The following is a 57,671-nucleotide window of genomic DNA, read 5'->3' as shown; positions in this document are numbered from 1 at the left end:
CCCTGATGCGCGGCCAGGCCGGGGACGTGGACGGCGCGCGGCGGCAGTTGGCGGGCCTGTGCGAGCAGGTGGCGGGGAGCGGATCGGCCGAGCCGTGGGCCATGGTGGGCCTGGGCCGGGCGACGTTGGAGTGGCGGGCCGCGGAGCCCGCGGCGGCCCGCACCCACGCGCTGGCCGCGCTGGCCGGGGCTCCCGGCGCCCAGCCGGTGCCCTCGCAGCTCACCGCCCTGCTGCTGGCCGTGCTGGCCCAGGTGGACGCGGCGGACGGCCGCCCGGAGGAGGCGGTGCGCCGGCTCGACGACCCGGCCGTGCACCTGGTCCTGACCTGGAACTCGGCGGTCACGGGGCGGATCGCGGTGGTGGTCGCCGGCATCGAACTGAGCCGCGACCGGCCGGCGGACGCGGCGCGGCTGCTCGGGGTCGCCGACGTCCTGCGGGGGTCGGACGACCTCGGCGACCCCGACGTGCGCGCGATCACCCGGCGGGCGACGGCGGCGCTGGGCGCCGCCGGGTTCGCGGCGGCGCACGCCACGGGTGCGGTGATGACGCGGACCGGCGCCAAGGAGCTGTTGTCCGCGCTCGTCACCGCACCCGTGGAGCAGCCGGGGCGCTCCGGTCAGCGCGCCTGAGCCGGGGCCAGAGTCGGGGTCGGGGCCGGGCCCTGAGTCGGGGCCTGAGCCAGGGCTGGGCCCTGAGCCGGGGCTGGGCCCTGGGCCGGGGCCGGGGTCGCGGCGGTCGGAGCCGCCGGAGCGGGCTTGCCGAACATGGCGCAGATCACCGCGGTCTGGAGCGCCTGGTCGGCGGCGACGAGCTTGGGGTCGGCCCCGAACTCGAACAGGAACTCCGTCGGCACCAGGACGGTGGCGGTGCGACTGCCGCTGTCGTCCGTGAGGTTGACGCTGGAGTAGCCGGTGATCCCGCCGTCGTGGGCCCAGATGGTGCCGCAGGCGGTGGTGCCGGTCTCGATGCCCAGCCCGGAACCGGGCCCGTGCACCGGGTTGTCCGGGTCCATCGGGACGGTGCTGCGCAGCTCCGCCAGCTGGGCCGCGGGCAGCAGCCTGCCGGACATCAGCGCGGTGTAGAAGCGGGACCAGTCCTGCGCGGTGGACACCACCGCCCCGGCGGCGCCGCCCCAACTCGGGTCGTTGCCGGAGACGTTCACCTCGCTGCCGTGGTGCACCCCGGCGACGTCCCGGAACGCGGTGGGCACCGCCGCCGGCATGTGGGCCGCGTCCGGCTCGTAGCCGCGGGCGTACCGGCCGTGCCAGCTGCCGTCGGTGGCGAGGTAGGTGTGCCGCAGGCCGAGCGGCCCGGCGATCCGGTCCTGGATCAGGTCGGCCAGGCTCGTTCCGGTGACCCGCTCCAGGACGGCGCCGACGGCGGCGTAGTCGGTGTTGCTGTAGGACCACTGGGTGCCCGGGGCGAACAGCGGCGGGTGCTGCACGCCCATGGCCAGCAGCTCCGCGGAGGTCCACCGGTGCGGGTCCTTGCCGAGGATCGACGGCACCAGGGCCGGGTCCTCGGTGTAGTCGAACAGGCCGCTGGTGTGGTTCAGCAGCATCCGCAGGGTGATCGCCTGGCCGTTCGGGACCTGCCCCGGCAGCCACTTCGCCACCGGGTCGGTCAGCGCGAGCCTGCCCTCGGCGACCAGTTGCAGGACGATCGTGGCCATCATGGTCTTGGTGTTGGAACCCATCCGGAACTCGTCCCCGACCTCGAGCCGCTGGTCCTTCGCCGCCCAGGGAGCCTGTTCGGCGATCTCGACCGGGCGGCTGTGGCCGTCGTCCACCCGCACGACCACCCCCGGCGCGCCCGCGGCCACCAACTGCTGTGCCAGTCTCACCAGTTCGGCCCGCTGCGGATCGGCCCCGCCGCGGGGCGCCACGGTCGCGGCCGTGGGGAGGGCGGCCGGGAAGGCGGTACCGGCGGTCAGGCCGACGGTCAGGGCCGACGCCGTCAGCACGAGCGGCGCCAGCCGCAGGCGGCGCGACCGCGCCGCCCGGTGCGGCGAAGCGGAAGAAGAGGCGGGGAGTGGAGAAGTGACTGGCGACATGGGCCCGTTCCTTTGCTGACCGAGTGAGCTGGACGGACCCAGCCTCCGGCCCGCCGCTGGCAGACCGCGCACAGCGCGCTGGCAGGCGCCTGATCGGCGGTGCGGCGGGGGAACGGGCGCGGCGGGTGGTAGGCAAGGGGTGGTACGCAGGGGGGTGGTGTCGGTCGGTGATCGGAGCGGGAGGCAGCAGATGGTGGACGAGCCGCAGGCGGCGGGGACGTTGAGCGTGGTGAGCCCGTTCTCGGTGGACGAGACGCTGGAGCGGCTGCGGTCGGCGATCGACGCGGCGGGGCTGACCCTGTTCGCGGAGGTGGACCACAGCGGCGGCGCCCGCGCGGTCGGGCTGGAGATGGACGAGACGCGGCTGCTGGTCTTCGGCAACCCGCGCGGTGGCACGCCGGCGATGGTCGCCGCGCCCCTGCTGGCGCTGGAGCTGCCGCTGCGGGCGCTGGTCCGGGCGGACCAGGACGGCCGCACCTGGGTCAGCTACCAGGACCCCGCCGAGCTGGCCCGCCGGTTCGACGTGCCCGAGGCCCTGATGGCCCCGCTCGGCGGGGTGGGCCGACTGGTGGCGGGCGCGCTGGGTTCCTGAGTCCGGACGGTGGCCCGGGTGCCTCAGCCCATCGGGAACTTGACCTGGCCGGAGACGATCGGGTTGAGGTAGTTCGGGCCGGCGATCTTCAGGCGGTTCATCGCCAGGCCGGTCAGGCCCTCGAAGATGGCGCGGCGGGCGTTCATGGTGGTGGAGTAGCCGTGGTCCAGGTGGGGGGCGACCTCGACCACGTCCATCCCGATGACCTTGGTCTCGTGGCAGATCCGGCGGAAGGCCGGGAACAGTTCACGGGTGGTCAGGCCGCCCGGCTCGGGGGTGCCGGTGCCGGGGGCGAAGGCCGGGTCGAGCACGTCGATGTCGAGGGAGAGGTAGACGAACTCGGCGTTCTGCTGGACCTCGGCGATCGCCTTCTCCAGCACCGCGGTGAAGCCGATCTGCTCGATCTCGGCCATGAAGTGCGACTTCATGCCCTGCCGGCGCATCCAGTGGAAGAGCTGGTTGTCGGGGCCGGTGATGGTGCGCAGCCCGACCTGGACCACGTTGCCCGCCGGGATCCCCTCGTCCTCGATGATCCGCCGGATCGGGGTGCTGTGGGTCACCTGGTGGCCGAACTGGCTGTCGTGGCAGTCGGGGTGGGCGTCGAAGTGGATCACGCCGATCTTCTCCGGGCCGTACACGTCGGCCAGCGCGCCGACGCTCGGCCACAGCAGCGAGTGGTCGCCGCCCAGGAGCACCGGCACCGCGCCGACCTCCGCGATCTCCCGCACCAGCGACCGGATCGGGCCGATCGAGTCGGGCGTGCTGAACGGGTCCACGGCGGCGTCGCCGTAGTCCACCACCTTGAGCACGTCGAACGGGTTGATCCGGGTGCTGGCGTTGATCACGGCTTCGGGGGTGTTGAAGACGTAGCGCTCGTCGGCGCGGATCATCCGCGGGCCGTAGGAGGCGCCGCGGTGGCCGACCGAGGAGTCCAGCGGGATGCCGAGCACGGCCACGTCGACGTTCCCGGCCCGCAGGTCCTCCTGGTTGAGGCAGAGCGGCACGCCCATGAAGGTCGCGATGCCCGAGTACGCGGGGTGCGCGTAGTAGCGGCGGATGTCGATCGGCCCGGGCTCCCGGCCGGGCGCCGCCGACCGGTCGATCTCCACGCGCTGCGCGGGCGTCTGAGGCATCTCGTTCAACACGTCTCCCCGGTGGATGGCACGGCGCATTTCCCCGTGCGATTGCTTCTGCCTCGCATATTCCGCTCGCGCTCCAGCGTAGGCGCGCCGGAAATGCGCGGCGCCCGGAACGACCTCCTGTTCGACCCCTTGGCCCCCTGTTCGGCGGCCGGAAAACCCCTAGTCACGGCGGTTCTGCGGGTGCTGACGGGTCGTCGCGCGGGCGCACCGACCCCCGAACCCCACCACAGGACGTAACAAAGCCCTACTAGGGGGAGGTTAGGGGTTGGCCGCCTGAGGCGGCCGCTCTACCGTGGCGCCGGAAAGCGCCGTGTCGAACGTTCGCCGCTTACCCGAAAGCTTCGGAAAAACCTTCTGCGTGGGCGCACCTGCGCGCAGCCGGAATGCCGTAATGAGGTCACGAAATGGCGAATGAAGAGACCCTCCGCAGCTATCTCAAGCGGGTGACGGCCGACCTCGCGCAGACGCGGCTGCGGCTGCGCGAGGTGGAGGCGAAGGACCAGGAACCGATCGCCATCGTCGGGATGAGCTGCCGGCTGCCGGGCGGGGTCGCCTCGCCCGAGGAGCTGTGGCAGCTGGTCGCCGGCGGCCAGGACGCGATCTCCGAGTTCCCGGCCGACCGCGGGTGGGACGTCGAGACGCTCTACCACCCGGACCCGGACCACGCCGGCACCTCCTACACGCGCGAGGGCGGCTTCCTGCACGACGTCGCCGATTTCGACCCGGCGGTCTTCGGGATCTCGCCGCGCGAGGCGCTGGCGATGGACCCGCAGCAGCGGCTGCTGCTGGAGGTGGCCTGGGAGGCGTTCGAGCGGGCCGGCGTCGACCCGCTGTCGGTGCGCGGCAGCCGCACCGGTGTCTTCGCCGGGACCAACGGCCAGGACTACCTGGCCGTCCTGCTGAACTCCACCGACGACGTGGAGGGCTACCTCGGCACCGGCAACGCGGCCAGTGTGCTCGCCGGGCGGATCTCCTACACCTTCGGGCTGGAGGGTCCGGCGGTCACCGTCGACACGGCCTGCTCCTCCTCGCTGGTCTCGCTGCACCTGGCGGTGCAGGCGCTGCGCAACGGCGAGTGCTCGCTGGCGCTGGCCGGTGCCGTCACGGTGATGAACACCCCTGGCAACCTCATCGACTTCAGCCGCCAGCGGGGACTGGCCGCCGACGGGCGCTGCAAGGCCTTCGCGGACGGCGCCGACGGCACCGGCTGGGCCGAGGGCGCGGGCATGCTGCTGGTGGAGCGGCTCTCCGACGCGCGGCGCAACGGGCACCCGGTGCTGGCGGTCGTGCGGGGCAGCGCCGTGAACCAGGACGGCGCGTCCAACGGTCTGACGGCGCCGAACGGCCCCTCCCAGCAGCGGGTCATCCTCCAGGCGCTGGCCAGTGCGCGGCTGACGCCCGATCAGGTCGACGCGGTCGAGGCGCACGGGACGGGCACGAAGCTCGGCGACCCGATCGAGGCGCAGGCGCTGCTGGCCACCTACGGTCAGGGCCGCCCCGCGGACCGGCCGCTGCTGATCGGCTCGGTCAAGTCCAACCTGGGCCACACCCAGGCCGCCGCCGGTGTGGCGGGCCTGATCAAGATGGTGATGGCGATCCGGCACGGTGTGCTGCCGAAGACGCTGCACGTGGACCGGCCCTCGTCGCAGGTGGACTGGGACGCGGGCGCGGTGGAGGTGCTCACCGAGACGCGGCCCTGGCCGGAGACCGGGGCGCCGCGCCGGGTGGGCATCTCCTCCTTCGGGGTGAGCGGCACCAATGCGCACACCATCATCGAGCAGGCACCGGCCGAGGAGAGCGCAGAACCCGGCGAGGCAGGTGAGACCGGGGAGGGCGGTGAGAGCAGTGCGGCGGACAGCGGGCCTTCGGCGGCTGCGGCGCCCGCCGCGCTGCCCTGGCCACTGGCCGGGCGCACCGAGGAGGCGCTGCGCGCGCAGGCGGCCCGGCTGCGGGAGCGGCTGGAGGCCGACCCCGCCCTCGAACCGCTGGACGTGGGCCACTCGCTGGCCACCGGCCGGGCGGCGCTGGAGCAGCGCGCCGTCCTGGTGGCCGGCGACCGCGCGGAGTTCCTGAGCGGGTTGCGGGCGCTGGCGGCGGGCGAGTCGGCCGCGGGGCTGGTGCGGGGGGTGGCGGCCGAGCGCAAGCTGGGCGTCCTGTTCACCGGGCAGGGCAGTCAGCGGGCGGGGATGGGTGCGGAGCTGTACGGCGCGTTCCCGGTCTTCGCGGCGGCGTACGACGCGGTCTGCGGGGAACTGGACCGGTATCTGGAGACGCCGCTGGCCGAGGCGGATGCGCTGCTGGACGAGACGGCGTACACCCAGCCGGCGCTCTTCGCGCTGGAGGTGGCACTGTTCCGGCTGGTCGAATCCTGGGGTGTGCGGCCGGACTTCCTGGCGGGGCACTCGATCGGTGAGCTGGCGGCGGCGCATGTGGCGGGGGTGCTGTCGCTGGCGGATGCGGCGAAGCTGGTGGCGGCGCGCGGCCGGCTGATGCAGCAACTGCCCGCCGGTGGTGCGATGGTGGCGGTGCAGGCGGGCGAGGCGGCGGTGCTGGCGCTGCTGGCCGGGCGTTCGGACGTGGCGATCGCGGCCGTCAACGGGCCCGCCGCCGTGGTGCTTTCGGGTGCCGAGGACGCGGTCCTGGAGGTCGTCGGGCAGCTGGAGTGCAAGTCGAAGCGGCTGAGCGTGAGCCATGCGTTCCACTCGCCGCTGATGGAGCCGATGCTGGCGGAGTTCCGGGTGGTGGCCGAGGGGCTGAGCTACCGGCCCGCGCAGCTCGCGATCGTCTCCACCCTCACCGGTCGGCCGGCCTCCGCCGAGGAGCTGTGCTCGCCCGACTACTGGGTGCGGCATGTCCGCGAGGCGGTGCGGTTCGCCGATGCGGTGGCCGTCCTGGAGGCCGAAGGGGTGCGCAGCTTCCTGGAGTTGGGCCCCGACGGGGTGCTGAGCGCGATGGGCCGGGAGTGCCTGGCCGGCGATGCGCTGTTCGCGCCGGTGCTGCGGTCCGGCCGCCCGGAGGTCCGGGCGCTGACCACCGCGCTGGCCGGGATCTTCGTGCGGGGCGCGGCCGTCGACTGGCAGGCGGGCTACGCCGGCCGCGGCGCCCGTCGGGTCGAGCTGCCCACCTATGCCTTCCAGCGCCGCCGCTACTGGCCGACCGCCGCCGCGTGGGCGCAGGCGGGGGCCGCCGAGGAGGTCGCCGGCGACGGGGTGGAGGCGCGCTTCTGGGAGGCCGTCGAGCGCGGCGACCTGGAGGCGGTGACCAGCACTTTGGCGGTGGCGGGCGATCTGCCGCTGAGCTCGGTGCTGCCCGCGCTGACCGCGTGGCGGCGGCAGGGTCGTGAGCGCTCCACGGTGGAGGGGTGGCGGTACCGGATCGGCTGGCGGCCCACCGCGCAGTCCGCCCGGGCCGTGACGGCGACCGATGCGCGCGGGCCGTCGCCCGCGGGGCACTGGCTCGTGGTGGCGCCGCCCGGCGCGGAGTGCTCGCCGGGTGGCGAGGCGTGGGCCGCTGCGGTCGGACGGATGCTCGGCGAGCACGGTGTGACGGTCCGTCAGATCGAGGCGGATGCCGCGGCGGTCGGGCGGGCCGAGCTGGCCGGGCTGCTGGCCGACGGGCAGCCGGTTGCCGGGGTGGTGTCGCTGCTCGCCCTGCAGCAGGCTTCGCAGCCCGGACTGCCGTCGGCGTCGGCGGCGTTGGCGGGCACCTTGGCGCTGGTGCAGGCGCTGGGGGACGCCGGGGTTGCGGCGCCGCTGTGGTGCCTGACCCGGGGCGCGGTGTCGACGGGGCGGTCGGATCGACTGGCGTCGGCGGTGCAGGCACAGGTCTGGGGCCTGGGCCGGGTGGTGGCGCAGGAGCATCCCGAGCGGTGGGGCGGTCTGGTCGACCTGCCGGAGACGGTCGACGAGCGGGCGCTGGCCCGGCTGGCCGCCGTGCTCGGTGGCGCCCTGGGCGACGAGGACCACCTGGCGATCCGCCCCTCGGGTGTGCTGGCGCGCCGGTTGGTGCGGGCACCGCGGGCCGAGGCGGTGGCGGCGGGGTACGCCCCGCGCGGGACGGCGCTGGTGACCGGTGGCACGGGTGCGCTGGGTGCGCAGGTGGCGCGGTGGCTGGCCCGGTCGGGGGCGGCGCACCTGGTGCTGACCAGCCGTCGCGGCCAGGCGGCCGAGGGTGCGGCGGAGTTGGTGGCCGAGCTGACCGCGCTGGGTGCGCGGGTGACGGTGGCGGCCTGTGACGTGGCGGACCGGGCGGCGCTGGCCGCGGTGTTGGCCGAGGTCCCGTCGGAGTTCCCGCTGACGACGGTGGTGCACGCGGCCGGTGTGCTGGACGACGGTGTGCTCGACGGGCTGACGCCGGAGCGGCTGGCGGGGGTGCTGCGTGCCAAGGCGGATGCGGCGGTCCACCTGGACGAGCTGACCCGCGGGTCGGACCTCTCCGCCTTCGTGCTCTTCTCCTCCTTCGCCGGTGCCTTCGGCGGTCCCGGCCAGGGCAACTACGCGGCGGCGAACGCCTTCCTGGACGCGCTGGCGCAGCAGCGTCGGGCGGCCGGGCTGCCGGCGACCTCGCTGGCCTGGGGGCCGTGGGCCGAGGGCGGCATGGCCGTGGACGAGGTGGTCACCGAGCGGATCCGCCGCGGCGGACTGCCGGCGCTGGCGCCCGACCTCGCGATCGCCGCGCTGCAGCAGGCGCTGGACCACGACGAGACGTACGCGCTGGTCGCGGACATCCGCTGGGAGCAGTTCGCACCGCAGTACACCGCGATCCGTCCGAGCACCTTCTTCGACGAACTCCCCGAAGCGGTACAGGCCTTGGCGGCCTCGGAGCCGGGAGGCGGGGCGCCCGGGGAGAGCGGCTCGCTGCGGCAGCGGCTGGCCGTCGCGGGCGAGGCCGAACGCGGCCGGATCGCGCTGGACTTCGTCCGCACCCAGGTGGCCGCGGTGCTCGGCCACCCGGGCCCCGAGACGGTCGAACCCGGGCGCGCCTTCCGCGAGTTGGGCTTCGACTCGCTGACCGCCGTGGAGCTGCGCAACCTGCTGGCCGCGCTGACCGGGCTGAAGCTGTCGGCGACCCTGGTCTTCGACTACCCGAACGCGACCGCGCTGGCCGAGCAGCTCTGCGTCGAACTCCTCGGCACCGTCGTGGACTCCGGGACGGCCGCGGCCGTCGCGAGCGCTCCGGTGGACGACGACCCGATCGCCGTCGTCGGCATGGCCTGCCGGTTCCCGGGCGGCGTGAGCAGCCCCGAGGACCTGTGGCGGCTGCTGGCCGAGGGCGCGGACGCGCTCACCGGTTTCCCCGCGAACCGGGGCTGGGACCTCGATGCGCTCTACCACCCCGATCCCGAGCACCCCGACACCAGCTACGTGCGGGAGGGCGGCTTCCTGGCGGAGGCGGGCGCGTTCGACGCGGGGTTCTTCGGGATCTCGCCGCGCGAGGCGCTGGCCATGGACCCGCAGCAGCGGCTGCTGCTGGAGGTCTCGTGGGAGGCGTTCGAGCGGGCCGGGATCGACCCGGCCTCGCTGCGCGGCAGCCGGACGGGTGTCTTCGCGGGGACCAACGGGCAGGACTACCTTCCGCTGATCCTGACCGCTCCGGACGGCTCCGAGGGGTTCCTCGGCACGGGGAACGCGGCGAGTGTGATGTCGGGCCGGGTCTCCTACAGCCTGGGGCTGGAGGGTCCGGCGGTCACGGTGGACACCGCGTGCTCGTCCTCGCTGGTGGCGCTGCACTGGGCGATCCAGGCGCTGCGGGCCGGTGAGTGCTCGCTGGCGCTGGCCGGTGGTGTGACGGTGATGTCCGCCCCCGGCTCGTTCATCGACTTCAGCCGCCAGCGGGGTCTGGCCGCCGACGGCCGGTGCAAGGCGTTCTCGGACGACGCGGACGGCACCGGCTGGGGCGAGGGCGCGGGCATGCTGCTGGTGGAGCGGCTCTCCGACGCGCGGCGCAACGGGCACCCGGTGCTGGCGCTGGTGCGCGGTTCGGCGGTCAACCAGGACGGCGCGTCGAACGGTCTGACGGCGCCGAACGGCCCCGCCCAACAGCGGGTGATCCAGCAGGCGCTGGCCTCGGCCGGTCTGACGGCCGGTCAGGTCGACGCGGTGGAGGCGCACGGGACGGGCACCGCGTTGGGCGACCCGATCGAGGCGCAGGCGCTGCTGGCGACCTACGGCCAGGGCCGCCCCGCGGACCAGCCGCTCTGGCTGGGTTCGGTCAAGTCGAACCTGGGGCACACCCAGGCCGCGGCCGGGGTGGCGGGCATCATCAAGATGGTCATGGCGATGCGCCACGGCGTGCTGCCCAGGACCCTGCACGTCGGCGAGCCGTCCAGCCACGTGGACTGGTCGGCCGGGGCGGTGGAGCTGCTGAGCCAGGCGCGGCCGTGGCCCGAGACCGGCCGGCCGCGACGGGCGGCGGTGTCCTCCTTCGGGATCAGCGGCACCAACGCGCACACCGTGCTGGAGCAGGCCCCGGAGCTCGCCGAGGAGGCGGCCGGCGAGGTGGCGGTGGCGGCGCCGGTGGTCCCGTGGCTGCTGTCGGCCCGAACAGCAGCGGCGCTGGCCGCGCAGGCCGAGCGGCTGGCCGCCCGCCTGTCGCAGGAGCCGCAGCTGCGGCCGGTGGACGTCGGCTACTCGTCGGCGACCACCCGGGCCGCCCTTGAGCACCGGGCGGTCGTGGTGGCGCAGGACGCCGACGGCCACCGGGCCGCGCTGGCCGCGCTGGCCGCGGGCGAGCAGGCGCCGGGCCTGGTCGAGGGCACGGCGGCGCTGGGCCGCACGGCGTTCCTCTTCACCGGGCAGGGCAGTCAGCGGCTCGGGATGGGCGCCGAACTCTACGCCACCTACCCGGTGTTCGCGGACGCGCTGGACGAGGTCCTCGCGCACCTGGACCAGCACCTGGACCGCCCGCTGCGCGAGGCGATGTTCACCGCGGCGGGCCTGCTGGACGAGACGGCGTACACGCAGCCGGCGCTTTTCGCGCTGGAGGTGGCGCTGTTCCGACTGGTGGAGTCGTGGGGTGTGCGGCCGGACTTTCTGGCGGGGCATTCGATCGGTGAGCTGGCGGCGGCGCATGTGGCGGGGGTGCTGTCGCTGGGGGATGCGGCGGAACTGGTGGCCGCGCGTGGTCGGTTGATGCAGGCGTTGCCCGCGGGTGGGGCGATGGTGGCGGTGCGGGCGGGTGAGGCGGAGGTGCTGGCGCTGCTGGCCGGGCGCTCGGAGGTGGGTGTCGCGGCGGTCAACGGGCCTGCCTCGGTGGTGCTTTCGGGTGCCGAGGACGCGGTGTTGGAGGTGGTGGCTCACCTGGGTGGCAAGTCGAAGCGGTTGGCTGTCAGCCATGCGTTCCACTCGCCGTTGATGGAGCCGGTGCTGGCGGAGTTCCGTGCGGTGGCGGAGCGGTTGACCTTCCGTGAGCCGCGGATCCCGTTCGTCTCCACGCTCGACCAGGACGCCGACCCGGCCACGGTCGAGTACTGGGTGCGGCATGTGCGCGAGGCCGTCCGGTTCGCCGACGCGATCGGGACGCTGGCGGCGCGCGGCGTCACCCGCTACCTGGAACTCGGGCCCGACGGTGTGCTGAGCGCGCTGGGCCAGGAGTGCGTCACCGGGGACGCGGTGTTCGTGCCGGTGCTGCGGGCGGGCCGCCCTGAGGCGCAGGCCGCGGTGACGGCCGTCGCCCGGCTCCACGTCCAGGGGGTGCCGGTCGACTGGGCGGCGTTCTTCGCGGGCCAGGGCGCCCGGCGGATCGACCTGCCCACCTACGCGTTCCAGCGCGAGCACTACTGGCCCGACGTCCCGGTGCTGGGTGCCGGCGACGTCACCATGGCGGGCCTGGGCGCCACCGACCACCCGCTGCTCGGTGCGGCGGCCGAACTGCCGGACTCCGACGGCTTCGTCTTCACCGGCCGGCTCGCGCTGGCCACCCACCCGTGGCTGGCCGACCACGCGGTGATGGGCACCGTGCTGCTGCCCGGCACGGCCTTCGTCGAGATGGCCGTGCGGGCGGGCGAGCAACTCGGCTGCGCGCTGCTGGAGGAGCTGACCCTCGCCGCGCCGCTGATCCTGGCCGGGCCGGGCGGGGTGCAGCTGCGCCTGACGGTGGCCGCGCCGGATCAGGCCGGGCGCCGGGCGCTCGGCCTGTACTCGCGGCCCGAGGAGGCCCCGGCCGAGGAGCCGTGGACCCGGCACGCCACCGGCCTGCTCGCCACCGGTGCAGCGCCCGCCGGGTTCGAGCTCGCCGCCTGGCCGCCGCCCGGTGCCATCGAGGTCGACCTGGCGGGCCACTACGAGGCACTGATCGGGCTGGGCTTCGAGTACGGCCCGGCCTTCCAGGGCCTGCGGCGGGCCTGGCGCGGCGAGGGCGAGGTCTTCGTCGAGGTGCGCCTGCCGGAGCAGGCCCAGGCCGAGGCCGGGCTGTTCGGCCTGCACCCGGCCCTGCTCGACGCCGCGCTGCACGCGCTCGGTATGGCCGACACCGACGGCGGGACGGACTGGCACGGCCGGCTGCCGTTCTCCTGGACCGGCGTGTCGCTGTACGCGGTCGGCGCCTCGGCGCTGCGGGTGCGGCTGTCGCGGGTCGGGTCGGACGGGGTCTCGCTGGAGCTGGCCGACGAGACCGGGCGCCCGGTGGCCGCGGTGGACACCCTGGTGCTGCGGGCCGTGTCGGCCGAGCAACTGCGCTCCGCGCGGACCGCGTTCCACGAGTCGCTGTTCCGCCCGGAGTGGGTGGCGCTGCCGGTGGCCGCGGCTGCCGCGGACGAGCGCTGGGCCGTGCTGGGCGACGGTGCCGGGACGCTGGGCGCCCTCGGCCGCGGCCTGCCGGCGCACGCCGATCTGGACGCGCTGCTGGCGAGCGGCACGCTGCCCGACGCCGTGATCGTGCCGTGCCTGCCGCCGCAGCAGCCGGTGACGGCCGGGCCCGAGACGGTGCTCGCCACCGTGAACCGGGTGCTCGCGCTCGCGCAGGCCTGGCTCGCCGAGGACCGGACGGCCGACACGCAGTTGGTGGTGGTCACCCGGGGCGCGGTGGCGACCGCCGCCGATCCGGACGTCACCGACCTGGCGCACGCCGCCGCCTGGGGCCTGCTGCGCTCGGCGCAGACCGAGAACGTCGCGCGGATCGTCCTGGTCGACGTGGACGACCCGGACGACGCCGCCTGCGCCCGGGCGCTGACCGCCGTTCTCGCCCACGAGGAGCCGCAGCTGGCGATCCGTCAGGGAGTGCCGCACGCCGTGCGGCTGGCCCGGGTCGAATCCGCTCCGGCCGCGCGCGAGACCGGCTTCGGGCCCACCGGCACCGTCCTGGTCACCGGCGGCACCGGCACGCTCGGCGCACTGCTCGCCCGCCACCTGGTGGCCGAGCACGGTGTCCGGCACCTGCTGCTCACCAGCCGCCGTGGCGCCGACGCCCCGGGGGCGGCCGAACTCGTCGCCGAGCTGGAGCAGTCGGGCGCCACCGTGACCGTCGCGGCCTGCGACGCGGCCGACCGGGCGGCGCTGGCCGGGCTGCTCGGCTCGCTGGAGCACCCCCTGACCGCCGTGGTGCACACCGCGGGCATCACCGACGACGGCGTGCTCGCCTCGCTCACCCCCGAGCGGATCGCCGGGGTGTACCAGCCGAAGGCCGAAGGCGCCTGGAACCTGCACGAGTTGACCGCCGGTCTCGACCTGTCGGCGTTCGTGCTCTTTTCCTCGGCCGCCGGTCTCTTCGGCGGCCCGGGACAGGGCAACTACGCCGCCGCCAACGCCTACCTGGACGCGCTCGCGCAGCACCGCCGGGCCCAGGGCCTGCCCGCCACCTCGCTGGACTGGGGCCTGTGGGCGCAGCGCAGCGGCGTCAGCGGCCACCTGGACGCCAACGACCTGGCCCGCCTGGCGCGTTCGGGCCTCGGTGCGCTGGAGTCGGCCGAGGGCATGGCGCTCTTCGACGCCGCGCTCGCGGCCGAGGACGCCGTCCTGGTGCCGATGCGCATCCACACCGCCACGCTGCGCGAGCAGGCCGCTGCCGGGCAGCTGGCCCCGCTGCTGCGCGGGCTGGTCCGCGCCCCGCTGCGCCGCAGCGCGGCGCCGGCCGGCCCGGGTGCGGCCGGTGGCGAGTCCGCGCTCGTCGCCCGGCTGGCCCCGCTGCCCGCCGCCGAACAGCGGCAGGCGCTGCTCGAGCTGGTGCGCGGCCAGATCGCCGCGGTGCTCGGCTACGCCGGTGCCGAGGCCGTCGACGCCGGACGGGCCTTCAAGGAGCTTGGCTTCGACTCGCTGACCGCGGTCGAGCTGCGCAACCAGCTGAACACCAGCACCGGTCTGCGCCTGCCCGCGACCCTGATCTTCGACTACCCGAACCCGGGCGTGCTGGCCACCCACCTGCGCGAGGAACTGCTGGGCTCGCTGCCGGAGTCCGCCGCACCGCAGCAGCAGGGCACGGCCCGCACGGGGGCGGGGGAGTTGGGGGCACCTCCCGGCCGTCAGGCTGGGGGAGACCCGATCGCGATCGTCGCGATGGCCTGCCGCTACCCGGGCGGGGTGGACTCGCCCGAGCAGCTGTGGCAGCTGATCGCCGGGGAGCGGGACGGGATCTCGGGCTTCCCCACCGACCGCGGCTGGGACCTGGAGGAGCTGTATGACCCGGACCCGGACGCGCTCGGCACCTCGTACACCCGCGAGGGCGGCTTCCTCTACGACTCCAGCTGGTTCGACCCGGCCTTCTTCGGCATCTCGCCGCGCGAGGCGCTGGCGATGGACCCGCAGCAGCGGCTGCTGCTGGAGACCGGCTGGGAGGCGTTCGAGCGGGCCGGCATCGACCCGGCGAGCGTGCGCGGCAGCTCGGTCGGCGTCTTCGCCGGGGTGATGTACCACGACTACGGCACCCGGCTGCGGTCCGCGCCCGACGAGGTCGAGGGCTACCTCGGCACCGGCGGCTCCAGCAGCGTCGTCTCGGGCCGGGTCTCCTACACCCTCGGCCTGGAGGGCCCGGCGGTCACCATCGACACCGCCTGCTCCTCCTCACTGGTCGCGCTGCACCTCGCGGTGCAGGCGCTGCGCAACGGCGAGTGCACGATGGCGCTGGCGGGCGGGGTGACCGTGATGTTCACGCCCGGCACCTTCATCGAGTTCAGCCGCCAGCGGGGACTTGCCGCCGACGGGCGCTGCAAGTCCTTCGCCGCGGCGGCCGACGGTACGGGCTGGGGCGAGGGCGCGGGCATGCTGCTGGTGGAGCGGCTCTCGGACGCGCGGCGCAATGGGCACCCGGTGCTGGCGCTGGTGCGCGGTTCGGCGGTCAACCAGGACGGCGCGTCGAACGGTCTGACGGCGCCGAACGGCCCCTCGCAGCAGCGGGTGATCCGCGCGGCGCTGGCGAACGCGGGGCTGAGCGCGGACCAGGTGGACGCCGTCGAGGCGCACGGCACCGGCACGCCGCTGGGCGACCCGATCGAGGCGCAGGCGCTGCTGGCCACCTACGGGCGCGAGCACTCCGCCGACCGGCCGCTCTGGCTGGGGTCGGTGAAGTCCAACCTCGGGCACACCCAGGCGGCCTCCGGCGTGGCGGGCATCATCAAGATGGTGCAGGCGATGCGGCACGGGGTGCTGCCGAAGACGCTGCACGTGGACGAGCCCTCGCCGCAGGTGGATTGGTCCGCCGGTGCGGTGGAGCTGCTGACCAAGGCGCGGCCGTGGCCCGAGACCGGGCGGCCGCGCCGGGCGGCGGTGTCCTCCTTCGGGATCAGCGGCACCAACGCGCACACCGTGCTGGAGCAGGCCCCGGTCGTCGAAAATGCAGCGGCCCTGCCGGAGACGGCCGAGCTGCCCGAGACGGCCGAGCTGCCCGGGGCGCTGCCCTGGGTGCTCGCTGCCAAGGGCGAGCCGGCCCTGCGGGCGCAGGCCGCCCGGCTGCGCGCCCGGCTGCTGGAGCAGCCCGAGCTGCGGCCGGCCGACGTCGGCCTCTCGCTGGCGACCGGCCGGGCGGCGCTGGAGCAGCGCGCGGTGCTGGTGGCGGGCGACCGCGCGGAGTTCCTGGACGCCTTGGAGACGCTGGCGACCGGAGCGCCGGGCGGCGCCAACCTGGTGCAGGGCTCGGCCGGTGCCGGCCGTACGGCGTTCCTCTTCACCGGGCAGGGCAGTCAGCGTGCCGGGATGGGGGCCGAACTGTACGAGGCGTTCCCGGTGTTCGCCGAGGCGTACGACGCGGTCCGTGCGGAGCTGGACCGGCACTTGGCGACGCCGCTGGCCGAGGCGGATGCGCTGCTGGACGAGACGGCGTACACGCAGCCGGCGCTTTTCGCGCTGGAGGTGGCGCTGTTCCGGCTGGTCGAATCGTGGGGTGTGCGGCCGGACTTCCTGGCGGGGCACTCGATCGGTGAGCTGGCGGCGGCGCATGTGGCGGGGGTGCTGTCGCTGGAGGATGCGGCGGAACTGGTGGCCGCGCGTGGTCGGTTGATGCAGGTGCTGCCCGCGGGTGGGGCGATGGTGGCGGTGCGGGCGGGTGAGGCGGAGGTGCTGGCGCTGCTGGCCGGGCGCTCGGAGGTGGGTGTCGCGGCGGTCAACGGGCCTGCCTCGGTGGTGCTTTCGGGTGCCGAGGACGCGGTGTTGGAGGTGGTGGCTCACCTGGGTGGCAAGTCGAAGCGGTTGGCTGTCAGCCATGCGTTCCACTCGCCGTTGATGGAGCCGGTGCTGGCGGAGTTCCGTGCGGTGGCCGAGCGGTTGACCTTTCACGAGCCGCGGATCCCGTTCGTCTCCACGCTCGACCAGGACGCCGACCCGGCCACGGTCGAGTACTGGGTGCGGCATGTGCGCGAGGCCGTCCGGTTCGCCGACGCGATCGGGACGCTGGCGGCGCGCGGCGTCACCCGTTACCTGGAACTCGGGCCCGACGGTGTGCTGAGCGCGCTGGGTCAGGAGTGCGTGGCCGGGCCGGCGCTCTTCGCACCGGTGCTGCGGGCGGGCCGCCCGGAGGTGCGAGCCCTGCTGACGGCGCTGGCCCAGGCCCATGTGCGGGGCGCGGCCGTCGACTGGGCGGCGGTCTTCGCGGGCCAGGGCGCCCGGCGGATCGACCTGCCCACCTACGCCTTCCAGCGCGAGCGGTACTGGCTGGACACGGGTGTCTCGCTCGGCGACCTGGCCACCGCCGGTGTCGACCCGACCGGGCACCCGCTGCTCGGCGCGGCGGTCGAACTGCCTGACTCCGGCGGCTTCGTGCTCACCGGCCGGCTCGCCCTCTCCAGCCACCCGTGGCTGGCCGATCACGCGGTGCTGGGCTCGGTGCTGCTGCCCGGCACGGCCTTCGTCGAGCTGGCGCTGCGGGCGGGCGAGCAGGTCGGCTGCGCGCTGCTGGAGGAGCTGACGCTGGCCGCGCCGCTGGTCCTGCCCGCGCGGGGCGGGGTGCAGGTGCGGATCACGGTCGGCGCGCCGGACGGCTCCGGCTGCCGCCCGCTGACCCTGCACTCGCGCGGCGAGGAGTCCGCGCCCGAGCAGCCGTGGACCCGGCACGCCACCGGCCTGCTGGCCGCGCTGGACGAGCGGGCGATCGCCTTCGAGGCGACGCCGTGGCCGCCGGTCGGCGCCGAGCCGGTCGACCTCGACGACTTCTACGCCGGGATGGCGGCGGCCGGTCTGGAGTACGGCCCGCTCTTCCAGGGCCTGCGCCGGGCCTGGCGGCGCGAGGGCGAGGTCTTCGCGGAGATCCGGCCCGCCGTCGCGGCGGCGCCGGACGGTTCGCACCGCCCCGGGCTGGACACCGCGCCGTTCGGCCTGCACCCGGCACTGCTGGATGCCGCGCTGCACGGGGTGGCGCTGGGCGGCGTCCTGGCGGCGGCCGACCAGGAGGCGGGCCGGGCCCGGCTGCCGTTCTCCTGGAGCGGGGTGCGGCTGCACGCCACCGGCGCGGCCGAGCTTCGGGTGCGGCTGGCACCGGCCGGGACCGACGCGGTGGCGCTGGAGCTGGCCGACGAGACGGGCCGTCCGGTCGCCTCGGTGGACGCGCTGGTGCTGCGGGCCGTCTCGGCCGAGCAACTGCGCGGCGCCCAGGGCGCGTTCCACGACTCGCTGTTCCGCCCGGAGTGGGTGGCGCTGCCCGCGGCGGCGGATTCGCCGGCACCGGCCCGCTGGGCGGTGCTGGATCCCGCCGGGAGCGGCGAGGCCTTCGGCGACGGGGCGGCGGTGCACGCCGACCTGGCCGCGCTGCTCGCGAGCGGTGAGCTGCCGCTGGCGGTGGTCCTGCCGTGCCTCACCGCGGAGACCGCGAGGACCGCGGAGGCCGCGGAGGTCGTGGAGGCCGTGAACGGCACCGCCGCCGACACCGCAGCCGCCGCGCGCGCCGCCACCCGGGGCGTGCTGGAGCTGGTCCGCTCCTGGCTCGCCGAGGAGCGCCTCGCCGACACCCGCCTGATCGTCACCACCCGGGGCGCGGTGGCCACCGCCGAGGACAGCGGCGTGGCCGACCTGGTGCATGCGCCGGTCTGGGGCCTGCTGCGGGCCGCCCAGGCCGAGCACCCGGGCCGGATCGTGCTGGTCGACCTGGACGCGACCACCGACCCGCGGCCCGCGCTGTGGGCCGCGCTGGCCGCCGGTGAGCCGCAACTGGCCGTCCGCGCAGGCGTCCTGCACGGGTTCCGGCTCGGCCGGGTGGCCGCCGCTCCGACCGAGCGGGCCACCGTCCTGGACCCGGCCGGCACGGTGCTGGTCACCGGCGGCACCGGCGCGCTCGGCGCCCTGGTCGCCCGCCACCTGGTGACCGAGCACGGCGCCCGGCACCTGCTGCTCACCAGCCGCCGCGGCGCCGACGCCCCGGGGGCGGACGCCCTCGCGCGGGAGCTGGCCGAGCTGGGCGCCGAGGTGGCGATCGCGGCCTGTGACGCGGCCGACCGCGAGGCGCTCGCCGCCCTGCTGGCGGCGGTCCCGGACACCCGGCCGCTGACCGCCGTGATCCACACCGCCGGCGTGCTCGACGACGGGGTGTTCGCCGCGCTGACGCCCGAACGACTGGACGCCGTGCTGCGCCCGAAGGTGGACGCCGCCTGGCACCTGCACGAGCTGACGAAGCATCAGAAACTCGGCGCGTTCGTCCTGTTCTCCTCCTCCTCCGGTGTCTTCGGCGGCGCGGGCCAGGGCAACTACGCCGCGGCCAACACCTTCCTGGACGCGCTGGCCCAGCACCGCAGGGGGCTGGGGCTGCCGGCCGGCGCACTGGCCTGGGGCCTGTGGGCGACCGAGGGCGGCATGGCCGGCGGCCTGGACGAGGCGGACACGGCACGGCTGGTCCGCGCCGGGTTCGCGCCGCTGGCGCCCAAGGAGGGCATCGAGCTGTTCGAGCTGGCCCTCGGGCTGGACGACCCGGTGCTGGTGCCGATGCGGCTGGACACCACGGCCTTGCGCGGCCAGGGCGACCCCGACGCGGTGCCGCACCTGCTCCGCGGCCTGGTGCGGATCCCGGCCCGGCGCCCGGCCGCCACCGCCACCGCCTCGGCGGTGCCCGAGGAGCGCTCGCTGGCCGAGCGGCTGCGCGGTCTGCCGGACGCCGAGCGCGACCGGCTGCTGCTGGACCTGGTGCGCGGCCAGGTGGCCGCGGTGCTGGGCTACGGCAGCGCCGGGGCGATCGAACCGGAGCGCGGCTTCGTCGAGTTGGGCTTCGACTCGCTGACCGCCGTCGACCTGCGCAACCGGCTGGGCGCGCAGGCCGGGGTGCGGCTGCCGGTCACGCTGATCTTCGACCACCCGACCCCGGTGGCGCTGGCCGGCTACCTGCGCGAGCAGACCCGCGGGGCGGAGGCGCCCGGTGGCCCGGCCCTGCCGATCGGTGCGGAGCTGGACCGCCTGGAGTCGATCCTGGCCGGCCTCACCCCCGGCGACGAGGAGCGCCGGGGCATCACCACCCGGCTGCGCACCCTGCTGTCGATGTGGACCGAGACCCAGCAGCAGCCGGCGCCCGGCCAGGAGCCCGCCGCCGACAGCGCGCCCCCGGCCGGGACCGACCTGGGCTCGGCCACCGCGGACGAGCTGTTCAGCATGCTGGACGAGGAGTTGGGGCTGAACTGACCGGGTAGCCATCCCGGGATGACCCGATCGCCCCCTCGGACCGGAGCACCGTCCCGGTCCGAGGGGGCGATCGTCATAGCGGGCGAGGCCCGGGCCGGCCCCGGCGTCCGTCCACCGGGACGCCGCTGCTCAGGTGGCGCGGGTGGCGAGGGTGGCACAGGTGAGGCGGGCGGTCCGTCCCGCCCCCGAGGGCCCGCAGCACGCGGGAACGGCTTCTGCCCCGGGAACCGTTGCCGGTTCCCGGGGCAGAAGCCGTCGGCGCTGGGGCGCTCCGTCAGGCGAACTCGCGCAGGCCGGGCCAGAGCTGGGACCACGGCGTGTGCAGGCCCTGGCAGAGCCAGACCGCCTTGCCCTGGTCGAGGTTCTTCACCCCGTGGCCGTTGTCGACCGTCGCGACCCGGCGCACGGTGGTGAACTCGCCGCGCAGCTTCGCCTCGTCGCCGCCGACGTAGAGCACGGCGCCGGAGTCGTCCGGCGGCGCGCCGAAGTACCAGGCGCCGCGCTGCGGACTGTAGGCCTGCGGCAGCCCGCGGGCCGGTCCGTAGAGCTCCAGGGCGCCCTGGGCCCAGAAGGTGTCGGTGACGACCACCGCGTGCTGCTGCTCGTCGGCGGGCAGCGCGCGGTAGGCCGCGGCGACCGTGTCGGCCAGCTGCGGCCAGCCGATCGTCTCCGCGGTCGAGAAGTTGAAGGCGTAGGGCATCTTCGCGATCGAGGAGAACGGGTACAGCGGCAGCTCGGCGACGGCCACCACCGCGCAGATCACGAAGGAGACCGTGCTGTGGCCCCAGCCCCAGCCGCGCGCGGCCGGGCGGTGCTGCAGCGAGACCGCGCCCGCGGCCCAGAGCACCGGGAAGAGCCCGGCCAGGTAGTACGAACGCCCGTCGCTGAGCAGGAAGAACGCGGTGGTGGCGAGCGCCGCCCAGCCGAGGAAGCGGTACGCGCGCAGCTCCGGCATCCGCAGCAGCCGCCACAGGCCCGCGCACATCAGCAGCAGCAACGGGAAGCCCGCCATGGACAGGGCCAGCGGCAGGAAGCCGAACCGCCCGCCGTAGAGGCGGTCGTCCTCGGCGGCGATCGCGCTGGTCATGTCCGCCTGCGGCCAGTGGTGCTGGGCCTGCCAGAGCAGGCTCGGCAGCGTCACCAGCACCGCGAACAGGCTGCCCGCCCAGAGCGGGGGCCGCCGCAGCAGCTCGCGCGGGCCGACCGCGGCCACCGAGCCGGCCAGGGCGAGCAGCAGGACGCCGACCAGGTACTTGTTCTGCAGGTCCACCGCCGCCGCGAGGCCGAGCCAGAGCAGCAGCCGGTCGTCGCGCACCCGGATCCAGCGCACCAGCAGCCAGCTGACCAGGGTCCAGCAGAAGACGTCCAGGGTCGGCGTGATGGTCAGGTGGCCGAAGACCACGACGATCGGTGACACGGCGAAGGCGCCCGCGCTCAGCACCTGGGCGCGCCGCTGCCCGCCCAACTCCCGGGCGAGCTGCGCACAGAGCAGCACCCCCAGGCCGCTCAGCAGGGTCGCGGGCAGCCGCAGCACCACCAGGTTGCCGGGGGCCAGCGCGTTGAGCGCGTGCGCGAGCAGCGGCAGCAGCGGCGGCTGGTCGGCGTAGCCCCAGGCGAGGTGGCGGCCGGCCACGATGAAGTACAGCTCGTCGCCGTAGTAGCCGTAGCGGTCGCTGGTGATCAGCAGGGCCGCGGTGAGGACCCCGGCGATGATCGCCACCGGCCGCCGGGCGAACGGCTGCCGGCCGGCCGGTGGTCGCCCGGCGGCCGGGGGCGCCGGCTGCTCGGCGGGTGCCGCAGCGTCGGCGAGGTCGGTCTGGCTCATGGGTCTCTTTCTCTCCTCGGGTCAGTCCAGCGCCCGCTTGCGGAAGCCGCGGATGCCGATCAGCCCGTACAGCAGGCAGGCGGCGACCAGCGCGGCGAGGTCGATCCCGAGCGGGATCGAGTGCAGGGCGCTGTGCGGGATCAGCACGGACCGCAGCCCCTCGCTGACGTAGGTCAGCGGGTTGAGTGCGCACACCACCTGGAACGGCCGCACCACGCTCAGGCCGAACCACGGGAACTGGGTGGCGCCGGTGAACATCAGCGGGGTCAGCACCACGGCGATGATGATGCTGATGTGCCGCGAGTCGACCGCGGTGCCGATGGTCATCCCCACCGTCGCCCCGGCCAGCGAGCCGAGCACGAGGATGCCGGCGACCGGCAGCACGCTGGAGAGCGGCCAGTGCACGTGGTCCAGCAGCAGGAAGCCGAGCGGGATCATCACGCCCGCGCCGATCAGGCCGCGGATCGCCCCGAACAGCAGCTTCTCCACGGCCACCAGGCCGAGCGGGATCGGCGAGAGCAGCCGGTCCTCGATCTCCTTGGTGAACGAGAAGTCCACGATGAGCGGGAAGGCCGTGTTCTGCAGCGCCACCAGGAAGCTGCTGAGCGCCACCACGCCGGGCAGCAGCACCTCCTGGAAGCCCTCGCCGGTGTAGCCGATGCCGGTCAGCACCTTGCCGAAGACGAACAGGATGAAGAACGGCTCGACGACCACCTGCGCCAGGAACGGCACCAGTTCGCGGCCGGTGACGAAGATGTCCCGCCACAGGATGTAGCAGAACGCCCAGGCTGCCGAGCGGCCCCTGCGGGCGCGCACCGGGTCGGTTCCGGCGTGCGGCAGGGGCATCAGGGGGGTGCTGGTGCTCAACGCAGTTCCCTTCCGGTCAGTTCGATGAACACGTCCTCGAGGGTCAGCTCGCCGAGGGACACGTCGTCGAGCTCGCGGTTCAGCTCGGTGAGGGCGCCGACGACGGCGGGCAGCGCCGCGGTGGGGCGGCCGGTAGTGTAGATCCGCAGCCGGCCGGGGCCCGTCGCGGCCCCGCCCGGCTCGGGGGCGTCGGCCCGCTCGGCGCCGGGCAGGTCGACCGGCTCGACCCGCTCGACCCCCGCGGTCTTCTCCAGGGCCCGGAGCACGTCGTTCGGGTCCGCGGCGGGGGAGTCCCGCAGGGTGACGGTCAGGGTGCCGGTGCCCTGCAGCGACCCGGTCAGCGCCCGTGGGGAGTCGAGCGCCAGCAGCTTGCCGTGGTCGATGATGCCGACCCGGTCGCAGAGCTTGGCGGCCTCCTCCATGTCGTGCGTGGTGATCACCACGGTGATGCCGGCCGCGCTCAGCTCGGCGACCCGCTCGTGGACGAAGAGCCGGGACTGCGGGTCGAGTCCGGTGGCCGGCTCGTCCAGGAAGAGCACCCGCGGCCGGTGCATCAGCGCGCGGGCGATCATCACCCGCTGCGCCTGGCCGCCGGACAGCTCGTCCACCCGGGCCCTGCCGTGGTCGGTGAGGCCCACCCACTCCAGGCTGCTGTCCGCCAGCCGCTTGCGCTCGGCGCGCCCCATGCCGTGGTAGCCGGCGTGGAAGACCAGGTTCTGCCGGATGGTCAGCGAGCGGTCGAGGTTGTTGCGCTGCGGGACGACGGCGAAGTTGCGGTGCGCGGTGGCGGGGTCCGCCGCCACGTCGACCCCGAGGATGGTGACGCTGCCCGAGGTCGGGGCCACCCGGGTGGTCATGATGCCGACGGTGGTCGATTTCCCGGCGCCGTTCGGTCCCAGCAGGCCGAACACCTCGCCGGGCCGGACGCTGAAACTGAGATCGTCGACTGCCGGGTGATCGCGGTGACGGTATTTCTTGACCAGATGGTCCACGACGACGGCAGAATCCGCGGCCTGTGGCGCTCGTGCTGTATTCATTGATGCCTGCGAATCGGGCGGGACGCGATAACGGCGGCATGGGGGCTGCGCGGCGAGGAGTTCACGCGCATCCTGATTCGACGTCATGCGCCGGTGGAAAGGGACACGGAACTGTGTGCACCATGTATAGCATGGGGGTGAGTTGGGCCGGTCCGCCGCCATCCGCCACCCCCTGAAACAGGGGGGCTAGGGGGCGGTTAGGGGATGTTCGCCCAAGCGGCCGCTGCTAGCCTGACCGGGCAGCAATGATGTTCCGTCGAGTACGCCGGAAATGCCGCAGGATTCCTTTTCGGACGGCGGGGAGACTGCGGGCGCGCGCTTTTCATCAGGAATCAATTGGTGGTCGATCAATTGGCGGTCAGGCCCGATCCGCTCGACGGCGTCCATGGATGCCGGCCGGCGACCGGCCGGACCCTCACGGCCGGTTCAGGGGTGTGACGGACAACGTGGAGAACGAAGAGAAGCTCCTCGACTACCTCAAGCGGGCGACCGCCGACCTGCGTGAGACCCGCCGGCGGCTGCGCGAGCTGGAGGAGCAGGAGCCCGAGCCGATCGCGATCATCGGCATGGCCTGCCGCTACCCCGGCGGCGTCGGCTCGCCCGAGGACCTGTGGCGGCTCGTCGCGACCGGCACCGACGGCGTCTCGGGCTTCCCCGTCGACCGTGGCTGGGAGCCGGACGCCGAGGCCGGCCCCGAGGCTCCGGACTACACCCGTGAGGGCGGCTTCCTGCACGACGCCACCCGGTTCGACCCCGACTTCTTCAACATCTCGCCGCGCGAGGCGCTGGCCATGGACCCGCAGCAGCGGCTGCTGCTCGAGGTCTCCTGGGAGGCCTTCGAGCGGGCCGGCATCGACCTGGACTCGGTGCGCGGCAGCGCCACCGGCGTCTTCGCGGGCGTGATGTACCACGACTACGCCGCCCGCCTCCTCGAGGTTCCCGAGGGTGTCGCGGGCTACCTGGGCAACGGCAACGCGGGCAGCGTCGCCTCCGGGCGGGTGGCCTACGCGCTGGGCCTGGAGGGCCCGGCGGTCACCGTCGACACCGCCTGCTCCTCCTCGCTGGTCGCTCTGCACTGGGCCGTCCAGGCGCTGCGCGCCGGCGAGTGCACGATGGCCCTGGCCGGCGGTGTCGCCGTGATGTCCACCCCCAACGCCTTCATCGACTTCGCCCGCCAGCGCGGGCTCGCATCGGACGGCCGCTGCAAGTCCTTCGCCGCCGCGGCCGACGGCACCGGCTGGGGCGAGGGCGTCGGCATGCTGCTCGTCGAACGGCTCTCGGACGCCCAGCGCAACGGGCACCCCGTGCTCGCCGTGGTGCGCGGCAGCGCTGTCAACCAGGACGGCGCCAGCAGCGGTCTGACCGCCCCCAACGGCCCGGCGCAGCAGCGGGTGATCCGACAGGCGCTGGCCGCGGCCCGACTGACGGCCCATCAGGTCGACGCGGTGGAGGCCCACGGGACGGGCACCCGGCTGGGCGACCCCATCGAGGCGCAGGCGCTGCTCGCCACCTACGGGCAGGACCGGCAACGCCCGCTGCTGCTCGGCTCGTTGAAGTCCAACATCGGGCACACCCAGGCGGCGGCCGGGGTGGGCGGCATCATCAAGATGGTGCAGGCGATGCGGCACGGCGTGCTGCCGAAGACGCTGCACGTGGACGAGCCGACGCCGCACGTGGACTGGTCCGCCGGTGCGGTGGAGCTGCTGACCGAGGCGCGCCCCTGGCCCGAGACCGGACGGCCGCGCCGGGCGGCGGTGTCCTCGTTCGGCGTCAGCGGGACCAATGCGCACGTGGTGATCGAGCAGGGCGTGTTCGAGCAGGCTGCCGCGGAGGCGGTCGACGTCGTGCCGCCGCTCGACCGGGCGCTGCCGCTGGTAATCTCCGGGCGGGACGAGGTGTCGCTGAGGGCCCAGGCGGCCCGGCTGCGGGAGCACCTGGCCGACCGGCCCGAACTCGGCCCGGCAGAGCTCGGGTTCTCGCTCGCCACCTCCCGCACGGCCCTCAAGCAGCGGGCCGCGCTGCTGGTCCGGAACCGTGAGGAGGCGCTGGCGGCCGTCGGAGCGCTGGCCGACGGCGAGCCGGCCGCGGCGTGTGCGGTGCTGGGTGTGGCGGGTTCGGCGGGGCGGACGGCGTTCCTGTTCGCGGGGCAGGGGAGTCAGCGGGCGGGGATGGGGGCGGAGTTGTGTGCTGCGTTCCCGGTGTTCGCGGTGGCGTACGACGCGGTGTGCGGGGAGTTGGACCGGCATCTGGAGGTGCCGCTGAGGGATGCGGGGGCGCTGCTGGATGAGACGGCGTATACGCAGCCAGCGTTGTTCGCGTTGGAGGTGGCGCTGTTCCGGTTGGTGGAGTCGTGGGGTGTGGTGCCGGACTTCTTGGTGGGGCATTCGATTGGTGAGGTGGCGGCGGCGCATGTGGCGGGGGTGTTGTCGCTGGCGGATGCGGCGCGGTTGGTGGTGGCGCGTGGGCGGTTGATGCAGGGGTTGCCTGCGGGTGGTGCGATGGTGGCGGTGCGGGCGGGTGAGGCGGAGGTGTTGCCGCTGTTGGTGGGGCGTTCGGATGTGGGGATTGCTGCGGTCAACGGGCCTGCTGCTGTGGTGCTTTCGGGTGCCGAGGCGGGGGTGTTGGAGGTTGCGGGTCGGCTGGGTGGCAGGTCCAGGCGGCTGACGGTGAGTCATGCGTTCCATTCGCCGTTGATGGAGCCGATGCTGGCGGAGTTCCGTGCGGTGGTGGCGGGGTTGGCTTTCGGGGAGCCGCGGATCCCGATCGTGTCGACGTTGGACCGGTCGGCGGATCTGGCTTCGGCGGAGTACTGGGTGCGGCATGTCCGTGAGGCGGTGCGGTTCGCCGACGCGATCGCGGTGTTGGAGGCGGAGGGGGTGCGCAGCTTCCTGGAGCTGGGGCCGGACGGCACGCTCTCCGCACTCGGCCAGGCCTGTGTGAGCGCCGAGGACGAGGCGCTGTTCGCTCCTGTGCTGCGCCGTGACCGGGCGGAGGCGGAGACCTTCACCACCGCCCTCGCCCAGCTGCACGTGCGCGGCGTCAAGCTCGACTGGTCGGCCGTCTTCGCGGGCACCGGTGCCCGGCGGATCGACCTGCCCACCTACGCCTTCCAGCGCGAGCGCTACTGGCTGGACAGTGGCTCACTGCCGGTGGGCGACGTCACCATGTCCGGCCTCGGAGTGGTGGAGCACCCCCTGCTGGGCGCGGTGGTAGCACTGCCCGGCGCGGACGGGGTGCTCTGCTTCGGACGGCTGTCGCTGGAGGCGCAGCCGTGGCTCGCGGATCACACGGTGGCGGGCAGCGTGCTGCTGCCGGGCACCGCGTTCGTGGAGCTCGCGGTGGCGGCCGGCGACCAGGCCGGGTGCGGCCTGCTGGAGGAGCTGACGCTGGAGGCGCCGCTGGTCGTTCCGGCGGCGGGCGGCCTGCAGCTCTGCCTCGCGGTCGGCGAGCCGGACGCCACGGGAAGCCGGTCGCTGCAGATCTACTCCCGCCCGGAGCACGACACCGCCGCCGAGTCCTGGACGCGGCACGCGACCGGTGTCCTCGCGGTGGGCGAGCGGGCGGCGTCGTTCGAGCTGACGCAGTGGCCGCCGGCGGGTGCGGAGGCGGTGGCGGTCGAGGGGCTGTACGACGGTCTCGGGCAGGCCGGGTTGGAGTACGGTCCGGTCTTCCGTGGGGTGCGGGCGGCCTGGCGGCGTGGTGGTGAGGTGTTCGCCGAGGTGGTGCTGCCGGAGGGGGCTGCTGAGGAGGCGGGTCTGTTCGGTCTGCATCCGGCGTTGTTGGATGCGTCGTTGCATGCGATCGGGCTGCTGGGTGGTGTGGTGGCGGAGCCGGGTGAAGGGCGGTTGCCGTTCGCGTGGTCGGGTGTGTCGCTCTTCGCTGCGGGTGCGGTGGAGTTGCGGGTGCGGTTGTCGGCGGTGGGCACGGGTGCGGGTGCGGGTGTGGATGCGGTGTCGTTGGTGGTGGCCGATGGTACCGGTGCGCCGGTGGCGTCGGTCGATTCGCTGGTGCTGCGGCCTTTCTCGGCGGAGCAGTTGGCGGTTGGTGGTGGGCGGTCCGAGGCGTTGTTCCGGACGGAGTGGTCGGGTGTGGCGCTGCCGTCGGCCGGGTCGCTCGGTGCGGTGGCGGTGTTGGGGGCGGATGCTCTCGGGTTCGTGGGGGCCAGGTGTGTGGTGGAGTTGCGCGAGCTGGTCGCGGCGGTGCCGGACGCGATCGTGCTGCCGGTGCTGCCGGTGGACACCGGGGACGTTGTTGGGGCCACGCACGAGGCCGTGCGCCGCACGCTGGGGTTGGTGCAGGAGTGGTTGGCGGAGGAGGCGTTCGCCGATTCGCGCCTGGTGGTGGTGACGCGTGGTGCGGTGGCTGCGTTGCCGGGTGAGGACGTGCGTGATCTGCCGTCGGCGGCGGTTCTGGGTCTGTTGCGGTCGGCGCAGTCGGAGAATCCGGGCCGGATCGTGCTGGTGGACGTGGACGATGCTTCGTCGTCCGTGCTGGCGGCGGCCGTGGAGGTGGGTGAGCCGCAGGTGGCGCTGCGTGCGGGGGTGGCGTATGTGCCGCGTCTGGTGCGGGCTTCGACGGCCGGTGACGAGGTGTCGCCGGTGCGGCTGGACCCGGAGGGCACGGTGCTGGTGACCGGTGCGACCGGGACGCTGGGCGGTCTCTTCGCGCGGCATCTGGTGAGCGAGTACGGGGCGCGGCGTCTGCTGCTGGTGTCGCGGCGCGGTGAAGCGGCCGCGGGCGCCGCGGAGTTGGCGGCTGGGCTGACCGAGCTGGGTGCCTCGGTGCGGTTCGCGGCCTGTGACGTGGCGGACCGGGAGGCCCTTGCGTCGCTGCTCGCCTCGCTGGAGCAGCCGCTGACCGCCGTGGTGCACACCGCGGGTGTGCTGGACGACGGGGTAATTTCCTCGCTGACTCTGGAGCGGCTGGCTGCGGTGCTGCGGCCCAAGGTCGATGCGGCCTGGCACCTTCATGAGCTGACGAAGCATCAGAACCTTGCCGGGTTCATCGTCTTCTCCTCCGCTGCCGGGGTGTTCGGTGCGGCCGGGCAGGGCAACTACGCGGCGGGCAACGCTTTCCTGGACGCGCTCGCCGAGCACCGGCACGCCGCCGGTCTGCCGGCCCTCTCGCTGGCCTGGGGTCTGTGGGCCGAGGACGGCGGCATGGCCGGGGAGTTGGGAACGGCGGACGTCGAGCGGATGGCGCGCGGCGGTGTGCTGCCGCTCTCCGCAGCCGAGGGCCTGGCGCTGCTGGACGCCTCGGTGCGCTCGGGCGCGCCGGTTCTGGTGCCGGTCCGGCTCGACCTGGCGGGCCTGCGCGCCCAGGCCGGGCTCGGCCTGCTGCCGCCGCTGCTGCGCGGCCTGGTCCGGGTGCCCGCGCGCCGCGCGGCGGCCGGTGTGGGCGGTGGAGCCGGTGCCTCGGCACTGGGCACGCAACTCGCCGGCCTGCCCCGGGCCGAGCAGGACGCCCTGCTGCTCGACCTGGTCCGTGGCCACGCCGCCGCGGTGCTGGGCCACGGCGGGCCGGAGGCGGTCGACCCGACCCGCGCCTTCCGCGAGCTGGGCTTCGACTCGCTCAGCGCCCTGGAGCTGCGCAACAGCCTCGCCGCGGCGACCGGGCTGCGACTGCCGGCCACCCTGGTCTTCGACCACCCGACCCCGACCGCGCTGGCGGGCCTGCTCGCCGCCGAGCTGCTGGGCGCCCTGCCCGAGGACGGGCTGTCGGTCGCAGCCGCGGTGGCCGCCGACGACGACCCGATCGCGATCGTCGGCATGGCCTGCCGGTTCCCGGGCGGGGTGGCCTCGCCCGAGGACCTGTGGCAGCTGGTCGCGGGCGGCCGGGATGCGATCTCCGGCTTCCCCGAGGACCGCGGCTGGGACATCGAGCGCCTCTACCACCCGGACCCGGAGCACCCCGGCACCTCGTACACCCGGCAGGGCGGCTTCCTGCACGACGCCGCCGCGTTCGACCCGACGTTCTTCGGCATCAGCCCGCGCGAGGCGCTGGCCACCGACCCGCAGCAGCGGCTGCTGCTGGAGACCTCCTGGGAGACCTTCGAGCGGGCGGGCATCGAGCCGGCCTCGCTCAGGGGCAGCCGGACCGGGGTCTTCGTCGGTGTGATGTACCACGACTACGCCGGGCTCCTGCGGGACGATCCGACCGGCGGCGAGGGCTACCTGGGCGGCGGCGACACGGGCAGCATCGCCTCGGGCCGCCTCTCCTACACCTTCGGCCTCGAAGGCCCCGCGGTCACCGTGGACACCGCCTGCTCCTCCTCGTTGGTCGCCCTGCACTGGGCGATCCAGGCGCTGCGCAGCGGCGAGTGCACCATGGCGCTGGCCGGTGGCGTCACGGTGATGGCCACCCCGGCGACCTTCGTGGGCTTCAGCCGCCAGCGCGGCCTGTCGCCCGACGGCCGGTGCCGGGCGTTCTCGGACGACGCGGACGGCACCGGCTGGGCCGAGGGCGCCGGCATGCTGCTCGTCGAGCGACTGTCGGACGCGCGGCGCAACGGGCACCCGGTGCTGGCGATCGTGCGCGGTGGCGCGGTCAACCAGGACGGTGCCTCCAACGGCCTGACGGCGCCGAACGGCCCTGCTCAGCAGCGGGTGATCCGGCAGGCGCTGGCGAGCGCCGGCCTGACGCCCGACGAGGTGGACGCGGTCGAGGCGCACGGCACCGGCACCACGCTGGGTGACCCGATCGAGGCGCAGGCGCTGCTCGCCACCTACGGTCGCGAGCACAGCGCGGAGCAGCCGCTCTGGCTCGGCTCGGTCAAGTCCAACCTGGGCCACACCCAGGCGGCGGCCGGTGTCGCGGGCGTGATCAAGATGGTGATGGCGATGCGCCACGGCGTGCTGCCGAAGACGCTGCACGTCGGCCAGCCGTCCAGCCACGTGGACTGGTCGGCGGGCGCGGTGGAGCTGCTCACCGAGGCGCGGCCGTGGCCGCGGACGGGCCGGCCGCGGCGCGCGGCGGTCTCCTCGTTCGGGATCAGCGGCACCAACGCGCACCTGGTCATCGAGCAGGCCCCGGGGATCGCCGAGGCCGCCGAGGTTACCGAGTCCGCTGCGCCGTCCGCGCCGTCCGCGCCGTCCGTCGCGGCCGGGCGGAGGCCGCTGGTGCCGCTCGTGCTGTCGGGCCGGACGCCGGTGGCGCTGCGCGGCCAGGCGGCCCGGCTCGCCCAGCACCTCGCGGCCCGCCCGGAGCAGGCGATCGCGGAGGTGGGCTTCGCGCTGGCCACGGCTCGCACGGCGTTCGACCACCGTGCCGCCGTGGTCGGGCGCGACCGCGCCGCGCTGCTGCACGGGCTGGAGCAGCTGGCGAGCGGCGCCGCCGCGGGTGAGGTGGTCGGCCCGGTGGGCCGGACGGCCTTCCTGTTCACCGGGCAGGGCAGCCAGCGCCCCGGGATGGGGGCCGAACTCCACGCTGCCTACCCGGTGTTCGCCGAGGCCTACGACGCCGTCGCCGCCGAGCTGGACCGGCACCTGGCGGTGCCGCTGAAGGAGGCCGACGAGCTGCTCGACGCGACCGCCTACACCCAGCCCGCACTCTTCGCGATCGAGGTGGCACTCTTCCGCCTGGTCGAATCCTGGGGCCTGCGGCCGGACTTCCTGGCCGGGCACTCGATCGGCGAACTGGCCGCCGCGCACGTCGCGGGGGTTCTCTCACTTGCCGACGCCGCCAGGCTGGTGGCCGCCCGCGGCCGGCTGATGCAGCACCTGCCCGCCGGTGGCGCCATGGTGGCGGTGCGGGCGGCCGAGGAGCAGGTGCTGCCACTGCTGGCGGGCCGCCCGGAGGTGGGCATCGCCGCCGTCAACGGGCCTTCGTCGGTGGTGGTCTCGGGTGCCGAGCAGGCGGTGCTGGAGGTGGCCGAGCAGCTGACCGCCGACGGGTGCAAGACCAGGCGGCTGACCGTCAGCCACGCCTTCCACTCGCCGCTGATGGAGCCGATGCTGGCGGAGTTCCGCGCAGTCGTCGGCGAGTTGACCTTCCACGAGCCGCGGATCCCGATCGTCTCCACGCTCGACCGGTCCGCGGAGCCGACCTCCGTCGAGTACTGGGTGCGCCATGTCCGCGAGGCGGTGCGCTTCGCCGAGGCGATCCGGGCCCTGGAGGCCGAAGGGGTGAGCACCTTCCTGGAGTTGGGTCCGGACGGCACGCTGACCGCGATGGCGCAGGAGTGCCTGGCCGAGGAGAGCGTGGCGCGGACGGTGTCGCTGCTGCGTCACGACCGCCCGGAGGCCGAGGCGGTCGCCATGGCGCTGGGCAGCCTGTACGCGCGCGGTGTCCGGGTCGACTGGCCGGCGTACTTCGCCGGGACCGGGGCGGAGCTCGGGGCACGGCCCGTCGAGCTGCCCACCTATGCCTTCCAGCGCGAGCGCTACTGGCCCCGGGCGCAGTCCGGCTGGGTCGGCGACCTCGCCTCGGCCGGTCTCGGCGCGGCGGAACACCCGCTGCTGGGTGCCTCGTTGGCGCTTGCGGACGGTGACGGCCACGTTTTCACCGGGCGGCTCGCGGTGGGCAGCCACCCGTGGCTGGCCGACCACGCGGTGGCCGGCACGGTGCTGCTGCCGGGCACCGCCTTCGTGGAGCTGGCGATCCGGGCCGGCGACCAGGCCGGCTGCGGCCTGCTGGAGGAGCTGACGCTGGCGGCGCCGCTGGTGCTGCCGGCCAACGGCGCGGTGCAGCTGCAGCTGACGGTCGGTTCGCCCGATGCCGCCGGTCGGCGCCCGCTGGCGGTCTTCGCCCGCGCGGACGCCGCCGACGCCGACCAGCCGTGGACCCGCCATGCGACGGGTGTGCTGGCGGTGGGTGAGCGGGTGGCGTCGTTCGAGTTGGCGCAGTGGCCGCCGGCGGGTGCCGAGGAGGTCGCGGTCGACGCGGTCTATCCGGGCTTCGAGGCGGCGGGCTTCGGGTACGGTCCGGCGTTCCGTGGGCTGCGGGCGGCCTGGCGGCGCGGCGAGGAGCTGTTCGCCGAGGTGGCCCTGCCCGCCGAGGTCGTCGAGGAGGCGGGCCTGTTCGGTCTGCATCCGGCGCTGCTGGACGCGACCTTGCACGCGATCGGGCTGGGCGGGCTGCTGGAGGACACCGGACAGGGCAGGTTGCCGTTCGCCTGGTCGGGTGTCTCGCTCTTTGCCGCCGGTGCGGCCGAGGTGCGGGTGCGGCTGTCGGCGGCGGGTCCGGACGCGGTGTCGCTGGCGGTGGCGGACGGGTCGGGTGCGCCGGTGGCGTCGATCGACTCGCTCGTGCTGCGGGCCTTCTCGCCCGAGCAGCTGGCGGGCGGCGGCGGCCGCCACGAGGCGCTCTTCCGCGAGGAGTGGGTGAGCGTCGAACTGCCGCCCACGGGCGCGCTCGGCGCGGTCGCGGTGCTCGGCGCGGACAGCCTCGGACTGCCGGGCGCCGCGTGCTTCGACGACCTGGCGGAGCTGGGCGAGACCCTGCCGGACACGGTCGTGCTGCCGGTGCCGCAGAGCGTCGGGGAGGTCGTCGCGGCCACCCACCGGACCGTCCAGCAGGTACTGGGGACCGTCCAGCAGTGGCTGGCGGACGAGGCGTTCGCCGGCTCCCGGCTGGTCGTGGTGACCCGCGGCGCGGTGGCCCGCACTCCCGGCGAGAGCGTCTGGGACCTGCCCTCGGCCGCGGTGCGGGGTCTGCTGCGCTCGGCGCAGGCGGAGCACCCGGGCCGGATCGTGCTGATCGACACGGACGAGGACCCCGCCTCGCCGGCCGCGCTCGCCGCCGCCGTCGGGACGGACGAGCCCCAGCTCGCGCTGCGCGCAGGCCTCGCGCTCGCTCCCCGGCTGGCCCCCGTCGGCACCGACGAGCCCGTGGCGGTGCCGGCCTACGACCCCGCCGGCACCGTTCTGGTCACCGGCGCGACCGGTTCGCTCGGCCGCGCGGTGGCCCGCCACCTGGTGGCGCGGCACGGGGTGCGGCAGCTGCTGTTGGTCTCGCGCCGCGGTGAAACCGCCGAGGGCGCGGCCGAGTTGGCCGCCGAGCTGGCGCAGCTGGGTGCCTCGCCGCGGTTCGTGGCCTGCGACGTCGCGGACCGTGAGGCGCTGGCCGCCCTGCTGGCCGAGCACCCGGTGTCGGCGGTGGTGCACACCGCCGGCGTGCTGGACGACGGTGTGGTCTCCTCGCTCACCCCCGAGCGGCTCGCCGCCGTGCTGCGGCCCAAGGTCGACGCCGCCTGGCACCTGCACGAGCTGACCAAGGACCACGGCCTGACCGCCTTCGTCCTCTACTCCTCCGCGGCCGGCGTCTTCGGCAACCCCGGCCAGGCCAACTACGCTGCCGCCAACGCCTTCCTGGACGCGCTCGCGAGGCACCGGCGCGCCGCCGGCCTGCCGGCCACCTCGCTGGCCTGGGGCCTGTGGGCCGAGGACGGCGGCGGCATGGCGGGCGAGCTGGCCGAGGCCGACGCCCGCCGGATGGCGCGCGGCGTGGCGGCCCTGTCGGTCGCCGAGGGCCTGGCGCTGCTCGACCTGGCCGTCGGCCTGCCGGATCCGGTGCTGCTGCCGGCCCGGCTGGATCTGCCCGCGCTGCGTGCGCGGGCGGCGGAGTCGGGCGAGGTGCCCGCGCTGCTGCGGGGTCTGATCCGCCGGCCGGCCCGGCGCGCGGCCGGCGCTGCCGATGCCGACCCGGGGCAGGCGCTGGTGCGCCGACTGACCGGGCTGGACGCCGGTGAGCAGGAGCGCATCCTGCTGGAGCTGGTGCGTGCTCAGGTCGCGGCGGTGCTCGGCTACGCCACCGCCGTCGCCGTCCAGCCAGGCGCCGGGTTCCGGGAGTTGGGCTTCGACTCGCTGACCGCCGTCGAGCTGCGCAACCGCCTGGGTGCGGCCACCGGCCTGCGGCTGCCGGCCACCATGGCCTTCGACCACCCGAGCCCGGCCGAGCTGGCCGGTGCGCTGCGCGCCGCGCTGCCGCTCGACGAGCAGGCGGCCGGGCCGGGCGTCTTCGCCGAACTCGACCGCCTGGCCGAGGCGTTGGCGACCACCCCCACCGACGACGAGACCGGGACGCGGGTCACCCTGCGCCTGCAGGCGCTGCTCACCCAGTGGCGCAGCTACCTCGGGGCCGATGACCCGGTCCCGGCCGAGAGCGGCACCGACATCGAATCGGCCACCGACGACGAGCTGTTCGACCTGCTCGACGACGAGCTCGAAACCTCCTGACCGGGCGACCGGCCCCCAGTACGCAGGCGCGACCCCTTTTCCGCAAGGAACGGACGGACACGGTGAACGAGGACAAGCTGCGCGACTACCTCAAGCGCGCCACCACTGATCTGCGCAACGCCCGCCGGCGCCTGCGGGAGCTGGAGGAGCGTGACCAGGAGCCGATCGCGATCGTCGGCATGGCCTGCCGCTACCCGGGCGGGGTGAGCACGCCGGAGGAGCTGTGGCGGCTGGTGGCGCAGGGCGGTGACGCCATCGGCGGCTTCCCCACCGACCGCGGCTGGCAGGTCGATGCGCTGATCGGCGACGACCCGGACCAGCAGGGCACCAGCTACGTCAGCCAGGGCGGATTCCTGCACGACGCCTGCGAGTTCGACCCGGCGTTCTTCGGGATATCGCCGCGCGAGGCGCTGGCCATGGACCCGCAGCAGCGGCTGCTGCTCGAAGCGTCCTGGGAGGCCTTCGAGCGGGCGGGCATCGACCCGACCGCGCTCAAGGGCAGCCGGACGGGCATCTTCGCCGGCCTGATGTACCACGAGTACGCCAGCCGGCTCGGCGCGGTGCCGGAGGGCGTCGAGGGCCACCTGGGCACCGGCAGCTTCGGCAGCGTCGCCTCGGGCCGGATCTCCTACACCCTCGGCCTCGAAGGCCCGGCCGTCACCGTCGACACCGCGTGCTCCTCCTCGCTGGTCGCCCTGCACCTGGCGGTGCAGGCGCTGCGCTCGGGCGAGTGCACGCTGGCGCTGGCCGGCGGCGTGACCGTGATGGCCACCCCCGGCACCTTCGTGGAGTTCAGCCGCCAGCGCGGCCTGTCCACCGACGGTCGCTGCAAGGCGTTCTCCGCCGATGCGGACGGCACCGGCTGGGGCGAGGGCGTGGGCATGCTGCTGGTGGAGCGGCTCTCGGACGCGCGGCGCAACGGGCACCCGGTGCTCGCCGTGGTGCGCGGTTCGGCGATCAACCAGGACGGTGCCAGCAACGGTCTGACGGCGCCGAACGGCCCCTCGCAGCAGCGGGTGATCCGCCAGGCGCTGGCCAGTGCCGCGCTGACGCCGGGCGAGGTGGACGTGGTGGAGGCGCACGGCACCGGCACCACCTTGGGTGACCCGATCGAGGCGCAGGCGCTGCTGGCCACCTACGGCCAGGAGCGCCCGGCGGACCGGCCGCTCTGGCTGGGCTCGGTGAAGTCGAACATCGGGCACACCCAGGCCGCGGCCGGGGTCGGCGGTGTGATCAAGATGGTGCTGGCGATGCACCACGGCGTACTGCCGCGCACGCTGCACGTCACCGAGCCGTCCCCGCACGTGGACTGGTCGGCGGGTGCGGTGGAGCTGCTGACCGAGGCGCGGCCCTGGCCCGAGACCGGACAGCCGCGCCGGGCGGGCGTCTCCTCGTTCGGCTTCAGCGGGACCAATGCGCACGTGATCGTCGAGCAGGCGCCCGCGGCCGTGGAGGCGGTCGTCGGGGCGCCGGTGGGTCCGCAAGGCGCGGCGGCGATCGGTGCGGCGGTGCTGCCGTGGGTGGTGTCGGGGCGTGGTGTGCAGGCGTTGCGTGGTCAGGCGGTGCGGTTGCGGGCCTTCGTGGCGGCGCAGCCTGCGCCGCGGGCGTTGGATGCCGGTCTCTCGTTGGCCACTGGTCGCGCCGCGTTGGAGCACCGGGCCGTGGTGCTCGGCGGCGACCTGGCTGAACTGGAGCATGGGCTGGCGGTGTTGGCCGCCGGTGGGGTGGCTGCCGATGTGGTCGAAGGGGTGGCGCGGGCCGTCGGCAAGGTGGCGTTCGTCTTTCCGGGGCAGGGGTCGCAGTGGGCCGCGATGGGTGCGGGGCTGTGGGAGGAGTCGCCGGTCTTCCGGGCGGCGATGGAGGAGTGTGCCGCGGCGCTCGCGCCGTTCACCGACTGGTCGTTGACCGAGGTGCTGCTCGGCGGTGCGGGTGAGGCGTGGCTGGACCGGGTCGAGATCGTGCAGCCGGTGCTGTGGGCCGTGATGGTCTCGCTGGCGGCCGTGTGGCGGGCGGCGGGCGTGCAGCCCGATGTGGTGCTCGGTCACTCGCAGGGTGAGATCGCGGCGGCGGTGGTGGCGGGTGCGCTGTCGCTGGAGGACGGCGCGAAGGTGGTGGCGTTGCGCAGCAGGGCGATCGCCGCCGGGTTGGCGGGGCGTGGTGGCATGGTGTCGTTGGCGCTGCCGGTGGTCGAGGTGCGTGAGCGGTTGGCGGGCTGGGGTGAGCAGCGGATCTCGGTGGCGGCGGTGAACGGGCCGTCCTCGGTGGTGGTGTCGGGTGAGCCTGCCGCGTTGGACGAGTTGCTGGCTTCGTGCGAGGCGGACGGTGTGCGGGCGCGTCGGGTTCCGGTGGACTATGCCTCGCACTCGGCGCAGGTCGAGGACATCCAGGCGGAGCTGCTGGCCGCGCTGGCGGGGATCGAGCCGCGGGTAGGCCGGGTGCCGCTGCTGTCCACGGTGACCGGCGAACTGATCGACGGCGCAAGCATGGACGCCGCGTACTGGTACACCAACCTGCGCGAGACCGTGCGCTTCGCGGACGCCGCCCGCACCCTGGTGCGGGACCACGGCGTCGCCGGCTTCGTCGAGGTGAGCCCGCACCCGGTGCTGCTGACCGGGCTGCAGGAGTGCGTGGAGGAGGCCGAGGCCCCGGCGGTGACCGTGGGCACGCTGCGCCGGGGCGAGGGCGGTGCCCGCCGGGTGCTGGCCTCGCTGGCCGAGGCGTGGGTGCGCGGGATCGCGGTGGACTGGACGGCCGCGGTCTTCGCGGGCACCGGTGCCGAGCGCACCGACCTGCCCACCTACGCCTTCCAGCGCAGCCGCTACTGGCTGGAAGCGGCGACCGCACCCGCCGCCGAGGAGCGGGACGGCGCCCTCGACCCGGTGGAGGCGGAGTTCTGGGCGGCCGTGGAGAACGAGGACCTGGCCGCGCTGGCCGACTCGCTCGACCTGGGCGGGGACGCCCCGCTGAGCGCGGTGCTGCCGGCACTCTCCTCCTGGCGGCGGCAGCGCCGCGAGCAGTCGGTGATCGACGGCTGGCGCTACCGGGTCGACTGGCGCCCGCTGACCGCGCTGCCCACCCCGGTGCTCTCCGGGACCTGGCTGCTCGTGGTGCCCGAGCACCTGGCCGCCGACCCCTGGGCGGTGGGCGCCGCCCGGGCGCTCGCCGAGCGCGGCGCCCGGGTCGCGAGCCTGCTGGTGGGCCCGGCCGACCTGGAGCGCGCGGCGCTGGCCGGGCTGCTGGGCCGGGAGCCGGCCGAGGGCGGCACGCCCGCCGGGGTGCTGTCGCTGCTCGGACTCGACGAGAGCCGCCGCCCCGACCACCCGTCCGTGCCGGCCGGCCTGGCGGGCACCGTCGCGCTGTTCCAGGCGCTGGCGGACGCCGAGCTGCCGACCCCGGTGTGGAGCGTCACCCGGGGCGCGGTGGTGGTGGACCGCGACGAGCGGCTGAACTGCCCCGCGCAGGCGCTGGTCTGGGGCCTGGGCCGGGTCGCCGCGCTGGAGGACGCGCCGCGCTGGGGCGGCCTGCTCGACCTGCCCGAGCTGCCGGACGAGCGCACGCTGGACCGGCTGGTGGGCGCGCTGGCCGGCACCGGCGGCGAGGACCAGCTCGCCCTGCGACCCGGTGGGGTCTTCGCCCGGCGGCTGCTGCACGCGCCGGCCGGCCCGGCGCCGGCCGAGGGCTGGCGCCCCGGCGGCGGCACCGTGCTGGTGACCGGCGGCACCGGCGCGCTCGGCGCGCACGTGGCCCGCTGGCTGGCCCGGGGCGGCGCGGAGCACCTGCTGCTGACCAGCCGCCGCGGCCCGGAGGCCGAGGGCGCCGCCGAGCTGCACGCCGAACTGACCGCGCTGGGCGCCCGGGTCACCATCGCCTCCTGCGACGTCTCGGACCGGGCGGCGCTGGCCGAGCTGCTGGCCGGGATCCCGGCCGAGCAGCCGCTGACCGCCGTGATGCACACCGCCGCCGTCCTGGACGACGCGGTGATCCAGGCGCTGACCGCCGACCAGTTGGAGCGCGTGCTCCGGGTGAAGGTCGACTCCGCCCTGCACCTGCACGAGCTGACCCGCGAGCTGCAGCTGTCCGCCTTCGTCCTCTTCTCCTCGTTCGCCGCCACCTTCGGCGCCCCGGGCCAGGGCAACTACGCGCCCGGCAACGCGTTCCTGGACGCGCTGGCCGAGCAGCGCCGCGCCGACGGCCTGCCCGCCACCTCGGTGGCCTGGGGGCCGTGGGGCGAGGGCGGCATGGCGGCCGAGGGCGGCCTGGGCGACCGGATGCAGCGCCACGGGATCCTGCGGATGGCGCCCGACGCGGCCGTGGCCGCCCTCCAGCAGGCGCTGGACCAGGGCGACCGGGTGCTGACCGTGACCGACATCGACTGGCAGCGCTTCGCGCTCGCCTTCACCTCGGGCCGGGTCCGGCCGCTGCTCTTCGACCTGCCCGAGGCCGTGCGGGCGCTGGCGCGCACCGGCAGCGGCGGCGAGGAGCGGGCGGACGCCGAGGGCGGCCTGGCCGCCCGGCTCGCCGGTGCGCCCGCCGCCGAGCGGGACCGGATCCTGCTGGACCTGGTCACCTCCCACGTCGCCGCCGCGCTCGGCTACCCGGGCCCGGAGGCGGTGGACACCACCCGGGCGTTCAAGGAGCTGGGCTTCGACTCGCTGACCGCCGTCGAGCTGCGCAACCGGCTCGGCGCGGCGGCCGGCGTCAAGCTGCCCGCGACCCTGATCTACGACCACCCCACCACCCAGGCCCTGGTCCGCCACCTCGCCGAGGAGCTCTCCGGCACGGTGGGCCGGGCCGCGGCCCCGGTCGTGGTCCGCTCGGCCGCGGACGACGAGCCGATCGCGATCGTCGGCATGAGCTGCCGCTTCCCTGGCGGTGTCGCCTCGCCCGAGGACCTGTGGCAGCTGCTGCTCGACGGCGGTGACGCGCTCTCGGAGTTCCCCACCGACCGGGGCTGGGACCTCGACACCGGCACCTCCTACCTGCGCGAGGGCGGGTTCCTGGACGACGCCAGCCACTTCGACGCCGGCTTCTTCGGCATCTCGCCGCGTGAGGCGCTGGCGATGGACCCCCAGCAGCGGCTGCTCCTGGAGACCAGCTGGGAGGCGATCGAGCGGGCCGGGATCGACCCCGCGCTGCTGCGCGGCAGCCGGACGGGTGTCTTCGCCGGCACCAACGGCTCGGACTACCTGAGCCTGCTGACGGGTGCGGCCGAGTCCGCCGAGGGCCATGTCGCCACCGGCACCGCGGCCAGCGTGGTCTCGGGCCGCGTCTCCTACCTGTTCGGCCTCGAAGGCCCGGCGCTGACCGTGGACACCGCCTGCTCGGCCTCGCTGGTGGCCCTGCACCTGGCCGTGCGGGCGCTGCGCGGCGGCGAGTGCGAACTGGCGCTGGCCGGTGGCGTCACCGTGATGTCCACCCCGGGCACCTTCGTCGAGTTCAGCAAGCAGCAGGGCCTGGCCTCGGACGGCCGGTGCAAGCCGTTCTCGGCCGCGGCCGACGGCTTCACGCCCTCCGAGGGCGTGGGCATGCTGCTGGTGGAGCGGCTCTCGGACGCGCGGCGCAACGGGCACCCGGTGCTCGCCGTGGTGCGCGGTTCGGCGATCAACCAGGACGGTGCCAGCAACGGTCTGACGGCGCCGAACGGGCCGTCCCAGCAGCGGGTGATCCGCCAGGCGCTGGCGGACGCGGGCCTGACGCCCGACCAGGTGGACGCGGTGGAGGCGCACGGGACGGGCACCAGACTCGGCGACCCGATCGAGGCGCAGGCGCTGCTGGCCACCTACGGCCAGGGCCGTCCCGCCGACCGGCCGCTCTGGCTGGGCTCGGTGAAGTCCAACCTCGGCCACGCCCAGGCGGCGGCCGGGCTGGCCGGTGTGATCAAGATGGTGCTGGCGATGCGGCACGGGGTGCTGCCGGCCAGCATCCACCTGGACGAACCCACCGCGCAGGTCGACTGGTCGGCGGGTGCGGTGGAGCTGCTGACCGAGGCGCGGCCCTGGCCCGAGACCGGACAGCCGCGCCGGGCGGGCGTCTCCTCGTTCGGCTTCAGCGGGACCAACGCGCACGTGATCGTCGAGCAGGCGCCCGCAGTCGTGGAGGCGGTTGACGGGGCGCCGGTTGACGGGGCGCCGGTGGGTCCGCAAGGCGCGGCGGCGATCGGTGCGGCGGTGCTGCCGTGGGTGGTGTCGGGGCGTGGTGTGCAGGCGTTGCGTGGTCAGGCGGTGCGGTTGCGGGCCTTCGTGGCGGCGCAGCCTGCGCCGCGGGCGTTGGATGCCGGTCTCTCGTTGGCCACTGGTCGCGCCGCGTTGGAGCACCGGGCCGTGGTGCTCGGCGGCGACCTGGCTGAACTGGAGCATGGGCTGGCGGTGTTGGCCGCCGGTGGGGTGGCTGCCGATGTGGTCGAAGGGGTGGCGCGGGCCGTCGGCAAGGTGGCGTTCGTCTTTCCGGGGCAGGGGTCGCAGTGGGCCGCGATGGGTGCGGGGCTGTGGGAGGAGTCGCCGGTCTTCCGGGCGGCGATGGAGGAGTGTGCCGCGGCGCTCGCGCCGTTCACCGACTGGTCGTTGACCGAGGTGCTGCTCGGCGGTGCGGGTGAGGCGTGGCTGGACCGGGTCGAGATCGTGCAGCCGGTGCTGTGGGCCGTGATGGTCTCGCTGGCGGCCGTGTGGCGGGCGGCGGGCGTGCAGCCCGATGTGGTGCTCGGTCACTCGCAGGGTGAGATCGCGGCGGCGGTGGTGGCGGGTGCGCTGTCGCTGGAGGACGGCGCGAAGGTGGTGGCGTTGCGCAGCAGGGCGATCGCCGCCGGGTTGGCGGGGCGTGGTGGCATGGTGTCGTTGGCGCTGCCGGTGGTCGAGGTGCGTGAGCGGTTGGCGGGCTGGGGTGAGCAGCGGATCTCGGTGGCGGCGGTGAACGGGCCGTCCTCGGTGGTGGTGTCGGGTGAGCCTGCCGCGTTGGACGAGTTGCTGGCTTCGTGCGAGGCGGACGGTGTGCGGGCGCGTCGGGTTCCGGTGGACTATGCCTCGCACTCGGCGCAGGTCGAGGGGATCCGCGCGGAGCTGCTGGCCGCGCTGGCGGGGATCGAGCCGCGGGCGGGCCGGGTGCCGCTGCTGTCCACGGTGACCGGCGAGCTGATCGACGGCGCAAGCATGGACGCCGCGTACTGGTACACCAACCTGCGCGGGACCGTGCGGCTGCAGGAGGCGGTCGGGTCGCTGCTGGCCACCGGCTGCGGGACGTTCATCGAGGTCAGCCCGCATCCGGTGCTGGTGATGGCGGTGCAGGAGAGCATCGAGGCGGCCGAGCGTGACGCGGTGGCCTTCGGCACGCTGCGCCGGGGCGAGGGCGGTGCCCGCCGGGTGCTGGCCTCGCTGGCCGAGGCGTGGGTGCGCGGGATCGCGGTGGACTGGACGGCCGCGGTCTTCGCGGGCACCGGTGCCGAGCGCACCGACCTGCCCGGCTACGCCTTCCAGCGCCGCCGCTACTGGCCCGAGCCGGTCAGGTTCGAGGAGCCGGCCGCGCAGGCGGGCAACGACCCGGTGGAGACGGCCTTCTGGGAGGTCGTGGAGAACGAGGACCTGGCCGCGCTGGCCGACTCGCTCGACCTGGGCGGGGACGCCCCGCTGAGCGCGGTGCTGCCGGCGCTCTCCTCGTGGCGGCGGCAGCGCCGCGAGCAGTCGGTGATCGACGGCTGGCGCTACCGGGTCGGCTGGCGCCCGCTGACCGCGCTGCCCACCGCGCCGGTCCTGCCGGGCACCTGGGCGGTCATCGTCCCCGAAGGGCTGGTGGACCAGGCGTGGGTGGCCGACACCGCCCGTGCGCTGGCCCGGCACGGAGCCGAGGTGCGGCTGTTCGGCCTGGACCGGGTCGACCTGGAACGGGAGGCGGTCGTCGAGCGGCTGCGCAAGGAGCTGGGCGACGTGGTCGAGCTGACCGGCGTGCTCTCGCTGCTGGCGCTGGACGAGCGGGCGCACCACGAGCACCCGGCGCTGCCGCTCGGCCTGGCCGGGACCGTCGCGCTGGTGCAGGCGCTCGGCGACGCCGGGTTCGAGGCGCCGCTGTGGTGCGCGACCCGCGGCGCCGTGGCGGTCGACCGCGGCGAACGCGCGGCGGGCCCGGACCAGTCGCTGGTCTGGGGCCTGGGCCGGGTCGCCGCCCTGGAGCAGCCGCAGCGCTGGGGCGGTCTGCTCGACCTCCCGGACACGCTGAACGAGCGGGTGCTGGACCGGCTGGCCGGGGTGCTGGCCGGGGCGGGCGGTGAGGACCAGCTGGCCGTGCGGGCCTCCGGGGTCTTCGGCCGCCGCCTGCTGCCGGCCCCCGCGGGCCCGGCGCCGGCCGAGGGCTGGCGTCCCGGTGGCGGCACCGTGCTGGTGACCGGCGGTACCGGCGCGCTCGGCGCGCAGGTGGCCCGCTGGCTGGCCCGGGGCGGCGCGGAGCACCTGCTGCTGACCAGCCGCCGCGGTCCGGAGGCCGAGGGCGCCGCCGAGCTGCACGCCGAACTGACCGCGCTGGGCGCCCGGGTCACCATCGCCTCCTGCGACGTCTCGGAGCGGGCCGCACTGGCCGGACTCCTGGCCGCCGTACCGGCCGAACAGCCGCTCACCGCGGTCTTCCACACCGCGGGCGTGCTGGACGACGGGGTGCTCGATGCGCTGACCCCGGACCGGGTCGCCGGTGTGCTGCGCCCGAAGGTGGACGCCGTGCGCCACCTGCACGAGCTGACCCGGGCCTCGGAACTGACGGCCTTCGTGCTGTTCTCCGGCATCGCCGGCACCCTGGGCGACCCCGGGCAGGCCAACTACGCCGCCGCCAACGCCTATCTGGACGCCTTCGCCGAGCACCGCCGGGCCGCGGGCCTGCCCGCCACCTCGGTGGCCTGGGGCCGCTGGGGCGAGTCGGGCATGGCCGCCGACGGCCTGATCGGCGACCGCCTGGACCGCGCCGGGCTGCCCGGCATGGCGCCGGGGGCGGCGATCGCCGCCCTGCAGCAGGCGCTGGACCTGGACGAGACCGTGATCACGGTCGCCGACATCGTCTGGGAGCGGTTCGTGCCCGGCTTCACGGCCGTGCGCGCCTGCGCCCTGCTGGACGAACTGCCCGGCGCCCGGCGCCCGGTCACGGCCGGCGGGACCACCGGGGAGACGGCGCCCACCGACGCCACCGAGCTGCGCCGGCGCCTTGCGGGGATGGCGGAGCTGGAACGCGAGCAGACCGTCCTCGACCTGGTGCGGGCGCACGCGGCGGCGGCGCTCGGCCACCCGACGGTGGACGAGGTGCTCGGCGGCCGGGCGTTCAAGGAGCTCGGCCTGGACTCGCTGACCGCCCTGGAGCTGCGCAACCGGCTCGGCGCCGCCACCGGGCTGCGACTGCCGGCCACGCTGGTGTTCGACTTCCCGACCCCGGCCGCGCTGGCCGCCCGGCTGCAGGCGGACCTGCTGTCGGCCGGTGACGGACGGGCCGGGGCCTCGCTCGCCGACCTCGACCGGCTGGAGGCCGCGCTGGCCGTGGTCGCCGCCGACGAGTCCACCCGCGCGGACGTCGCCGCCCGCCTGTCGGCCCTGCTGACCCGCTGGAGCGGCGAGCCGGGCGAGCGGGCCGCCGGGGAGCAGGTGACCGAGAAGCTCCAGGCGGCCTCGGCCGACGAGCTGTTCGCCTTCATCGACAACGAGTTGGGCATCGCCTGACCGGACCGGCCCGCACCGGCCCACAACTACCTGCAGCAGTGATCGAATTGGGTGAGGTTCCAGCAGTGGATCAGGAAAAGCTCCTCGACTATCTGAAGCGCGTGACGGCGGATCTGCACCAGACCCGCCAGCGGCTGCGCGACGCGGAGTCGGGCGACTCCGAGCCGATCGCCCTGGTCTCGATGAGCTGCCGGTTCGCGGGCGGGGTGAACTCGCCCGAGGACCTCTGGCAGTTGGTGGCCGAGGGCCGGGACGCGATCGGGGAGTTCCCCACCGACCGCGGCTGGGACGCGTCCGCGCTCTTCGATGAGGACCCCGACCAGCAGGGCACCAGCTACACCCGGCACGGCGGATTCCTGTACGACGCACCGGAGTTCGACGCCGCGTTCTTCGGCATCAGCCCCCGCGAGACGCTCGGCATGGACCCGCAGCAGCGGCTGCTGCTGGAGTCGTCCTGGCAGCTGCTGGAGCGCGCGGGCATCGACCCGACCACCCTCAAGGGCAGCCGCACCGGCGTCTTCGCCGGCACCAACGGTCAGGACTACGGCGATCTGCTGTACCAGGTCCCCGAGGGCGTCGAGGGCTACACGCTCACCGGCAACGCGGCCAGCGTGCTGTCCGGCCGGATCTCCTACACCTTCGGCCTGGAGGGCCCGGCGGTCACCGTCGACACCGCCTGCTCCTCCTCGCTGGTCGCCCTGCACCTCGCGGTGCAGGCGCTGCGCCAGAAGGAGTGCTCGCTGGCGCTGGCCGGCGGCGTCACGGTGATGTCCAGCCCCCGGGCCTTCGTCCAGTTCAGCCGGCAGCGGGGTCTGGCGGCCGACGGGCGCTGCAAGTCGTTCGCGGCGGCGGCCGACGGCACCGGCTGGGGCGAGGGCGTCGGCATGCTGCTGCTGGAGCGGCTCTCCGACGCGCGGCGCAACGGCCACCCGGTGCTCGCGGTGATCCGCGGCTCGGCCGTCAACCAGGACGGCGCGTCGAACGGCCTGACGGCGCCGAACGGCCCCTCGCAGCAGCGGGTGATCCGCCAGGCGCTGGCCGGGGCCGGGCTGACGCCCGCCCAGGTGGACGCGGTGGAGGCGCACGGCACCGGCACCGTGCTGGGCGACCCGATCGAGGCGCAGGCGCTGCTGGCCACCTACGGTCTGGAGCGCCCGGCGGACCGGCCGCTCTGGCTGGGGTCGGTCAAGTCGAACCTCGGGCACACCCAGGCCGCCGCCGGTGTCGCGGGCGTCATCAAGATGGTGCTCGCGATGCAGCACGGCGTGCTGCCCAGGACCCTGCACGTGGACGAGCCCTCACCGCACGTCGACTGGTCCTCGGGCGGCGTCGCGCTGCTCCAGGAGGCCCGGCCGTGGCCGCCGACCGGCGAGCCGCGCCGTGCGGGCGTCTCCTCCTTCGGCGTCAGCGGCACCAACGCCCACGCCATCATCGAGCAGGCGCCCGAGCCGGAGCAGCCCGAGCCCGAGCAGCCCGAGTCCGGGCCCCCGTCCGCGCGGCCCGCCGACGAGGCCCCGGGGGCGGCGGCTCCCGCGCTGCTGCCCTACCTGGTCTCGGCCCGCAGCGCCGAGGCGCTGCGGGCCCAGGCCGCCGGGCTGCGGGCCCACCTGGACGCCGTCCCCGACCTGGCCCCGGCCGACCTCGCCCACTCACTGGCCACCACCCGCGCCGCCCTGGAGCACCGTGCGGCCGTGCTGGCCGGCGACCGCGCCGAGTTGCTGGCCGGCCTGGAGGCCCTCGCCGCCGGCGGGAGCGCGCCGCACCTGCTGCAGGGTGTGGCCGCCGAGGGCCGTACGGCGTTCCTCTTCACCGGGCAGGGCAGTCAGCGTGCCGGGATGGGGGCCGAACTGTACGAGGCGTTCCCGGTGTTCGCCGAGGCGTACGACGCGGTCCGTGCGGAGCTGGACCGGCACTTGGCGACGCCGCTGGCCGAGGCGGATGCGCTGCTGGACGAGACGGCGTACACGCAGCCGGCGCTTTTCGCGCTGGAGGTGGCGCTGTTCCGGTTGGTCGAATCGTGGGGTGTGCGGCCGGACTTTCTGGCGGGGCATTCGATCGGTGAGCTGGCGGCGGCGCATGTGGCGGGGGTGCTGTCGCTGGGGGATGCGGCGGAACTGGTGGCCGCGCGTGGTCGGTTGATGCAGGTGTTGCCCGCGGGTGGGGCGATGGTGGCGGTGCGGGCGGGTGAGGCGGAGGTGCTGGCGCTGCTGGCCGGGCGCTCGGAGGTGGGTGTCGCGGCGGTCAACGGGCCTGCCTCGGTGGTGCTTTCGGGTGCCGAGGACGCGGTGTTGGAGGTGGTGGCTCACCTGGGTGGCAAGTCGAAGCGGTTGGCTGTCAGCCATGCGTTCCACTCGCCGTTGATGGAGCCGGTGCTGGCGGAGTTCCGTGCGGTGGCGGAGCGGTTGACCTTCCGTGAGCCGCGGATCCCGTTCGTCTCCACGCTCGACCAGGACGCCGACCCGTCCACGGTCGAGTACTGGGTGCGGCATGTGCGCGAGGCCGTCCGGTTCGCCGACGCGATCGGGACGCTGGCGGCGCGCGGCGTCACCCGCTACCTGGAACTCGGCCCCGACGGCGTGCTCACCGCGATGGCCCAGCACTGCCTGGGCGAGGAGAGCACGGCCGCCCTGATCCCCACGCTGCGTGCGGGCCGCCCCGAGGCGCGGGCACTGCTGACCGCGCTGGCCCGGGCCCACGTGCACGGCGCCACACCCGACTGGCGGGCCGTCGGCGCGACCTGGGGCGGTGCCCGGGTCGACCTGCCCACCTACGCCTTCCAGCGCCGCCGCCACTGGCCCGAGCCCCCGGCCGGCTGGGTCGGCGACGTCGCCTCGGCCGGCCTGGGCGCGGCCGACCACCCGCTGCTCGGCGCCGCCGTCGCACTCGCCGACGCCGACGGGGTGCTCTTCACCGGGCTGCTCTCGCTGCGGACCCACCCCTGGCTGGCCGATCACGCGGTGCTGGGCACCGTGCTGCTGCCCGGCACCGCCTTCGTCGAACTGGCGATCCGCGCCGGGGACCAGGTGGGCTGCCACCGGCTCGCCGAACTCACCCTGCAGGCCCCGCTCGTGCTGCCCGAGCACGGCGCCGTCCAGCTCCAGCTCGCGGTGGGGGAGGCGGACGCCTCCGGCGCCCGCGGCTTCACCCTGCACTCGCGCCCCGAGCCGCAGGAGGCCGCCGGCGGCGCGGCGCCGACCGCCGAGCACACCTGGACCCGGCACGCCACCGGCACCCTCGCGCCGGCCGGCACCGACCAGCAGGGCGAGCCGCTCGGCCGGGGCAGCTGGCCGCCGGCCGGTGCCGTCCCGGTCGAGACCGGGGGACTCTACGACTACCTGGCCGAGGCCGGCTTCGCCTACGGCCCGGTCTTCCAGGGCCTGCGCGCCGCCTGGCAGGTGGGCGAGGAGATCTACGCCGAGGTGCGGCTGCCCGAGCAGGCCAGGGCCGAGGCCCACCGCTTCGGCCTGCACCCCGCGCTGCTCGACGCCGCCCTGCACGGCGTCGGCATGGGCACCCTGCTGAGCCCCAGCGAGTCCGGGCGGCTGCCGTTCGCCTGGAGCGGGGTCACCCTGCACGCCTCGGGCGCCGACACGCTGCGGGTGCGGCTCGCCCCGGCCGGTACGGACAGCGTCGCGGTCACCGTCGCCGACGGCACCGGCGCCCCGGTGGCCCGGATCGAGTCGCTGCTGCTGCGCCCGGTCTCCGCGGCCCAGGTGCAGGCCGCCCGCCGGGTCCACCACGAGTCGCTGTTCACCGTGGAGTGGCAGGACGCCGCCCCCGGCACCGCCGACACCACCGGGTGGGCGCTGCTCGGCGCCGAGGCGCTGGACCCGGACCTCGACCTGCCCCGGTACACCGACCCGGCCGCGCTGGCCGAAGCCCTCGACGCGGGGGCGGCCCTGCCCGCCCTCGTCCTCGCGGCCGTGCGGGGCGAGTCCGGTGAGCCACCGGCCGCGGCGCACGCCACCGCCTCCCGGGTGCTCGCGCTGGTCCAGCAGTGGCTGGCCGAGGACCGGTTCGCCGATGCCCGCCTGGTGCTGGTCACCCGTGGCGCGCAGCGCGTCGTCCCCGGCGAGCCGGTCGCCGACCTGGCCGCCGCCACCGTCTGGGGCCTGGTCCGCTCGGCCCAGTCCGAGCACCCGCACCGCCTGGTGCTGCTGGACCTCGACGCCGACGCGGACTCGCTGCGGGCGCTGCCCGTCGCGCTGGCCGCCGCCCTGGTCGCCGACGAGCCGCAGCTCGCGCTGCGCGCCGGCACTCTCAAGCTGCCCCGGCTGGCCCGGGTGACCGCGGTCGCCGCGGCCGAGCCTGCCCTGGAGCCGGACCTGGCGTCGGACCTGGCGTCGGGTGGGACGGTGCTGGTCACGGGTGCGACGGGGACGCTGGGTGCGCTGGTGGCGCGGCATCTGGTGGCGGTGCGGGGTGTGCGGCGGCTGTTGCTGGTCTCGCGTCGTGGTGCGCGGGCCGCTGGTGCGGTCGAACTGGCGGCCGAGTTGCGGGAGTCGGGCGCGGAGGTGTCGCTGGCGGCCTGTGACGTGGCGGACCGGGCGGCGCTGGCGGCGCTGCTCGCCTCGCTGGAGCGCCCGTTGACCGCCGTGGTGCACACCGCCGGTGTGCTCGACGACGGTGTGATCTCCTCGCTCACCCCCGAGCGGCTGGCCGCCGTGCTGCGGCCCAAGGTCGACGCGGCCTGGCACCTGCACGAACTGACGAAGGATCAGAACCTCACCTCCTTCGTGCTCTTCTCGGCCGCCGCCGCCACCCTCGGCGGTCCCGGCCAGGCCAACTACGCCGCCGCGAACGCCTTCCTGGACGCCCTCGCGCACCACCGGCAGGCCGCCGGCCTGCCCGCCACCGCGCTGGCCTGGGGCCTGTGGGCCGAACGCAGTGGCATGACCGGCACCCTGGAGGAGGCCGACCTCCAGCGCATCAACCGGGCCGGGGTCGCCGCGCTCTCCTCCGCGGAGGGCCTGGCGCTGCTCGACACCGCCACCGCACTGGGCGGCGCGAGCTACGTCCCGATCCGGCTGGACCTGGCCGGGATGCGCGCGCACGGCGCCTCCGCGGCCCTGCCCGCCCTGCTGCGCGGCCTGGTCCGGACGCCGGCCCGGCGCGCGGCGCAGGCCGCGCAGTCCGGCGACCCGCTGCGCGAGCAGCTGGCCGCGCTGCCGGCCGCCGAGCGGGCCACGGCGCTGCTCACCCTGGTCACCGGCCAGGTGGCCGCCGTCCTCGGGCACACCGGCGCCGAGGCCGTCGAGCCGCACCTCGCTTTCAAGGAGCTGGGCTTCGACTCGCTGACCGCCGTCGAGCTGCGCAACCGGCTGAACACGGCCACCGGCCTGCGGCTGCCCGCGACCCTGGTCTTCGACTACCCGAACCCGGCCGCCCTCGCCGAGCTGCTCGGCGCCGAACTGCTGGGCACCCTGCCGACGGAGACCGCCGCCGCGGCGGTCGCACCGCTGGACGACCCGATCGCGATCATCGGCATGGCCTGCCGCTACCCGGGCGAGGTGACCACGCCCGAGGAGCTGTGGCAGCTGGTCACCAGCGGCCGGGACGGCATCTCCGGCTTCCCCGCCGACCGCGGCTGGGTGGTGGACGCGCTGCGCAGCGCCGACACCGAGCAGGCGGACGCCGCGCTGGCGGGCGGCTTCCTGCACGACGCGAGCGCCTTCGACCCCGGCTTCTTCGGCATCAACCCGCGCGAGGCGCTGGCCATGGACCCGCAGCAGCGGCTGCTGCTCGAAGCGTCCTGGGAGGCGTTCGAGCGGGCGGGCATCGACCCGGCCTCGGTCAAGGGCAGCCGCACCGGCGTCTTCGCGGGCGTCATGTACCACGACTACGTCTCCCGGCTGCCCGCCGTCCCCGAGGAGGTGGCGGGCTACCTGGGCACCGGCGGCTCCGGCAGCGTCGCCTCGGGCCGGATCTCCTACACCTTCGGCCTGGAGGGTCCGGCGGTCACCGTCGACACCGCCTGCTCCTCCTCGCTGGTGGCCCTGCATCTGGCGAGCCAGGCGCTGCGCAGCGGCGAGTGCACGCTGGCGCTGGCCGGCGGCGTCACCGTGATGGCCACCCCCGACACCTTCGTCGACTTCGCCCGGCAGGGCGGTCTGGCCGCCAACGGGCGCTGCAAGTCGTTCTCGGCCGACGCGGACGGCACCAGCTGGGCCGAGGGCGTGGGCGTGCTGCTGGTCGAGCGCCTGTCGGACGCGCGGCGCAACGGGCACCCGGTGCTGGCGATCGTGCGCGGCACCGCCGTCAACCAGGACGGCGCCAGCAACGGTCTGACGGCGCCGAACGGCCCCTCGCAGCAGCGGGTGATCCGCGCGGCGCTGGCGAGCGCCGGCCTGACGGCGGACCAGGTGGACGCGGTGGAGGCGCACGGGACCGGCACCACCCTCGGCGACCCGATCGAGGCCCAGGCGCTGCTGGCCACCTACGGCCGCGAGCACACCGCGGAGCGGCCGCTCTGGCTGGGGTCGGTCAAGTCCAACCTCGGGCACACCCAGGCCGCGGCGGGCGCCGCCGGGATCATCAAGATGGTGCAGGCGATGCAGCACGGCGTGCTGCCGCGCACCCTGCACGTCAGCGAGCCCACCCCGCACGTGGACTGGACGGCCGGCGCGGTCGAGCTGCTCACCGAGACCCGGCCCTGGCCGGAGACCGGCGAGCCGCGCCGCGCGGGTGTCTCGTCCTTCGGGGTCAGCGGCACCAACGCGCACGTGATCCTCGAACAGGCGCCCGCTCCCGAGGCCGTGACCGCGCTCGGGCCGGTCGCTCCGGCCGTGCTGCCCTGGGTGCTCTCGGCGAAGAGCGGCGAGGCGCTGCGGGCCCAGGCCGGCCGGCTGCACGCCCGGCTGGCCGAGGACGAGTCGGTGCACCCGGTCGACGTCGCCTTCTCGCTGGCCACCACCCGCGGCAGCCTGGAGCAGCGCGCCGTGGTGGTCGGGGCCGACCGCGCCGAGCTGCTGCGCGGCCTGGCCGCGCTGGCCGCCGGTGAGCCGGTGGGCCACCTCGTGGAGGGCACCGCCACCGGCGCTCTGCGCACGGCGTTCCTCTTCGCGGGGCAGGGCAGCCAGCGCGCCGGGATGGGCGCTGAACTGTACGACGCGTTCCCGGTGTTCGCCGCGGCGTACGACGCGGTCCGCGCGGAGCTGGACCGGCATCTGGAGACGCCGCTCGGCGAGGCCGATGCGCTGCTCGACCAGACCGCCTACACCCAGCCGGCGCTCTTCGCGCTCGAAGTGGCGCTCTTCCGGTTGGTCGAATCGTGGGGTGTGCGGCCGGACTTCCTGGCGGGGCACTCGATCGGTGAGCTGGCCGCCGCGCACGTCGCGGGTGTTCTCTCGCTGGCCGATGCCGCGCGGCTGGTGGCGGCGCGTGGCCGGCTGATGCAGGCGCTGCCCGCGGGTGGTGCGATGGTGGCGGTGCAGGCGAGCGAGGAGGAGCTGCTGCCGCTGCTGGCCGACCGCTCCGACGTCGGGGTCGCCGCCGTCAACGGGCCTTCGGCCGTGGTGCTTTCGGGCGCCGAGCCGGCGGTGCTGGAGCTGGCCGAGAAGCTGGACCGCAGGACGAAGCGGCTCACCGTCAGCCACGCGTTCCACTCGCCGCTGATGGAGCCGATGCTGGCGGAGTTCCGCGCGATCGCCGCCCAACTGACCTTCCACGCCCCGACGATCCCGATCATCTCCACGCTCGACCAGGGCGCCGACCTGACCGACCCCGAGTACTGGGTGCGCCACGTGCGCGAGGCCGTCCGTTTCGCCGACGCGATCACGGCGCTGGAGAGCCACGGCGTCCGCGCCTTTCTGGAGCTGGGCCCGGACGGCACCCTCAGCGCGCTGGCGCAGGCCTGTGTGAGCGCCGAGGAGGAGGCGGTCCTCGCCCCCGTGCTGCGCCGCGACCGCGCCGAGGCGTCGGTCTTCGCCGCCGCCCTCGCCCGGCTGCACGTGCGTGGTGCCGCTCTCGACTGGGCCGCCGTCTTCGCGGGCACCGGCGCCCGGCGCGTCGACCTGCCCACCTACGCCTTCCAGCGCGAGCGCTACTGGCTGGAGCCGCCCGCGCTGTGGGCCGCCGACGTCGCCTCGGCCGGACTGGCGGCCCCCGCGCACCCGTTGCTCGGTGCCGCCGCCCCGCTCGCCGAGTCGGACGGCCACCTGTTCACCGGGCGCCTGGACCTGCGCACCCACCCCTGGCTGGCCGATCACGCGGTCTCCGGGACCGTGCTGCTGCCCGGCACCGCCTTCGTCGAGCTCGCGGTCCGCGCCGGTGACCAGGTGGGCTGCGACCGGGTGGTGGAGCTGACCCTCCAGGCCCCGCTCGTCCTGCCGCAGACGGGCGCCCGCCAGCTCCAGCTCTGGCTGGGCGCTGCCGACGAGACGGGCAACCGGGCGCTGTCCATCCACTCCCGGGCCGAGGACGCGGCGGCCGAGGAGCCGTGGACCAAGCACGCCGACGGCCTGCTCGGCACCGCTGCGGCGGAGCGGCCGGCCGGTGCCGGTGCACTCGCCCCCTGGCCGCCGGCCGAGGCCGTGCCGCTGGAGACCACCGGCTTCTACGAGCGCCTGGCCGTGGGCGGGTTCGCCTACGGGCCCGCCTTCCAGGGGCTGACCGCCGCCTGGCAGCTGGGCGAGGAGATCTTCGTCGAGGTCGCGCTGCCCGCGGGCACCGAGCCGGAGGCGGGCCTGTTCGGCCTGCACCCGGCGCTGCTCGACGCCGCACTGCACGGCACCTTCCTGCAGGGCAGCGGTGCCGAGGGTGGCCGGCTGCCGTTCGCCTGGAGCGGCGTGACCCTGCACGCCGCCGGGGCCGGCGCCCTGCGGGTGCGGATCACCCCGCAGGGCACGGACACGATCGCCCTGGCCGTCGCCGACGCCACCGGGGAGCCGGTGGCCACCGTCGACTCGCTGGTGCTGCGCCCGGTCGGCGCCGAGCAACTGCGCGACGCGGCGCGCGCCGCCCACCACGACTCGCTCTTCGCGGTCGAGTGGACCGCGCTGCCGACCGCCGCCGAGGCGGCCCGCAGCGGCCGCTGGGCGGTGCTCGGCGACGGGCTGGAGCTGCCGGACGGCACCGCCGAGGCCTTCGCGGACCTGGCGGCGGTGGCGGCGGCCGAGGTGGTGCCGCAGGTGGTGCTGGTGCCCTGCCTGCCGCTGGTGCCGGCCGGCGGTCCTTCGGCCGCTGCGGTGCGGGAGGTGACGCACCGGGTGCTGGGCCTGCTGCAGGCCTGGCTGGCCGAGGCGAGGTTCGCGGACTCCCGGCTGGTGCTGGTGACCCGGGGCGCGGTGGCGCCGCTGGCGGGGGAGCGGCTGGTGGATCCGGCCGGGGCCGCGCTGTGGGGTCTGGTGCGCTCGGCGCAGGCGGAGAACCCCGAGCGGTTCGTGCTGCTCGACCTCGACGGCGCCGACTCCTCGGCCGCCACCCTGCCCGCCGCCCTGGCACTGCCGGAGGTCGAACTGGCGATCCGTCAGGGAGCCTGCCATGCACCGAGGCTGGCGCGCATCGCCACCGACGCGGCGCTGACCCCGCCCGAGGGCGCGGTCGCCTGGCGCCTGGGCATCCCGGTCAAGGGCGCCCTGGACAACCTGGCGCTCATCGAACACCCGGCGGCCGTCGCGCCGTTGGAGCCCGGCAGCGTGCGGATCGGGGTGCGGGCCACCGGCCTGAACTTCCGTGACGTGCTCAACGCGCTGGGCATGTACCCGGGCAACGCCGGGCTGCTGGGGCTGGAAGGCGCCGGTGTGGTGCTGGAGGTCGCCCCCGACGTCACCGATCTCGCCGTCGGGGACCGGGTGTTCGGGATGATGTCGGGCGGCTTCGCGCCCGTCGCGGTGGTCGATCGCCGGATGATCGCCCGGATGCCCGAGAGCTGGAGCTTCGCCGAGGCGGCGGCCGTCCCGGTGGTCCATCTCACCGCCTACTACGCGCTGGTGGACCTCGCGGACCTGCGGGCGGGCGAGTCGATCCTGGTGCACGCGGCGGCCGGTGGTGTGGGCATGGCGGCGGTGCAGCTGGCCCGGCACCTGGGTGCGGAGGTCTACGGCACCGCGAGTGCGGGCAAGTGGGACGCGCTGCGTGACCTCGGTCTGGACGACGAGCACATCGCCTCCTCGCGTGACCTGGACTTCGAGGAGCGGTTCCGCGCGGCCACCGGTGGCCGGGGCGTGGACGTGGTGCTCGACTCGCTGGCGCGGGAGTTCGTGGACGCCTCGCTGCGGCTGCTGCCGCGCGGCGGGCGGTTCGTGGAGATGGGCAAGACGGACGTCCGCGACCCGGAGCAGGTGGCGGCCGAGCACCCGGGGGTGCGCTACCAGGGCTTCGACCTCATCGAGGCCGGACCCGAGCGCACCGGCAAGATGCTCGCCGCCGTCCTCGCGCTCTTCGAGCAGGGGGCGCTGACGCACCTGCCGATCGCGACCTGGGACATCCACCGCGCGCCGGAGGCCTTCCGCTTCGTCTCGCAGGCCAAGCACATCGGCAAGGTCGTCCTGACCGTCCCGGCCCCGCTGGACCCGGACGGCACCGTGCTGATCACCGGTGCGACCGGCACCCTCGGGGCGCTGGCCGCCCGGCACCTGGTCACCGAGCACGGCGCCCGCCACCTGCTGCTCACCAGCCGGCGCGGCCTCCAGGCCCCGGGCGCGGCCGAACTCGTCGCCGAGCTGGAGCAGTCGGGTGCCACCGTGACGGTCGCGGCCGGTGACGCGGCCGACCGCGCCGCACTCGCCGCGCTGCTCGGCTCACTGCAGCGCCCGCTCACCGCCGTCATCCACACCGCCGGCGTGCTCGACGACGGCGTGGTCGACGCGCTGACGCCCGAGCGGCTCGACGCCGTGCTGCGCCCCAAGGTGGACGCGGCGCTCAACCTGCACGAGCTGACCGCCGGGCTCGACCTGTCGGCCTTCGTGCTCTACTCCTCGGTCGCCGGCACGCTCGGCGGTGCGGGGCAGGGCAACTACGCGGCTGCCAACGCCTTCCTGGACGCGCTGGCCACCCACCGGGCGCAGCGCGGTCTGCCCGCCCTCTCCCTCGCCTGGGGCCTGTGGGCGCAGAGCAGCGGGATGACCGGCGAGCTCGGCGCGGCGGACCTGGAGCGGATGGCCCGCGGCGGCATCACCCCGCTCGCCTCCGGCCAGGGCTTGGCGCTGCTCGACACCGCGGCGGCCCTGGGCCGCAGCACCCTCGCCCCGATGGGCCTGGACGTCGCCGGGCTGCGCACCCACGCCGACCCGGCCACCGTGCCGCCGCTGCTGCGCGGCCTGGTGCGCAACCCCGTGCGCCGGGCCGCGCGGATCGCGTCGAGCGCGGCTGCGGGGCCGACGCTGGCGCAGCGGCTGACCGGGCTGGGCGAGCCGGAGCGTCGCACGCTGCTGCTGGAGCTGGTCTGCACCCAGGTCGCCGCCGTGCTCGGGCATTCGGGGCCGGAGTCCGTCGAGGCCGAACGGGCCTTCAAGGAGCTCGGGTTCGACTCGCTGACCGGCATCGAGCTGCGCAACCGGCTGAACGCGGCCACCGGGCTGCGGTTCTCCGCGACGCTGGTCTTCGACCACCCGACGCCCGCCGCGCTCGCCGAGCTGCTGCTCGCCGAGGTCGCCCCCGCCCCGGCGGCCGGCGCGGAGCCGCTGCTGGCCGAACTCGACCGGCTGGAGGCGGTGTTCGCCCAGGCGCCGGTGGCCGACGGCGAGCTGCGCGGCACCCTGGCGGCCCGGCTGGAGGCGCTGCTGGGCAGGCTCGGCGGCCCCGCCGCCCCGGCCGGCACCGAGGGCCGACCCGGTGCGGTGGACACCGGGCAGCTCAGGGCGGCCTCCGACGACGAGCTCTTCGCCTTCATCAACGACCAGCTCGGCCGCTCCCAGGGCAGTGGCAACTGATGACCTGACACGAGGAGTTCACGCGGCCCCGGGCCGGCACCGAGCGTGCTGGGGCCTGCCCGGGGCCGGGCAGGTGCTCAGGGCCCGGCCCCGATGACCTCGCGCCCGACGACCGTGCCGGGCGCTCGTTCGCCGAACGGCACAAGAGATTGTGATGACGTTGAGAACGCAACAGGAGAACCAACGCGGCTCCGCCACCCCGGCGTTGACCGGATCCGCCGGCCCGCTGCCGTACCGCCGGGCCGTCACGCCGATGGAGTGGGCCTTCCTGGGCCTGCGTCCGGCCCTGAGCGTCGTCCAGTACGTGGTGGAGGGTGACGGGGAACTGCCGGCCGAGGACCTCGCCGCCGCCATGGCGGCCGCGGCCGAGTCCTCCCCGGGGATGCGGCTGATCCGCGAGGGCCGCTCCTGGGTCGACAGCGGCGTCACCCCCGCGCTGCACGTCCTCGCCGACGGCGGCTTCGACAACGAGCGCCTCGACCACCCCGCGCTGCACCGCCCGCTGGACGGCAGCGGCCCGACCTGCGAGGTGCTGCTGTTCCCCGGCACCCCGAGCACCCCGAGCACCCCGAGCACCCTGGTCTTCCGCGCCTTCCACGGCGTCACCGACGCCCGCGGCCTGCACCTGTGGGCCGCCGAGGTCTTCCGCGCGCTGCGCGGGGAGCCCCTGGTGGGCCACCACGCCACCGTCGACCACGAGGAGCTGGCGCGCCGCGTCGCCGGTCACGAGCTCGGCACGGTGCCCGCGGCCAAGCAGGAGTGGCCCCCGCTGCTCGGCAGCCCGTCGCCCCTCCCGCCCCGCCTGCGCTGGCGCCGCCGCACGATCGACGGCCGCCACCCGGCGGCGGTGGCCAAGGTGGCCGCCGCGCTGGCCGCGAGTGCCGGGCCCGGCGGCGGGCGGTTCTTCGTCCCGGTCGACCTGCGTCGCCACGAGCCGGACCTGCGCTCGACCGGGATGCTGGCGCACACCCTCACCCTGGACGTCGCCGCGGGGGAGGACTGGCAGCAGGTGCAGCAGCGGCTGCTCGGCGCACTGTCCAGGCGCGAGGAGCTGACCCTGCCGATCGCCTCCTGGCTGCGGCGGGTGCCGGTGCCGGTGCTGCGGGTGCTCAACACCGGGATCGAGCGGGCCGCCGCGCGCAGCGGACGCCACTCGGGCACCGGTTACCTCTCGCACCTGGGCGGCATCGAGCTCGCCGACCTGTCCACCGGCACCTTCCGGGCCGCCGCCTGCTACGCGCTGGGCGGCAACAGCCCGGGGGGCCCGCCCGAGATCGGCCTGGTGGAGCGGCCCGGCCGCACCGAGGTCACCGTCGCCTGGCACGACGAGCCCGGCACCGCCGACCGCGTCGACGCCCTGTTGGAGACCGTCGCCGACGCGCTCAGCCCGCCCGCGCTCCGGCAGTGGGCCGGCAACC

Annotated in this window: 11 protein-coding genes and 2 pseudogenes (2 of these 13 running past the window's edge); 8 read left to right on the top strand and 5 right to left on the bottom strand. The window is 75.3% G+C overall.

All coding sequences use genetic code 11. The features are described 5' to 3' along the window. Positions 1–629 carry the 3' end of an ATP-binding protein gene (locus OG294_RS07535; RefSeq protein WP_327065641.1) on the top strand. 2,704 nt of this gene lie to the left of the window's left edge, so the window shows 629 of its 3,333 coding nt (coding positions 2,705–3,333); its start codon lies beyond the left edge, outside the window; it ends in the stop codon at positions 627–629. On the opposite strand, the gene OG294_RS07530 is transcribed toward OG294_RS07535, so the two are convergent. Continuing rightward, on the bottom strand, positions 617–2,053 hold the full coding sequence (locus OG294_RS07530; RefSeq protein WP_327065640.1) for a serine hydrolase domain-containing protein: 1,437 nt from the start codon (positions 2,051–2,053) through the stop codon (positions 617–619). The two genes, OG294_RS07535 and OG294_RS07530, sit on opposite strands and share 13 nt — an antisense overlap. Before the next feature lie 190 nt (positions 2,054–2,243). Here OG294_RS07530 and OG294_RS07525 point away from each other — a divergent pair, with 190 nt between their 5' ends. Next, the gene (locus tag OG294_RS07525; RefSeq protein ID WP_327065639.1) at positions 2,244–2,645 is read left to right on the top strand and encodes a DUF302 domain-containing protein; all 402 of its coding nucleotides are present in this window, start codon (positions 2,244–2,246) and stop codon (positions 2,643–2,645) included. Positions 2,646–2,668: 23 nt separating this feature from the next. On the opposite strand, the gene OG294_RS07520 is transcribed toward OG294_RS07525, so the two are convergent. After that, a complete protein-coding gene (locus tag OG294_RS07520) occupies positions 2,669–3,778 on the bottom strand; it encodes an agmatinase family protein (protein ID WP_327071470.1) in 1,110 nt (369 codons plus the stop codon). A gap of 413 nt (positions 3,779–4,191) precedes the next feature. Between OG294_RS07520 and OG294_RS07515 the strand changes: the two genes are divergently transcribed. Next, a complete protein-coding gene (locus OG294_RS07515; protein WP_327065638.1) occupies positions 4,192–19,803 on the top strand; it encodes a type I polyketide synthase in 15,612 nt (5,203 codons plus the stop codon). A 274-nt stretch (positions 19,804–20,077) separates the two neighbouring features. On the opposite strand, the gene OG294_RS07510 is transcribed toward OG294_RS07515, so the two are convergent. From OG294_RS07510 to OG294_RS07500, 3 genes are read right to left on the bottom strand one after another with little or no spacing between them, the layout of a single operon-like run. Next, positions 20,078–21,628, bottom strand: a complete 1,551-nt coding sequence (locus OG294_RS07510) for a glycosyltransferase family 39 protein (RefSeq protein ID WP_327065637.1) — start codon at positions 21,626–21,628, stop codon at positions 20,078–20,080. Positions 21,629–21,649: 21 nt separating this feature from the next. Then, on the bottom strand, positions 21,650–22,495 hold the full coding sequence (locus OG294_RS07505; protein WP_327065636.1) for an ABC transporter permease: 846 nt from the start codon (positions 22,493–22,495) through the stop codon (positions 21,650–21,652). After that, a complete protein-coding gene (locus tag OG294_RS07500) occupies positions 22,492–23,532 on the bottom strand; it encodes an ABC transporter ATP-binding protein (protein ID WP_327065635.1) in 1,041 nt (346 codons plus the stop codon). The genes OG294_RS07505 and OG294_RS07500 overlap by 4 nt, the downstream gene beginning before the upstream one ends. Before the next feature lie 488 nt (positions 23,533–24,020). Here OG294_RS07500 and OG294_RS07495 point away from each other — a divergent pair. The 5 genes and pseudogenes from OG294_RS07495 to OG294_RS07480 form a co-directional block, all read left to right on the top strand. Then, positions 24,021–34,706, top strand: a pseudogene (locus OG294_RS07495) (type I polyketide synthase); the annotation flags it as partial. A 62-nt stretch (positions 34,707–34,768) separates the two neighbouring features. After that, positions 34,769–44,383, top strand: a complete 9,615-nt coding sequence (locus OG294_RS07490; RefSeq protein WP_327065633.1) for a type I polyketide synthase — start codon at positions 34,769–34,771, stop codon at positions 44,381–44,383. A 38-nt stretch (positions 44,384–44,421) separates the two neighbouring features. Further along, positions 44,422–44,496: pseudogene (locus OG294_RS41050) on the top strand (polyketide synthase docking domain-containing protein); the annotation flags it as partial. A gap of 93 nt (positions 44,497–44,589) precedes the next feature. After that, positions 44,590–56,253 (top strand): SDR family NAD(P)-dependent oxidoreductase, encoded by an 11,664-nt coding sequence (locus tag OG294_RS07485; RefSeq protein WP_442789318.1) that lies wholly within the window; start codon positions 44,590–44,592, stop codon positions 56,251–56,253. Between the two features lie 154 nt (positions 56,254–56,407). Beyond that, positions 56,408–57,671 carry the 5' end (the start) of a non-ribosomal peptide synthetase gene (locus OG294_RS07480; protein ID WP_327065631.1) on the top strand. The gene runs 1,844 nt beyond the window's last position, so only the first 1,264 of its 3,108 coding nucleotides appear in the window; the start codon lies at positions 56,408–56,410; its stop codon lies off the right edge, out of view.

It is taken from the genome of Kitasatospora sp. NBC_01302 (assembly GCF_035976515.1).
GTDB lineage: Bacteria > Actinomycetota > Actinomycetes > Streptomycetales > Streptomycetaceae > Kitasatospora.
This window is presented reverse-complemented; position numbering and strand designations above follow the sequence as displayed.

Excerpts from the sequence above, each read along its gene's own strand:
- OG294_RS07515 (WP_327065638.1), top strand. The coding sequence starts at position 4,192 with ATGGCGAATGAAGAGACCCTCCGCAGCTATCTCAAGCGGGTGACGGCC.
- OG294_RS07510 (WP_327065637.1), bottom strand. The coding sequence starts at position 21,628 with ATGAGCCAGACCGACCTCGCCGACGCTGCGGCACCCGCCGAGCAGCCG.
- OG294_RS07530 (WP_327065640.1), bottom strand. The coding sequence starts at position 2,053 with ATGTCGCCAGTCACTTCTCCACTCCCCGCCTCTTCTTCCGCTTCGCCG.
- OG294_RS07500 (WP_327065635.1), bottom strand. The coding sequence starts at position 23,532 with ATGAATACAGCACGAGCGCCACAGGCCGCGGATTCTGCCGTCGTCGTG.
- OG294_RS07520 (WP_327071470.1), bottom strand. The coding sequence starts at position 3,778 with ATGCCTCAGACGCCCGCGCAGCGCGTGGAGATCGACCGGTCGGCGGCG.
- OG294_RS07525 (WP_327065639.1), top strand. The coding sequence starts at position 2,244 with ATGGTGGACGAGCCGCAGGCGGCGGGGACGTTGAGCGTGGTGAGCCCG.